The sequence below is a fragment of the Microbacterium terrisoli genome (assembly GCF_030866805.1).
Taxonomy (GTDB): Bacteria; Actinomycetota; Actinomycetes; order Actinomycetales; family Microbacteriaceae; genus Microbacterium; species Microbacterium terrisoli.
Genome location: NZ_CP133019.1, coordinates 575,135 through 631,601, shown reverse-complemented (window position 1 = coordinate 631,601; position 56,467 = coordinate 575,135). Strand labels below are relative to the sequence as shown.

At 65.4% G+C, this 56,467-nt stretch carries 59 protein-coding genes and 3 rRNA genes (2 of these 62 cut by a window edge); 15 read left to right on the top strand and 47 right to left on the bottom strand.

The features are described from left to right. From rpsM to QU603_RS02725, 4 genes are all read right to left on the bottom strand, one after another. Positions 1-316, bottom strand: the 5' portion of a protein-coding gene (rpsM, locus tag QU603_RS02740; RefSeq protein ID WP_308492965.1) for a 30S ribosomal protein S13. The gene continues 59 nt to the left of window position 1, outside the view; only the first 316 of its 375 coding nucleotides appear in the window; its start codon is at positions 314-316; its stop codon lies beyond the left edge, outside the window. A 151-nt stretch (positions 317-467) separates the two neighbouring features. Continuing rightward, complete coding sequence (gene rpmJ, locus QU603_RS02735; RefSeq protein WP_153745558.1) at positions 468-584, bottom strand: 50S ribosomal protein L36; 117 nt, start codon at positions 582-584, stop codon at positions 468-470. A gap of 69 nt (positions 585-653) precedes the next feature. After that, a complete protein-coding gene (gene infA / locus QU603_RS02730) occupies positions 654-875 on the bottom strand; it encodes a translation initiation factor IF-1 (protein WP_047544504.1) in 222 nt (73 codons plus the stop codon). Between the two features lie 230 nt (positions 876-1,105). Continuing rightward, positions 1,106-1,804 (bottom strand): helix-turn-helix transcriptional regulator, encoded by a 699-nt coding sequence (locus tag QU603_RS02725; RefSeq protein ID WP_308493922.1) that lies wholly within the window; start codon positions 1,802-1,804, stop codon positions 1,106-1,108. Between the two features lie 137 nt (positions 1,805-1,941). Here QU603_RS02725 and QU603_RS02720 point away from each other — a divergent pair, with 137 nt between their 5' ends. After that, positions 1,942-3,330, top strand: coding sequence for a hypothetical protein (locus QU603_RS02720; RefSeq protein WP_308492964.1), 1,389 nt, complete (start codon positions 1,942-1,944; stop codon positions 3,328-3,330). 150 nt (positions 3,331-3,480) lie between these two features. Here QU603_RS02720 and QU603_RS02715 read toward each other — a convergent pair whose 3' ends face one another. From QU603_RS02715 to QU603_RS02580, 28 genes are all read right to left on the bottom strand, one after another. Next, on the bottom strand, positions 3,481-4,152 hold the full coding sequence (locus tag QU603_RS02715; RefSeq protein ID WP_308492963.1) for a DsbA family protein: 672 nt from the start codon (positions 4,150-4,152) through the stop codon (positions 3,481-3,483). A gap of 27 nt (positions 4,153-4,179) precedes the next feature. Beyond that, a complete protein-coding gene (gene map / locus QU603_RS02710; RefSeq protein WP_308492962.1) occupies positions 4,180-5,013 on the bottom strand; it encodes a type I methionyl aminopeptidase in 834 nt (277 codons plus the stop codon). Between the two features lie 2 nt (positions 5,014-5,015). Beyond that, positions 5,016-5,612 carry an adenylate kinase gene (locus tag QU603_RS02705; protein ID WP_308492961.1) on the bottom strand — a complete coding sequence of 199 codons (597 nt, stop codon included), beginning with the start codon at positions 5,610-5,612 and terminating at the stop codon, positions 5,016-5,018. After that, positions 5,609-6,928: a preprotein translocase subunit SecY gene (gene secY / locus QU603_RS02700; protein WP_308492960.1), complete on the bottom strand. Its 1,320-nt coding sequence runs from the start codon at positions 6,926-6,928 to the stop codon at positions 5,609-5,611. The genes QU603_RS02705 and secY overlap by 4 nt, the downstream gene beginning before the upstream one ends. Before the next feature lie 164 nt (positions 6,929-7,092). Next, a complete protein-coding gene (rplO, locus tag QU603_RS02695) occupies positions 7,093-7,623 on the bottom strand; it encodes a 50S ribosomal protein L15 (RefSeq protein ID WP_308492959.1) in 531 nt (176 codons plus the stop codon). Beyond that, positions 7,623-7,808, bottom strand: a complete 186-nt coding sequence (gene rpmD, locus QU603_RS02690; protein WP_308492958.1) for a 50S ribosomal protein L30 — start codon at positions 7,806-7,808, stop codon at positions 7,623-7,625. The genes rplO and rpmD overlap by 1 nt, the downstream gene beginning before the upstream one ends. Beyond that, positions 7,808-8,530: a 30S ribosomal protein S5 gene (rpsE, locus tag QU603_RS02685; RefSeq protein ID WP_308492957.1), complete on the bottom strand. Its 723-nt coding sequence runs from the start codon at positions 8,528-8,530 to the stop codon at positions 7,808-7,810. The genes rpmD and rpsE overlap by 1 nt, the downstream gene beginning before the upstream one ends. Continuing rightward, positions 8,527-8,886: a 50S ribosomal protein L18 gene (rplR, locus tag QU603_RS02680; RefSeq protein WP_308492956.1), complete on the bottom strand. Its 360-nt coding sequence runs from the start codon at positions 8,884-8,886 to the stop codon at positions 8,527-8,529. The genes rpsE and rplR overlap by 4 nt, the downstream gene beginning before the upstream one ends. Continuing rightward, positions 8,886-9,422 carry a 50S ribosomal protein L6 gene (rplF, locus tag QU603_RS02675; RefSeq protein WP_308492955.1) on the bottom strand — a complete coding sequence of 179 codons (537 nt, stop codon included), beginning with the start codon at positions 9,420-9,422 and terminating at the stop codon, positions 8,886-8,888. Before rplF ends, rplR begins: the two co-directional genes overlap by 1 nt. 6 nt (positions 9,423-9,428) lie before the next feature. After that, the gene (rpsH, locus tag QU603_RS02670; protein ID WP_308492954.1) at positions 9,429-9,827 is read right to left on the bottom strand and encodes a 30S ribosomal protein S8; all 399 of its coding nucleotides are present in this window, start codon (positions 9,825-9,827) and stop codon (positions 9,429-9,431) included. 161 nt (positions 9,828-9,988) lie between these two features. Next, positions 9,989-10,579 carry a 50S ribosomal protein L5 gene (rplE, locus tag QU603_RS02665; protein ID WP_308492953.1) on the bottom strand — a complete coding sequence of 197 codons (591 nt, stop codon included), beginning with the start codon at positions 10,577-10,579 and terminating at the stop codon, positions 9,989-9,991. Next, positions 10,579-10,920: a 50S ribosomal protein L24 gene (gene rplX, locus QU603_RS02660; protein ID WP_308492952.1), complete on the bottom strand. Its 342-nt coding sequence runs from the start codon at positions 10,918-10,920 to the stop codon at positions 10,579-10,581. Before rplX ends, rplE begins: the two co-directional genes overlap by 1 nt. A gap of 2 nt (positions 10,921-10,922) precedes the next feature. Beyond that, positions 10,923-11,291: a 50S ribosomal protein L14 gene (gene rplN, locus QU603_RS02655; protein ID WP_308492951.1), complete on the bottom strand. Its 369-nt coding sequence runs from the start codon at positions 11,289-11,291 to the stop codon at positions 10,923-10,925. Continuing rightward, complete coding sequence (gene rpsQ / locus QU603_RS02650) at positions 11,292-11,627, bottom strand: 30S ribosomal protein S17 (RefSeq protein WP_308492950.1); 336 nt, start codon at positions 11,625-11,627, stop codon at positions 11,292-11,294. It lies immediately after the preceding gene. After that, positions 11,627-11,953 (bottom strand): 50S ribosomal protein L29, encoded by a 327-nt coding sequence (gene rpmC / locus QU603_RS02645; protein ID WP_308492949.1) that lies wholly within the window; start codon positions 11,951-11,953, stop codon positions 11,627-11,629. The genes rpsQ and rpmC overlap by 1 nt, the downstream gene beginning before the upstream one ends. After that, entirely contained in the window at positions 11,953-12,372 is a 420-nt protein-coding gene (gene rplP / locus QU603_RS02640) for a 50S ribosomal protein L16 (protein WP_308492948.1), read from the bottom strand. The genes rpmC and rplP overlap by 1 nt, the downstream gene beginning before the upstream one ends. Beyond that, complete coding sequence (gene rpsC / locus QU603_RS02635; RefSeq protein ID WP_308492947.1) at positions 12,372-13,115, bottom strand: 30S ribosomal protein S3; 744 nt, start codon at positions 13,113-13,115, stop codon at positions 12,372-12,374. Before rpsC ends, rplP begins: the two co-directional genes overlap by 1 nt. Beyond that, entirely contained in the window at positions 13,115-13,531 is a 417-nt protein-coding gene (rplV, locus tag QU603_RS02630) for a 50S ribosomal protein L22 (protein WP_308492946.1), read from the bottom strand. The genes rpsC and rplV overlap by 1 nt, the downstream gene beginning before the upstream one ends. A 22-nt stretch (positions 13,532-13,553) precedes the next feature. Then, the gene (rpsS, locus tag QU603_RS02625) at positions 13,554-13,835 is read right to left on the bottom strand and encodes a 30S ribosomal protein S19 (RefSeq protein ID WP_308492945.1); all 282 of its coding nucleotides are present in this window, start codon (positions 13,833-13,835) and stop codon (positions 13,554-13,556) included. A 13-nt stretch (positions 13,836-13,848) separates the two neighbouring features. Continuing rightward, a complete protein-coding gene (gene rplB, locus QU603_RS02620) occupies positions 13,849-14,688 on the bottom strand; it encodes a 50S ribosomal protein L2 (protein WP_308492944.1) in 840 nt (279 codons plus the stop codon). A gap of 25 nt (positions 14,689-14,713) precedes the next feature. After that, a complete protein-coding gene (gene rplW / locus QU603_RS02615) occupies positions 14,714-15,013 on the bottom strand; it encodes a 50S ribosomal protein L23 (protein ID WP_308492943.1) in 300 nt (99 codons plus the stop codon). Beyond that, positions 15,010-15,666 carry a 50S ribosomal protein L4 gene (gene rplD / locus QU603_RS02610; RefSeq protein WP_308492942.1) on the bottom strand — a complete coding sequence of 219 codons (657 nt, stop codon included), beginning with the start codon at positions 15,664-15,666 and terminating at the stop codon, positions 15,010-15,012. The genes rplW and rplD overlap by 4 nt, the downstream gene beginning before the upstream one ends. Before the next feature lie 4 nt (positions 15,667-15,670). Further along, on the bottom strand, positions 15,671-16,330 hold the full coding sequence (gene rplC, locus QU603_RS02605) for a 50S ribosomal protein L3 (protein WP_308492941.1): 660 nt from the start codon (positions 16,328-16,330) through the stop codon (positions 15,671-15,673). Positions 16,331-16,338: 8 nt separating this feature from the next. Then, the gene (gene rpsJ / locus QU603_RS02600; protein ID WP_308492940.1) at positions 16,339-16,647 is read right to left on the bottom strand and encodes a 30S ribosomal protein S10; all 309 of its coding nucleotides are present in this window, start codon (positions 16,645-16,647) and stop codon (positions 16,339-16,341) included. Between the two features lie 610 nt (positions 16,648-17,257). Next, positions 17,258-17,839 (bottom strand): hypothetical protein, encoded by a 582-nt coding sequence (locus QU603_RS02595; protein ID WP_308492939.1) that lies wholly within the window; start codon positions 17,837-17,839, stop codon positions 17,258-17,260. 925 nt (positions 17,840-18,764) lie between these two features. Beyond that, a 5S ribosomal RNA gene (rrf, locus tag QU603_RS02590) occupies positions 18,765-18,881 on the bottom strand. A gap of 108 nt (positions 18,882-18,989) precedes the next feature. Next, positions 18,990-22,097, bottom strand: a 23S ribosomal RNA gene (locus tag QU603_RS02585). A gap of 384 nt (positions 22,098-22,481) precedes the next feature. Further along, positions 22,482-24,008, bottom strand: a 16S ribosomal RNA gene (locus QU603_RS02580). Together the 16S, 23S and 5S rRNA genes form the textbook arrangement of a ribosomal RNA operon. 547 nt (positions 24,009-24,555) lie before the next feature. On the opposite strand from QU603_RS02580, the gene QU603_RS02575 reads away from it, so the two are divergent. From QU603_RS02575 to QU603_RS02545, 7 genes are all read left to right on the top strand, one after another. After that, complete coding sequence (locus tag QU603_RS02575) at positions 24,556-25,410, top strand: nucleotidyltransferase family protein (RefSeq protein ID WP_308492938.1); 855 nt, start codon at positions 24,556-24,558, stop codon at positions 25,408-25,410. After that, positions 25,407-25,676, top strand: coding sequence for a PqqD family peptide modification chaperone (locus QU603_RS02570; RefSeq protein WP_308492937.1), 270 nt, complete (start codon positions 25,407-25,409; stop codon positions 25,674-25,676). The genes QU603_RS02575 and QU603_RS02570 overlap by 4 nt, the downstream gene beginning before the upstream one ends. Before the next feature lie 90 nt (positions 25,677-25,766). Further along, positions 25,767-27,164, top strand: a complete 1,398-nt coding sequence (locus QU603_RS02565; protein WP_308492936.1) for an O-antigen ligase family protein — start codon at positions 25,767-25,769, stop codon at positions 27,162-27,164. A 118-nt stretch (positions 27,165-27,282) separates the two neighbouring features. Continuing rightward, the gene (locus tag QU603_RS02560; protein ID WP_308492935.1) at positions 27,283-29,049 is read left to right on the top strand and encodes a tyrosine-protein kinase domain-containing protein; all 1,767 of its coding nucleotides are present in this window, start codon (positions 27,283-27,285) and stop codon (positions 29,047-29,049) included. 26 nt (positions 29,050-29,075) lie between these two features. After that, entirely contained in the window at positions 29,076-30,218 is a 1,143-nt protein-coding gene (locus QU603_RS02555; RefSeq protein WP_308492934.1) for a glycosyltransferase family 4 protein, read from the top strand. After that, positions 30,215-31,132, top strand: a complete 918-nt coding sequence (locus tag QU603_RS02550) for a polysaccharide pyruvyl transferase family protein (RefSeq protein ID WP_308492933.1) — start codon at positions 30,215-30,217, stop codon at positions 31,130-31,132. The genes QU603_RS02555 and QU603_RS02550 overlap by 4 nt, the downstream gene beginning before the upstream one ends. A 9-nt stretch (positions 31,133-31,141) precedes the next feature. Then, positions 31,142-31,963: a glycosyltransferase family A protein gene (locus tag QU603_RS02545; RefSeq protein WP_308492932.1), complete on the top strand. Its 822-nt coding sequence runs from the start codon at positions 31,142-31,144 to the stop codon at positions 31,961-31,963. A 40-nt stretch (positions 31,964-32,003) separates the two neighbouring features. Here QU603_RS02545 and QU603_RS02540 read toward each other — a convergent pair whose 3' ends face one another. Continuing rightward, positions 32,004-33,065 carry a glycosyltransferase family 4 protein gene (locus QU603_RS02540; protein WP_308492931.1) on the bottom strand — a complete coding sequence of 354 codons (1,062 nt, stop codon included), beginning with the start codon at positions 33,063-33,065 and terminating at the stop codon, positions 32,004-32,006. Between the two features lie 108 nt (positions 33,066-33,173). Here QU603_RS02540 and QU603_RS02535 point away from each other — a divergent pair, with 108 nt between their 5' ends. Beyond that, a complete protein-coding gene (locus QU603_RS02535; RefSeq protein ID WP_308492930.1) occupies positions 33,174-34,178 on the top strand; it encodes a glycosyltransferase family 2 protein in 1,005 nt (334 codons plus the stop codon). Continuing rightward, entirely contained in the window at positions 34,175-35,122 is a 948-nt protein-coding gene (locus QU603_RS02530; protein ID WP_308492929.1) for a glycosyltransferase family A protein, read from the top strand. The genes QU603_RS02535 and QU603_RS02530 overlap by 4 nt, the downstream gene beginning before the upstream one ends. Positions 35,123-35,149: 27 nt before the next feature. On the opposite strand, the gene QU603_RS02525 is transcribed toward QU603_RS02530, so the two are convergent. Next, entirely contained in the window at positions 35,150-35,995 is an 846-nt protein-coding gene (locus QU603_RS02525; protein ID WP_308492928.1) for an alpha-1,2-fucosyltransferase, read from the bottom strand. A gap of 36 nt (positions 35,996-36,031) precedes the next feature. Here QU603_RS02525 and QU603_RS02520 point away from each other — a divergent pair, with 36 nt between their 5' ends. After that, on the top strand, positions 36,032-36,925 hold the full coding sequence (locus tag QU603_RS02520; RefSeq protein WP_308493921.1) for a glycosyltransferase family 2 protein: 894 nt from the start codon (positions 36,032-36,034) through the stop codon (positions 36,923-36,925). 2 nt (positions 36,926-36,927) lie between these two features. On the opposite strand, the gene QU603_RS02515 is transcribed toward QU603_RS02520, so the two are convergent. After that, complete coding sequence (locus QU603_RS02515) at positions 36,928-38,679, bottom strand: ABC transporter ATP-binding protein (protein WP_308492927.1); 1,752 nt, start codon at positions 38,677-38,679, stop codon at positions 36,928-36,930. 316 nt (positions 38,680-38,995) lie between these two features. On the opposite strand from QU603_RS02515, the gene QU603_RS02510 reads away from it, so the two are divergent. Next, on the top strand, positions 38,996-39,577 hold the full coding sequence (locus tag QU603_RS02510; protein ID WP_308492926.1) for a hypothetical protein: 582 nt from the start codon (positions 38,996-38,998) through the stop codon (positions 39,575-39,577). Between the two features lie 71 nt (positions 39,578-39,648). Here the strand turns inward: QU603_RS02510 and QU603_RS02505 are convergent, their stop codons facing one another. Genes QU603_RS02505 through QU603_RS02490 form a run of 4 tightly spaced genes read right to left on the bottom strand, consistent with a single transcriptional unit; the run spans position 39,649 to position 44,969 of the window. Beyond that, positions 39,649-40,782, bottom strand: coding sequence for a glycosyltransferase (locus tag QU603_RS02505; RefSeq protein ID WP_308492925.1), 1,134 nt, complete (start codon positions 40,780-40,782; stop codon positions 39,649-39,651). After that, a complete protein-coding gene (locus QU603_RS02500; RefSeq protein WP_308492924.1) occupies positions 40,775-41,827 on the bottom strand; it encodes a glycosyltransferase family 4 protein in 1,053 nt (350 codons plus the stop codon). The genes QU603_RS02505 and QU603_RS02500 overlap by 8 nt, the downstream gene beginning before the upstream one ends. After that, entirely contained in the window at positions 41,824-43,002 is a 1,179-nt protein-coding gene (locus QU603_RS02495) for a glycosyltransferase family 4 protein (protein ID WP_308492923.1), read from the bottom strand. The genes QU603_RS02500 and QU603_RS02495 overlap by 4 nt, the downstream gene beginning before the upstream one ends. Next, positions 43,002-44,969 (bottom strand): glycosyltransferase, encoded by a 1,968-nt coding sequence (locus QU603_RS02490; RefSeq protein ID WP_308492922.1) that lies wholly within the window; start codon positions 44,967-44,969, stop codon positions 43,002-43,004. The genes QU603_RS02495 and QU603_RS02490 overlap by 1 nt, the downstream gene beginning before the upstream one ends. A gap of 108 nt (positions 44,970-45,077) precedes the next feature. On the opposite strand from QU603_RS02490, the gene QU603_RS02485 reads away from it, so the two are divergent. Genes QU603_RS02485 through QU603_RS02475 form a run of 3 tightly spaced genes read left to right on the top strand, consistent with a single transcriptional unit; the run spans position 45,078 to position 47,938 of the window. After that, positions 45,078-45,746, top strand: coding sequence for an arsenate reductase/protein-tyrosine-phosphatase family protein (locus QU603_RS02485; protein WP_308492921.1), 669 nt, complete (start codon positions 45,078-45,080; stop codon positions 45,744-45,746). Further along, positions 45,743-46,912 carry a glycosyltransferase family 4 protein gene (locus tag QU603_RS02480; RefSeq protein ID WP_308492920.1) on the top strand — a complete coding sequence of 390 codons (1,170 nt, stop codon included), beginning with the start codon at positions 45,743-45,745 and terminating at the stop codon, positions 46,910-46,912. The genes QU603_RS02485 and QU603_RS02480 overlap by 4 nt, the downstream gene beginning before the upstream one ends. Before the next feature lie 9 nt (positions 46,913-46,921). Then, entirely contained in the window at positions 46,922-47,938 is a 1,017-nt protein-coding gene (locus tag QU603_RS02475; protein WP_308492919.1) for a MauE/DoxX family redox-associated membrane protein, read from the top strand. A gap of 13 nt (positions 47,939-47,951) precedes the next feature. Here the strand turns inward: QU603_RS02475 and QU603_RS02470 are convergent, their stop codons facing one another. From QU603_RS02470 to QU603_RS02435, 8 genes are all read right to left on the bottom strand, one after another. Further along, positions 47,952-49,145, bottom strand: coding sequence for a glycosyltransferase (locus tag QU603_RS02470; protein WP_308492918.1), 1,194 nt, complete (start codon positions 49,143-49,145; stop codon positions 47,952-47,954). 30 nt (positions 49,146-49,175) lie between these two features. Then, the gene (locus QU603_RS02465) at positions 49,176-50,573 is read right to left on the bottom strand and encodes a sugar transferase (protein WP_308492917.1); all 1,398 of its coding nucleotides are present in this window, start codon (positions 50,571-50,573) and stop codon (positions 49,176-49,178) included. Positions 50,574-50,998: 425 nt separating this feature from the next. Beyond that, on the bottom strand, positions 50,999-51,214 hold the full coding sequence (locus tag QU603_RS02460) for a hypothetical protein (protein ID WP_308492916.1): 216 nt from the start codon (positions 51,212-51,214) through the stop codon (positions 50,999-51,001). Positions 51,215-51,381: 167 nt separating this feature from the next. Continuing rightward, entirely contained in the window at positions 51,382-52,575 is a 1,194-nt protein-coding gene (gene tuf, locus QU603_RS02455) for an elongation factor Tu (RefSeq protein ID WP_308492915.1), read from the bottom strand. 205 nt (positions 52,576-52,780) lie between these two features. Then, complete coding sequence (gene fusA / locus QU603_RS02450; protein WP_308492914.1) at positions 52,781-54,895, bottom strand: elongation factor G; 2,115 nt, start codon at positions 54,893-54,895, stop codon at positions 52,781-52,783. Positions 54,896-55,000: 105 nt separating this feature from the next. Then, positions 55,001-55,471 (bottom strand): 30S ribosomal protein S7, encoded by a 471-nt coding sequence (gene rpsG, locus QU603_RS02445; RefSeq protein WP_275278761.1) that lies wholly within the window; start codon positions 55,469-55,471, stop codon positions 55,001-55,003. 5 nt (positions 55,472-55,476) lie between these two features. Further along, complete coding sequence (gene rpsL / locus QU603_RS02440; protein WP_116241735.1) at positions 55,477-55,845, bottom strand: 30S ribosomal protein S12; 369 nt, start codon at positions 55,843-55,845, stop codon at positions 55,477-55,479. A gap of 389 nt (positions 55,846-56,234) precedes the next feature. Then, positions 56,235-56,467: the 3' portion of a hypothetical protein gene (locus QU603_RS02435; RefSeq protein ID WP_308492913.1), read on the bottom strand. 403 nt of this gene lie beyond the right edge of the window; 233 of the gene's 636 nt are visible here — the last part of the coding sequence; its start codon lies beyond the right edge, outside the window — the gene reads right to left on this strand; the stop codon is at positions 56,235-56,237.

Here is a 56,467-nt window from a genome sequence, read left to right as displayed (position 1 = left end):
TCGTCTTGGTGCGCTGGCCGCGCACGGGCAGGCCACGGCGGTGGCGCACACCCTCGTACGAGCCGATTTCGACCTTGCGGCGGATGTCGGCGGCCACCTCGCGGCGCAGGTCGCCTTCCACCTTGTAGGTGCCTTCGATGTGGTCGCGGAGCGCGACGAGCTGGTCGTCGGTCAAGTCCTTGACGCGGATGTTCTCGTCGATCTCAGTCGCCTTGAGGATCTCGTTCGAGCGAGTGCGGCCGATCCCGTAGATGTAGGTCAGGGCGATCACCACGCGCTTATCGCGCGGGATGTCAACGCCGGCAAGACGTGCCATGCGGCTCTCCTAGGAGTTGGTGGAGGTGTGGAGCAGGATCGGTGCCCGGGCCTCCGCCCCGGGGTGTCCCCCCTCGCGGGGTTCTGATCCTGCCTGTGTCGTGTTATTGAGTTGTATCCGCGGGATGCCGCAGCCGCGGCATCCCGTCACGTCAACCTTGGCGCTGCTTGTGACGCGGGTTGGCCTTGCAGATGACCATCACGCGGCCGTGGCGGCGGATCACCTTGCAGTGATCGCAGATGCGCTTGACGGAGGGCTGAACCTTCATGGTGTTTCCTGTTCGCTGTCTTCGCCGGGCGGGCACGCGATGTGCCCGGGGCGTTACTTCTCGACCGGTCTAGCGGTAGCGGTAGACGATGCGGCCGCGGGTCAGGTCGTAGGGGCTGAGCTCCACGACCACGCGGTCCTCGGGGATGATGCGGATGTAGTTCTGCCGCATCTTGCCCGAGATGGTCGCGAGCACCTTGTGTCCGTTGCTCAGCTCGACGCGGAACATCGCGTTGGGCAGAGCCTCGGAGATCGTGCCCTCGATCTCGATGACACCGTCTTTTTTGGCCATAGCCTCGCTATCGATTCTGCAGACCGGTCGGTCTGCGGTGGGTGGTTGAGTGGTGCCGGCTCTGCGGGGGAACTCCAGAGGAGACACCGCAAGGAGACACGCCGAAAAAGGCGCAAGGCACCAAAGAGTTAGTATACGTTACCCGTGAGCACCCGGCAACCAGACACGTGCCCTCCTGGGCAGCCGTCGCACCCGACCGTGGCGCATCAACCCACCCGCGCCGGGCGCCCTCACGGTTCGGTGACGGCTCGGTCTTCGTCGGGTCGGGAGCTGTGAATGACGACGCAGCAGCGATGAGGACGGAACGAGGTTTCGGCATGCGCATGCTGATGGTCCCCGCCGTCGAGGACGCCTTGGATCAGATGCAGGTTGAGGCCGCATACGACGTCTCTGTGCTCTTCGGAGAGCGCATGGAAAGGGCAGTTGCACAGGTCGATGCTGTCGTCTTCGGCGGTGCGGGGCTGATAGCCGCAGCTGCTCAAGACGGAGAGCAGGTCGCCCGGAGACCTGGCACCGGCGTCACAGCCGGCTTCGTATGCGGCCCGGTTCACGGCATCGCGCACAGCTCCGGTGGCATCTCGCCCGACTGAGGAGACCAGCAGTCTCGCCAGCAGCTCATAGTCGCGCGGTGGCACGGTCAGCGCGAGATCTCGATCCGCGCGAAAGTAGATCTTCGCGGGGCGTCCGGCACCCGGACCGGTGCGTCCCGGCGGTCGAGCGTAGCCGACGGTCAACAGACCGGCATCCACGAGTTTGTCCAAGTGGTAGGCGGCCAGACTCCGACTGATCCCCGCGGCTTCGGCGGCCTGGTCTCTGCCCGGCGGCTGATCGCAGTCGCGCACGTAGGCGTACAAACGCTGACGCACCGGATCGTCCAGAGCGCTCAGACGGGCCAGCACATCCGCATCCAGCGAAGAGTCGTCGCCCATCACGGCAAGATTCTATAACCAAACACTATTGACAGGACCTTCAAAGGGAATACACTCTAAAAATCAAGTTGGTTGGTATTAGAAGCGATCCCGCACACAGCGGCACTCCGCTCCTGACCAGGACTGAAGGGAACGTCATGTTCAATGCACCACGCACTCTCCGCACCGCCGGCGAAGACGAACCCCCCGACGCCGGACGGCGCGGGTTCGGTCGCAGACGACTGGCCGCAGGACTCGCTCTGGCCTCCGCCCTGGCTGTCGGCGTGGCCATGATGGTCGCCCAGCAGCCTGCCCAGGCGATCACCAGCATCGACGGGCAATGGACCGTCGCGCACGGCGGCACCGGGCTGATCACGATGAACACCGACGGCACCTACACCTCCACGTGCGAGGTCTACCCCGACTATCCCGACGCGTGGTGTCCGGCACCGTCGGGCACCTTCCAGTTCAGCACGACGAGCACCGCCTCGGTGACCTTCACCGGCACCGACGGCAGCACCCACTCGTACCGGGTCTCCGGCCCCGTCTCCAGCCCCGACACCATCACGTCGGTGTTCGGCAGCCGTACACAGTCCGCGCTGGTGATGAAGCCCGGCAACTACTTCACGTGCACATATTGGACCGCGGGGCAGGGCAGCCCCCTGGTCGAGTACGACCCTGTCAGCAACTTCCTCTACGCCACCGGCTCGCTCGAACCGCTCGGCCCGACGGGGTTCGCGTACAGCCTCACGGAGACTGCTCCGAACTTCTTCCAGACCGGCGTCACGTGCCCGGCCCCGCCCGCGGAGTCGACTCTTCACATCGCCGGTGCCAGCGACGCCAGCATCACCTCGACCGGAGCCGGCGCCTGGGTGCCGCGAGCGACCGTGACGGTCACGGACATGACCGGAGCCCCCGTCTCCGGCGCCAGCGTGCGCGGTGACTTCGAGGGCCCCGACAGCTACTCGTATCTCACGGACTGCGTCACCTCCGCCGACGGCACCTGTCTGATGGGGGGCGAGCGAAGCGCCTTCGACTCCATGGCGAGTCTGTCTTTCGTCGCGTTCGACGCAACAAAGCTGGGGATGCTCGAGAGTTCTGAACGTGTGAGCGTCACTGTCTACGACCCGAACCTGCCGGCGCCCACGCCGACACCGACACCGACGCCCACTCCGACGCCCACGCCCGCCCCAACACCGACACCCGCACCGGTGACGCATCACGTCTTCAACCTGGAGAACGTGACCACGGTCGGCTCAGCCGTATGGCAGCCGCAGGTGGCCGTCACACTCCGGAACTCGCTCGGTTTCGGCGTCGCTGGTGCGACCGTCAGCGGGACGTTCAGCGGACAGAGCGCGACGGTGACCTGCACCAGTGACGTATTCGGCGCGTGCATTCTGGCCGGCGATTCCTTCAAGAACAAGGTCAAGTCGACGGTATTCGCGGTCACTGACGTCACCGCGGACTCGTCGACGTACCTGTCGAGCGCCAACAGCGACTTCGACGGGGACAGCAACGGGACGGTGATCAGCATCCCCCGCCCGTAGCCGGAGGCAGCGGCCGGCCGGCGGTTCGCGGTGACTCACCCCTTGATGCGCCTGTGGCATCAACACGTGAGTTCCGCAGAACCACCGCAACCGCACAGACGATGAGGGGTGGGATGCCGCGGCATCCCACCCCTCATCGTCTGGCGCGAACTACTTGAGGTTCGGCGTGATGTCGGTCTTCGCATCCATGGTCACGTTGACCTGCTTGCCATTGACGTACAGCGCCGGAGTTCCGGTCGCGTCGCTGGGCAGCCCCTTGGACAGCGCGTACTTCTGGTACTCGTTGGACGTGATCGCCTTCTCGAGGTCACTGGTCATCTTCACCCCGGCGGACTTGGCGATCTGCACGATCTGGTCGTCGGACAGGCCGGCCGAGCCCTCTTCGGGCTGGTTGGCGTACATCGCCTGCATGAATGCATAGGCGTTGTCAGGGTCGGCGACGGCGACGGCGTAGAACGCGCCGGCCGCGCGGCTCGAGTAGCCGGAAGGCGACGAGCGGCCGTCGAGGATCGTCACCGGGTGCACGTTCAGCTTCACGGTGCCGGCATCGACGAGCTGCTTGATCGCCGGGCCCTCGCTCTGCTCGAACTGGTTGCAATAGGGGCACAGGAAGTCGACGTACGTGTCGATGGTGTTCGTGCCGTCACCGAAGGTCACCGACCCGGCCTCCGTGTTCACGATGCTGCCTTTCGGCTCTGAGCCGGGCGCCGACGCGGAGTTGTTGATCGCGATCACGATGCCGGTCACCACGACCAGCACCACAACAGCCGCCACGCTGACCCAGATGGCGAACCAGTTCGTCTTCCGCACAGCGGTAGCCATTGTTTCCTCGTTCTCTCGAAGGGGGTTCTACGGGAGGGGAACCGGGACGACGCCGAACGGCGCAAGTCCTGCGACTCCCCCATCGGGCGCGGTGAGCACCCAGACACCATCATCATGCACGGCGACGCTATGTTCCCAATGTGAGCCGGCTGAACCGTCGACGGTCGAGACGGTCCACCCGTCGTCGCCGACGTACGTCGCGTCGCTGCCGATGACGACCATCGGCTCGATCGCGATGGCCAGGCCGGGGCGCACCTCGGGTCCGGGGTCCGACACGCGATAATTGAACACCGCCGGCGATTCGTGCATCTTGCGTCCGATGCCGTGGCCGACGTAGTCGCGCAGGATGCCGTAGTCATGGCCGGAGGCCTCGACGAAGCCCTGCACGGCCGCTCCGACCTCGGCAAGGTGCGTCGCAGAGGCAAGGGCGGCGACCCCGGCCCACAGCGACCCCTCGGTCACCCGCGACAGCTCCTGCCGCTCGGCGACCACGTCGGGACGCGCGTCGTCGGGCACGACGACCGTGATCGCCGAGTCGCCGTTCCACCCGCGGTACTCGGCACCGGCATCCACCGAGACGATGTCACCGGGCTCGAGCACACGATCGCCGGGGATCCCGTGCACGACCTCGTCGTTGACCGAGACGCACACCGTGTGCCGGTACCCGCGCACCATCTGGAAATTCGAGAGGGCCCTGTTCGAGGTCACGACCGCGGCTGCTGCGGCATCCAGTTGCAGCGTCGTCGTGCCCGCGACGATCAGCGGACGCACCGCCTCGAGCATCGCCGCGGTGATGCGGCCAGGCTCGACCATGCCGCGCAGCTGCGCGGGGCTCTTGTAGATGCCGCGGCGAAGCGCCACGATCAGACGGCTGCCGGGCGGGTGATGCCGCGCGCAGCCAGTGCGTCGGTGATGCGTGCGGTGATCTCATCGAGGCTGCCGACCCCGTCGATCGTGTCGACGATGCCGCGCTCCCGATACACATCGAGGATCGGCGCAGTCTCACGCTCATAGATCGACAGTCGCTTGGCGATGGCCTCGTCGGTGTCGTCGGTGCGACCCTGCTCTTTCGCCCGCAGCGCCAAGCGCGCCATGGATTCGTCCCGCGGCACGGACAGCTCGATGACCGCGTCCAGACCGGCCGCATCCAGGAACCCGTCGAGGTCTTCGACCTGCCGCACGTTGCGCGGGTAGCCGTCGAGAAGAAAACCGCCCGCGGCGTCGTCCTGCGCCAGCCGGTCGCGCACGATCCGACCGGTCAACTCGTCCGAGACGAGGTTGCCCGCCGCCGTGATCGCCTTCACCTGCTCGCCGAGGGGCGTGCCGGCCTTGATGTTGGCGCGGAACACGTCCCCGGTCGAGATGGCCGGGATGCCGAGGGCCTCGGCGATACGGGCACCCTGGGTGCCTTTGCCCGAACCCTGAGGGCCGACGATCACCAGACGGGCGGTTGACGTCATCGCAGGAGTCCTTCGTAGTGGCGCTGCTGAAGCTGCGCATCGATCTGCTTCACCGTCTCAAGCCCCACACCGACCATGATGATGATCGAGGCACCGCCGAACGGGAAGTTCTGGTTCGCCGCCACCGTCGACAGAGCGACCAGCGGTATCAGGGCGACCAGACCAAGGTACAGCGCGCCGACCGTGGTGATGCGACTGATGACGTAATCCAGGTACTCGGCGGTGGGCCGACCCGCACGGATACCGGGGATGAATCCGCCGTACTTCTTCATGTTGTCGGAGATCTCGACCGGGTTGAACGTGATCGCGACGTAGAAGAAGGTGAAGCCGACCGTCAGCACGAAGTACAGCAGCCAGTAGATCGGGTGATCGCCCTTGACGAGGTAGTTGTTGATCCACACGACCCATTGCGCCGGCTGCTGGCCGGCGGCGGGCTGGTTGAACTGCGCGATCAGCGCGGGGATGTACAGCAGCGATGAGGCGAAGATGACCGGGATCACGTTGGCCATGTTCATCTTGATCGGGATGTATGTGCTGGTGCCGCCGTACGTGCGCCGCCCGACGATGCGCTTGGCGTACTGCACCGGGATGCGTCGCACCGACTGCTCGACGAACACGATCAGGGTGATGATGACGATGCCCACCACGATCACGAGGAAGAACGTGTCCCAGCCGCGGGCCTGCTTGATGGTCCACATGGCCGCAGGGAACGTGGCGACGATCGAGATGAAGATCAGGATCGACATGCCGTTGCCGACGCCCTTCTCTGTCATCAGCTCGGCCATCCACATGATCAGACCGGTGCCGGCCGTCAGCGCGAGCACCATGAGCATCTGCGCCCACCACGCGTCGTTGGTGAGCACCTGCTGGCACGCCTGCACCGACGAGCCGAACAGCTGACCTGTGCTGGCGACGGTGACCAGCGTGGTCGACTGCAGCAGCGCGAGGGCGATCGTGAGGTAACGGGTGTACTGCGTGAGCTTGGCCTGCCCGGACTGACCCTCTTGGTACAGCGTCTCGAAGTGCGGGATGACCACGCGCAGCAGTTGGATGATGATCGCCGCGGTGATGTACGGCATGACGCCGAGCGCGAAGATCGATAGCTGCAGCAGAGCGCCGCCCGAGAACAGGTTGACCATGGAGAGCAGGCCTTGGGTGCCGCCGCCTTCGCGCAGACACTCCTGAACCTTCGGGAAGCTGACGAACGGCGTGGGCACGTGCGCCCCGAGCCGATAGATCACGATGATCGCCAGGCTGAAGCCGATCTTCCGTCTCAGGTCGGGTGTACGGAAGACTCGCTGGATGGCGCTGAACAAAGGGAATCCTCCAGAAAGTGGGATGCCGGCGCACACGGAGTGCACACAGACAACCAGGTTAGCCCAGCCACCGGGATGCGTCGCACGCTTCGGTGCGGCGATGCCGCCGGATGGCCGGATGCGAAACGGGGCCGGAGGTTTCTCCGGCCCCGTTTCGCTGGGGGTTACTCCGCCGCAGCGACAGCCACGGTACCTCCGGCGGCGACGATCTTCTGCTGTGCCGAGCCGGAGACCTTGTCGACCGACACGGTGAGCTTGACCGCGATGTCGCCGGTGCCGAGCACCTTGACCTTCTCGTTCTTGCGAACCGCACCCTTGGCGACCAGGTCGCTGACGGTGACCTCGCCACCGGACGGGTACAGCTCCGCGAGCTTGTCCAGGTTCACGACCTGGTACTCGACGCGGAACGGGTTCTTGAAGCCGCGCAGCTTCGGTGCACGCATGTGCAGCGGCAGCTGGCCACCCTGGAAGCCGGGACGCACCTGGTAACGGGCCTTGGTGCCCTTGGTGCCGCGACCGGCGGTCTTGCCCTTGGAGCCCTCACCGCGACCCACACGGGTCTTCGCGGTGTTGGCGCCGGGGACCGGACGCAGGTGGTGGACCTTCAGGACACCGGGACGCGAGGCCACGACATCCTTCTTGACCGCCGCCTTCTTCGCGGGCGCCTTCTCGTTCTTCTCGGCCTTCTCAGCCATTAGTCGATCTCCTCAACCTTCACGAGGTGGGCGACGGCCTTGACGTAACCGCGCGTCTGCGCGTCGTCGGGACGGACGACCGTGTCGCCGATCCGCTTGAGGCCGAGGCTGCGCAACGTGTCGCGCTGGTTCTGCTTCTCGCTCACCTTGGACTTGACCTGGGTGACCTTCAGACGGGCAGCCATCAGGCACCTACCTTCTGCTCACGGGCGGCTGCGGCATCCGCAGCTTCGGCACGGATGAGACGGGCCGGGGCGACCTGATCGAAGTCCAGGCCACGACGGGCGGCGACGGCGCGCGGCTCTTCGAGACGCTTCAGCGCCGCGACGGTCGCGTGCACGATGTTGATCGTGTTCGACGAGCCGAGCGACTTCGACAGGACATCGTGGATGCCGGCGCACTCGAGCACGGCACGCACCGGGCCACCGGCGATGACACCGGTACCGGCTGCGGCCGGACGCAGCAGCACCACACCGGCGGCTGCCTCGCCCTGCACCGGGTGCGGGATCGTCTTGTTCACGCGCGGCACGCGGAAGAAGTTGCGCTTGGCCTCTTCGACGCCCTTGGAGATCGCCAGGGGCACCTCACGGGCCTTGCCGTAGCCGACACCGACAACGCCGTTGCCGTCGCCGACGACCACCAGAGCAGTGAAGCTGAACCGGCGTCCGCCCTTGACGACCTTCGACACGCGATTGATCGTCACGACGCGCTCGAGGAACTGGTTGTCCCCACGGTCGCGCGAGTTGCGGTCACGCGAGTTGCGGTCGCGCGAGTTGCGGTCGCGCCCTCCGCGGCGCGGCTCGCGCTCGGTCGTCGTCTCGGTGGTGGCCGCGGCCTCCTGGGCCGGCGCTGCCTGATCGGCGGTCACTTCGGTCTCCACACTCTTGTTCTGCGTTGCGTCACTCACAGGTTCAGCCCTCCTTCGCGGGCACCCTCGGCGATCGCGGCGACGCGACCGGCGTAGCGGTTGCCGCCGCGGTCGAACACGACCTCGTCGACACCGGCGGTCTTGGCGCGCTCGGCGACAAGCTCCCCGACCTTGCGGGCCTTGGCGGTCTTGTCACCGTCGAAAGCGCGCAGATCGGTCTCGAGCGTCGAGGCGCTGGCCACGGTGTGGCCATTGCTGTCGTCGACGACCTGCACGAAGACGTGGCGGGCCGAACGGGTCACGACCAGGCGGGGACGCTCGGTGGTGCCCACGACCTTCTTGCGAAGGCGTGCGTGGCGACGCGCGCGGGCGTCGGACTTCGACTTCACAGCCATTACTTACCAGCCTTTCCGGCCTTGCGCCGAACGACCTCGCCGGCGTAACGCACGCCCTTGCCCTTGTACGGCTCGGGCTTGCGGATCTTGCGGATGTTCGCGGCCGCCTCACCGACGGCCTGCTTGTCGATGCCGCTCACGGTGACCTTGTTGTTGCCTTCGACCGTAAACGTGATGCCTGCCGGCGGCTCGACCAGCACCGGGTGCGAGAAGCCGAGCGCGAACTCGATCGAGCCGCCCTTCTGCTGCACGCGGTAGCCGGTGCCGACGACCTCGAGGCCCTTGGTGTAGCCCTGGGTGACACCGATGATGTTGTTGTTGATGAGCGTGCGGGTCAGGCCGTGCAACGACCGCGACTCGCGTTCGTCATTGGGGCGGGAGACCAGGACCTGGCCCTCCTCCACCGTGACCTCGATCGGGCGTGCCACGGTGAGGTTCAACTCACCCTTGGGGCCCTTGACCTGCACTGCCTGCCCGGCGACCTCGACGGTCACTCCGGCGGGAATGTCGATGGGAAGACGTCCGATACGCGACATCGTCGATCACCACACGTAGGCGAGAACTTCCCCGCCCACGCCCTTCTGCTCGGCCTGGCGGTCCGTCAGGAGGCCAGAGGAGGTGGACAGGATGGCAACGCCCAGGCCACCGAGGACCGTGGGCAGCTCGGTCGAGCGTGCGTACACGCGCAGACCGGGCTTCGAGACGCGCTTGATGCCGGCGATCGACCGCTCGCGGTTCGGGCCGTACTTCAGCGTCAGGGTCAGCGTCTGACCGACGCGGGCGTCGGAGACGGCCCAGTCGGCGATGTAGCCCTCCTGCTTGAGGATCGCGGCGATGTTCGTCTTCAGCTTCGAGCTCGGCAGTGCCACGGAGTCGTGGTGCGCCGAGTTCGCGTTGCGCAGACGGGTCAGCATATCTGCGACCGGGTCTGTCATTGTCATGGATTGTTTCCTTTGTTCATAAGGTTTCGGACACGGGTACACCCGCGGCCGACCTTCTATGAGTGCCTCTGTCGAGGCATCCCGCCCCGATCCCCCGAAGTCGGGGGATCGGCGTCCGGTGGACGAAGGCGGAAGTGTTCAGTTTAGACGGATGCCTCGGCTCACGCCTGAGCGTCGTCCGAGCGGAACGGGAAGCCCAGGTGACGCAGCAGCGCCCGGCCCTCGGCATCCGTCGCCGCGGTCGTGACGACCGTGATGTCGAAACCGCGAACGCGGTCGATGCGGTCCTGGTCGATCTCGTGGAACACCGACTGCTCCTCGAGACCGAACGTGTAGTTGCCGTGACCGTCGAACTGTGCGCCCGACAGGCCGCGGAAGTCACGGATGCGGGGCAGCGCGAGGCTGATCAGCCGGTCCAGGAACTCCCAGGCGCGGTCGCCGCGCAGCGTCACGTGGGCGCCGATCGGCTGGCCTTCGCGCAGCTTGAACTGCGCGATCGACTTGCGTGCCTTGGTCACGATCGGCTTCTGGCCGGTGATCTTGGTGAGGTCGTCGACCGCACCTTCGATCACCTTGCTGTCGCGAGCTGCCTCGCCGACACCGGTGTTGACCACGACCTTGACCAGGCCGGGAATCTGCATGACGTTCGCGTAGCCGAACTCGTCCTGCAGCTTCTGCTGGATCTCGCTCCGGTACTTCTGCTTCAGGCGCGGCTGGATCTTGCCAGCCGGCGCAGCAGTGGTGGTGCTCATCAGAGGTCCTTACCGCTCTTCTTCGCAAAACGCACGCGAACCGTGCGCTTCGTGCCGTCCTTGACCTTCTCATCGACCCGGTGGCCGACGCGGGTCGGCTTCTTGGTCGACGGGTCCACGACGGCGACGTTGGAGATGTGGATCGGCGCCTCCATCGTCTCGATGCCGCCGGTCTTGGTGCCGCGCTGGGTCTGACCGACGCGGGAGTGCTTCGTGACGAAGTTCACGCCCTCGACGATCACGCGGTCCTGCTCGGCGATGACGGCCAGGACCTTGCCCTGCTTGCCGCGATCGGTGCCGGTCAGGACCTGAACCAGGTCGTCCTTCTTGATGTTCGCCATGATCAGATGACCTCCGGTGCCAGCGAGACGATCTTCATGAACTTCTTGTCGCGAAGCTCACGGCCGACCGGCCCGAAGATGCGGGTGCCGCGGGGCTCCCCGTCGCTCTTCAGGAGCACGGCGGCGTTCTCGTCGAACTTGATGTACGAGCCGTCGGCACGACGGGTCTCCTTGACGGTGCGCACGACCACGGCCTTGACGACATCGCCCTTCTTGACGTTTCCGCCGGGGATGGCATCCTTCACCGTGGCGACGATGACATCGCCGAGGCCCGCATAGCGGCGGTTGGAGCCGCCGAGCACCCGAATGGTGAGCAGCTCCTTGGCGCCGGTGTTGTCGGCGACCTTGAGTCGGGATTCGTTCTGAATCATTTACTTGGCCTTCTCGAGAATCTCGACCAGACGCCAGCGCTTGGTGGCGCTCAGCGGCCGGGTCTCGTGGATGAGAACAAGGTCGCCGGTGCCGGCTGCGTTGTTCTCGTCGTGCACCTTGACCTTCGAGGTCTGGCGGAGGACCTTGCCGTAGAGGGGGTGCTTCACGCGGTCCTCGACCTCGACGACGATCGTCTTGTCCATCTTGTCGCTGACGACGTATCCACGGCGGGACTTGCGGTAGCCGCGGGCGGCCGCGTCGCGGACGTCGTGCTCAGCGTGCTCGTGACCGGAGGTCTTGACGGCCTCGGTCTCGGCCTTCTTCGCAGTGGCCATCACTCAGTCTCTTCCTTCGCCTCGGCGGGCGCGGAGGCGTCAGCCTCGGCATCCGCCTTCTTCGACTTGCTCTTCTTCGCCTTGCCCGTCTCCACCGGCGCGGGCGTGGCACGGATGCCGAGCTCGCGCTCACGGATCACGGTGTAGAGCCGCGCGATGTCGCGCTTGACGGCGCGGATGCGGCCGTGGCTCTCCAACTGACCGGTGGCGGACTGGAAGCGCAGGTTGAACAGCTCTTCCTTGGCCTTGCGCAGCTCCTCGACGAGGCGCTGGTCTTCGAACGTGTCGAGCTCGCTGGTGGCGAGCTCCTTGGTGCCGATCGCCATTACGCGTCGCCCTCCTCGCGCTTGATGATGCGTGCCTTCAAGGGCAGCTTGTGGATGGCACGGGTCAGCGCCTCGCGAGCAAGCTGCTCGTCGACGCCCGCGACCTCGAACAGGACGCGGCCCGGCTTGACGTTCGCGACCCACCACTCGGGTGAGCCCTTGCCGGAACCCATGCGGGTTTCTGCCGGCTTCTTGGTCAGCGGACGGTCGGGGTAGATGTTGATCCACACCTTGCCGCCGCGCTTGATGTGACGGGTCATCGCGATACGAGCGGACTCGATCTGACGGTTGGTCACGTACGCCGGGGTCAGTGCCTGGATGCCGTAGTCGCCGAAGGAGACCTTCGTGCCACCGGTGGCCTGTCCGGTGCGCCCCGGGTGGTGCTGCTTGCGGAACTTGACCTTACGGGGGATAAGCATTATGCCGATGCTCCTTCTGCGACGGGGGCCTCGTTGCGCGGTGCACGACGCGGACGCTCCCCGCGGGAAGGCTTCTGGTTGGCCTGCTCGCGTGCGAGTTCCTTGTTCGTGAGGTCGCCCTTGTAGATCCAGACCTTCACGCCGATGCGGCCGAAGGTGGTGCGTGCCTCGTAGAAGCCGTAGTCGATGTTCGCGCGCAGCGTGTGCAGCGGCACACGACCCTCGCGGTAGAACTCCGACCGGCTCATCTCGGCGCCGCCGAGACGGCCCGACACCTGGATGCGGACGCCCTTGGCGCCCGCGCGCTGCGCGCCCTGCAGACCCTTGCGCATCGCACGGCGGAAAGCCACGCGGGCGCTGAGCTGCTCGGCGATGCCCTGCGCGACCAGCTGAGCGTCGGCCTCGGGGTTCTTCACCTCGAGGATGTTCAGCTGGATCTGCTTGCCGGTGAGCTTCTCGAGCTCGCTGCGGATGCGCTCGGCTTCCGCACCACGACGACCGATGACGATGCCCGGACGTGCGGTGTGGATGTCGACGCGCACACGGTCACGCGTCCGCTCGATCTCGATGTTGCTGACGCCCGCGCGGTCGAGCTGCTTCTGCAGCAGTCGGCGGATCTTGATGTCCTCGGCGAGGTAGTCGGCGTAGCGCTGACCTGCCTTCGTCGAGTCCGAGAACCACCGCGACACGTGGTCGGTGGTGATGCCCAGGCGGAAGCCGTACGGGTTTACCTTCTGTCCCATTACTTGCTCGCCTTCCTTGCACTGGGCTTTGTCGAACTGTTCGTTGCTGCGCCGGCCTCGGCGACCTCAGGGGTCGCGAGCACGACGGTGATGTGACTGGTGCGCTTCTTGATCTGGAACGCGCGGCCCTGTGCACGAGGCTGGAAGCGCTTGAGCGTCGTCCCCTCGTCCACGAAGGCGTTCTTCACGTACAGATCCTGCTCGTCCAGGAATTCGTTCTCCTGGTCGGCCTTCACGCGGGCGTTCGCGATCGCCGAGTGCACGAGCTTGTAAATGGGCTCGCTGGCGCTCTGCTGCGCGAACTTCAGGATGGCAAGGGCCTCTTCGGCCTGCTTGCCCTTGATGAGTGCGACGACGCGACGAGCCTTCTGAGGGGTCACGCGGATGTGTCGCACGCGTGCGATGGACTCCACCATTTCTTCTCCTCTGCGCCCCGCGTCAGCGGCGGCGGCCCTTCTTGTCGTCCTTCACATGGCCGCGGAAGGTGCGGGTGGGCGCGAACTCGCCCAGCTTGTGTCCGACCATGCTTTCGCTGACGAACACAGGGATGTGCTTGCGACCGTCGTGCACGGCGATCGTGTGGCCGAGCATGGCCGGCACGATCATCGAGCGACGCGACCACGTCTTGATGACGTTCTTGGTTCCCGCTTCGTTCTGTACGACGACCTTGCGAAGCAGGTGCTCGTCGACGAAGGGGCCCTTCTTGAGACTGCGTGGCATCTTCTGTTCCTACCTACTTGCGCTTCTTGCCGGCGGTGCGACGGCGAACGATGTACTTGTCGCTTTCCTTGTTCGCGTGGCGGGTGCGGCCCTCAGGCTTGCCCCACGGCGTGACAGGGTGACGACCACCGGAGGTACGACCCTCGCCACCACCGTGCGGGTGGTCGACGGGGTTCATCACGACACCGCGAACGGTCGGGCGGACGCCCTTCCAGCGCTTGCGGCCGGCCTTGCCCCAGTTGATGTTCGACTGCTCGGCGTTGCCGACCTCGCCGATCGTGGCGCGGCAGCGGGAATCGACGTTGCGGATCTCACCCGAGGGCAGTCGCAGCTGAGCGAAGGCACCGTCCTTGGCGACCAGGCGCACTCCGGCACCGGCCGAACGCGCGATCTTGGCGCCGCCGCCCGGGCGCAGCTCGATGGCGTGCACCACGGTACCGGTGGGGATGTTGCGCAGCGGCAGGTTGTTGCCCGGCTTGATGTCGGCCGATGCGCCGGATTCGACGATGTCGCCCTGGCGCAGCTTCTCCGGCGCGAGGATGTAGCGCTTCGTGCCGTCCACGAAATGCAGCAGCGCGATGCGCGCCGTGCGGTTCGGGTCGTACTCGATGTGCGCGACCTTGGCGTCGATGCCGTCCTTGTCATTGCGACGGAAGTCGATGACACGGTACTGACGCTTGTGTCCACCACCGATGTGACGTGTGGTGATGCGCCCCTGGTTGTTGCGGCCACCGGTCTTGGCGAGCGGCTTCAGCAGCGACTTCTCAGGCGTCGATCGGGTGATCTCGGCGAAGTCAGCCACCGACGAGCCGCGACGACCCGGGGTCGTGGGCTTGTACTTGCGAATAGCCATAATTCTCTCGTCCCTCGTCCGACCGTCAGCCGACTGCCGTGAAGATGTCGATGGTGCCCGACTTCAGCGTGACCACGGCGCGCTTGGTGTCCTTGCGCTTGCCGGTGCCGAAACGGGTGCGACGGGCCTTGCCGACGCGGTTGAGCGTGTTGACCGACGCAACCTTCACACCGAAGATCTTCTCGATCGCGAGCTTGATCTCGGTCTTGTTCGCGTGGGTGTCCACGTAGAACGTGTACTTGCCCTCGTCGATCAAGCCGTAGCTCTTCTCGGAGACGACCGGCTTCAGGATGATGTCGCGCGGGTCCTTGTTGATGGCGGTCATGCCGAGACCTCCTCGGTGGCACCGCTCTTGAACGCGACGAACGCGTCGAAAGCGGCCTTGGTGAAGACGATGTCGTCGGAGACGACCACGTCGTAGGCGTTCAGCTGGTCGAAGCTGAGCACGTGCACCTCGGTGAGGTTGCGCACGCTCTTGACAGTCAGCTCGTCAGCGCGCTCGACGACCACGAGGATGTTCTTCGTGGCGCCCAGCTCGGAAAGAACCGCGGCAGCGGCCTTCGTGGACGGCGCGCCCTCGATGCCGAAGCTCTCCACCACGTGGAGACGCTCGCCGCGAGCACGGTCGCTGAGCACGCCCAGGAGGGCGGCGGCGATCATCTTCTTGGGGGTGCGCTGCGCGTAGTCGCGGGGCTTGGGGCCGTGGACGACGCCACCACCGGTGTGCTCAGGTGCGCGGATCGAGCCCTGACGGGCGTTACCGGTGCCCTTCTGCTTGAAGGGCTTGCGGCCCGAGCCCGAGACCTCACCGCGACGCTTGGTCGAGTGGGTGCCCTGGCGCGCCGCCGCGAGCTGCGCGACGACGACCTGGTGGATGAGCGGGATGTTGGTGTTGACGTCGAAGATCGCGGCGGGCAGCGTGACCGAGCCTGCCTTCTTGCCATCTGTCTTGCGGACGTCGAGGGTCGTGTCAGCCATGGCCTCAGGCACCCTTCACTGCGTTGCGGACGTACACGATGCGACCGCGCGCGCCGGGGACGGCGCCCTTGACGAGCAGCAGACCCTTCTCGGCGTCGACGGCGTGCACCGTGAGGTTGAGGACGGTCACGCGCTCGCCACCCATACGGCCGGCCATGCGCATGCCCTTGAAGACGCGGCTCGGGGTCGCCGAGGCGCCGATCGAACCGGGCTTGCGGTGGTTGCGGTGTGCACCGTGCGAGGCCGAGACGCCCTTGAAGTTGTGGCGCTTCATGACACCGGCGAAGCCCTTGCCCTTGCTGGTGCCGACGACGTCGACCAGCTGACCTGCTTCGAACGTGCCGTCGACGGTGAGCTCCTGGCCGGGCGCGTAGTCCGCGGCATCCGCGGTGCGCACCTCGGTGACGTGGCGGCGCGGGGTGACCCCGGCGGCCTCGAAGTGGCCCTCGAGGGGCTTGGTGACCTTGCGCGGGTCGATCTGACCGGCCGCGATCTGCACGGCGCTGTAGCCGTCCTTCTCGGGCGTGCGCACCTGGGTGACCACGTTCGGGGCAATCTCGATGACGGTGACGGGAACGAGCTTGCCCTGCTCGTCCCACACCTGGGTCATGCCGAGCTTGGTGCCCAGCAGACCTTTGGAAGTCTTGTTGTTGATGTCAGTCATGCCGAGCCTCAGAGTTTGATCTCGATGTTGACATCGGCAGGCAGATCGAGGCGCATCAGCGAGTCGACGGCCTTGGGCGTCGGGTCGATGATGTCGATGACGCGCTTGTGGGTGCGCATCTCGAAGTGCTCGCGGCTGTCCTTGTACTTGTGGGGCGACCGGATGACGCACACGACGTTCTTCTCGGTCGGAAGCGGCACCGGTCCCACGACCGAAGCGCCGGCGCGGGTAACGGTGTCGACGATCTTGCGGGCCGACGAATCCAGGCCGGCGTGATCGTACGACTTCAGGCGAATGCGGATCTTCTGTCCCGCCATTGTCTGCTCTCTCTCTTCTCGCGTCTTACGCTCACGCGCATTGGACGCCCGGTGGCGCTTGCACGCCATGGCACGTTTGCCGGCTTCGCCGGCGATGCTGCACCGCTGTTCTGCTGTCACACCGGACGCGCAGCGTCCGGCTCCCGCGCACACGTCACCACGGATGGATTGTGTGGGGGATCTCGCGCACAGCTGCTCGAGCTTCTGCTCTCGCTTGCGCTGTTCTGCTACCCGCGGCCTAGGATCTCGCTGATGCGATGCCTATGCACTGCCCTGGCAGTGATCCAGGCATGCGCGAGCGCACGCCGGAATGTGGAACCTGTTTAGTGTACGTGCATCCCGGGCGTGTCGCAAATCGCGACCCCTCCCCCACCCCGCCCCTTCTCCCCGCCGACCTGCCCCTCCGCGCCGCTCACCTGCCCCTCCGCCCTCGCGACCTGCCCCTCCGCGCCGCTCACCTGCCCCTCCGCCCTCGCGACCTGCCTCTCCGCCGTCCACGACCTGCACCCCGGTCCGCGCGCTGCGCCGTCGGCGTCGATGAGCTGCACTCCTGGCATCCGCCCGCTGCACGCGCCGCCTCCGCCCCGCCGCAACGTATTGCGGACCCGCGCTAACGTCCGAGGAGGCCTATCGAACGCAGGTAGGCAGCGAACTCGTCGACAGTCGCCATCTGAGCGAATCCCCAACGATCGCAGCGCCAGCCCATCGTGTCTTCGACCGCCTGCTGTCGCTGTGCCTGATCCAGGAGGACCTGCTCCTTCGTCCTCCCGGACATCACGGTCGAATCGGTGTACTTGAAACGCCCGTCGAACTCGGCCCAGCGCCCAAGCCGCGGCCAGCAGAAGTCGAGCAGCGCGTACCGGCCGTCGGGGAGATCGACACGGTACTGCAGTTGAGCACTCTGCACGCCGAGTTGCCACATCCACAGACGCGAGATGCTCTCGCCCGGCAGTTGCGCACGACCGTCCGCAAACTCCACGACGAACCGCGCCTGCCGAATCCCCCGCGCACCGGAGTGCGCCGCGATCCGCTCCCGCACCGCTGCACGGAAGCGCTCGGCACGTTCCTCGTCATAGATGTTCCGTTCCGCGTCCCAGGCGATCTGCCGCAGCGCGGCATCGAATGCGACGACGGCCGCTTCGAGCGACACGAGTCGAACCATGTCGTAGACGGTGCGCTCGAGCGAGGTCACACGCATGCCATCGATGGTCACCACCTCGTCAGCGCTGAGCGGGAGGTGATGCCGCGCGACATCCCTACCGCTATGCCGGGGGTGTCTCCCCACGAAGATCATGTCAACGCGGTCGGAGCGAACACGATACAGCGGGAGGCGATGGAGCGCTCCCGCCGTCGCAAGAGCGAAGACTCCGTCCGCCGCGCGCATTCGCAGGTGCGCCGCTTGTGCGCGCGTGCACAGCCGACCCTCGCTGAACAACTCGTCCCACTCGCGGGTGACGACGTACGCACCCCTGGACACGCGGGTCACCCTGCGTCCCGAAATGCGGACGTCGTTCGGAACTGACGATCCACGCATGGAACGCAGGATCCGCGACGCCGATGCATTCTCCACCACACCTCCACGATCACGCAGACGGACATTCGCGCGAGGCGGTGGACCCGACATCGGTGGACAACTCGCCGCAGGCGACGGTTGTGCAGGAGATGTCGAATACATGGATGCCCCAGCACGATGCGTGGGCTCGATTCGCTGCACGGGTGGCTCTGACTCAGGACGCTCCACGACGCACAAGCGCAGGCGCATGGTCGGGTTGGACCCAGCCGGCGAAGGGCCACGTCGCGCGGACAGAGCCACACGTGGTGCAGGCCGACGGGCAGCTCGGGGAACAGAGGGGCAGCTCGGGGAACAGAGGGGCAGCTCGGGGAACAGAGGTGCAGCTCGGGGAACAGAGGTGCAGCTCGGGGAACAGAGGTGCAGCTCGGGGAACAGAGGTGCAGCTCGGGGAACAGAGGTGCAGCTCGGGGAGGGAAGAACAGAGGTGCACGTCGCCAGGGATGCGGGACAACGCGCGAAGGGCGCAGGACGGCGAGGCGGCGGGGCGCGGTGCGTGTTAACGCGAAGAGGCCACCCAGCAATGGGTGGCCTCTTCACAGAAGAAGTCCGGCGGTGTCCTACTCTCCCACAAGGTCCCCCTTGCAGTACCATCGGCGCTGAGAGGCTTAGCTTCCGGGTTCGGAATGTGACCGGGCGTTTCCCTCTCGCTATGGCCGCCGAAACACTATGGATGTTTCAAAAACCAACAACGAAGTTGTTCATATGTTGTTGTGTTCCCGACCGTACATCGAGAACCACTCAGTGGACGCGCGCACCCCGAAAGGGTGATGTTATCAAGTCATCGGCTTATTAGTACCGGTCAGCTCCACACGTTACCGTGCTTCCACATCCGGCCTATCAACCCAGTAATCTGGCTGGGAGCCTCTCCCCCCGAAGGGGATGGAAGTCTCATCTCGAGGCCGGCTTCCCGCTTAGATGCTTTCAGCGGTTATCCATCCCGAACGTAGCTAACCAGCGGTGCTCCTGGCGGAACAACTGGCACACCAGAGGTTCGTCCAACCCGGTCCTCTCGTACTAGGGTCAGATCCTCTCAAACTTCCTACGCGCGCAGCGGATAGGGACCGAACTGTCTCACGACGTTCTAAACCCAGCTCGCGTACCGCTTTAATGGGCGAACAGCCCAACCCTTGGGACCTACTCCAGCCCCAGGATGCGACGAGCCGACATCGAGGTGCCAAACCATGCCGTCGATATGGACTCTTGGGCAAGATCAGCCTGTTATCCCCGAGGTACCTTTTATCCGTTGAGCGACAGCGCTTCCACAAGCCACTGCCGGATCACTAGTCCCGACTTTCGTCCCTGCTCGACCTGTCAGTCTCACAGTCAAGCTCCCTTGTGCACTTACACTCGCCACCTGATTGCCAACCAGGTTGAGGGAACCTTTGGGCGCCTCCGTTACTCTTTAGGAGGCAACCGCCCCAGTTAAACTACCCACCAGGCACTGTCCCTGAACCGGATCACGGTCCGAAGTTAGGCATCCAGAGTGACCAGAGTGGTATTTCAACAATGACTCCACCCGAACTGGCGTCCGGGTTTCACAGTCTCCCACCTATCCTACACAAGCCACACCGAATACCAATACCAAGCTGTAGTAAAGGTCACGGGGTCTTTCCGTCCTGCTGCGCGTAACGAGCATCTTTACTCGTAATGCAATTTCGCCGAGTTCGTGGTTGAGACAGTTGGGAAGTCGTTACGCCATTCGTGCAGGTCGGAACTTACCCGACAAGGAATTTCGCTACCTTAGGATGGTTATAGTTACCACCGCCGTTTACTGGGGCTTAAATTCGCAGCTTCGCTTACGCTAACCGCTCCTCTTAACCTTCCAGCACCGGGCAGGCGTCAGTCCGTATACATCGTCTTGCGACTTGGCACGGACCTGTGTTTTTAGTAAACAGTCGCTACCCACTGGTCTCTGCGGCCACCACACCCTTTCGGTGTAAAACCTAATAAGTGGATGGCCCCCCTTCTCCCGAAGTTACGGGGGTATTTTGCCGAGTTCCTTAACCACGATTCTCTCGATCTCCTTGGTATTCTCTACCTGACCACCTGAGTCGGTTTGGGGTACGGGCGGCTGGAACCTCGCGTCGATGCTTTTCTCGGCAGCATAGGATCACCCACTTTTCATCCGCATCGTGTCTCAGCCTCATGACTCCCGGATTTGCCTAAGAGTCGGCCTACGCACTTGCACCAGGACAACCATCGCCTGGCTTGGGCTACCTTCCTGCGTCACACCTGTTAATACGCTAGCCGCACCAGCATGGGGTCGAGCGTTCACCAGAACAACCATCACCCCGAAGGGATCAGGCAACGCCTGGCTAGGACTCTTAGCACCACTGGATTGACTGGGGCGGTTCTTCGCCGGTACGGGAATATCAACCCGTTGTCCATCGACTACGCCTGTCGGCCTCGCCTTAGGTCCCGACTTACCCAGGGCAGATTAGCTTGACCCTGGAACCCTTGGTCTTTCGGAGGACGTGTTTCTCACACGTCATTCGCTACTCATGCCTGCATTCTCACTCGTGTGCCGTCCACGGCTGGGTCACCCCGCCGCTTCACCCGGCACACGACGCTCTCCTACCCATCCACACGACTGGACCACGAAGGCCTGTCATAAAATGCGAATGCCACAACTTCGGTGGCGTGCTTGAGCCCCGTTACATTGTCGGCGCGGAATCACTTGACCAGTGAGCTATTACGCACTCTTTCAAGGGTGGCTGCTTCTAAGCCAACCTCCTGGTTGTCAAAGCAACTCCACATCCTTTCCCACTTAGCACGCGCTTAGGGACCTTAGATGGTGGTCTGGGTTGTTTCCCTCTCGACTATGAAGCTTATCCCCCACAGTCTCACTGCTGCGCTCTCACTTACCGGCATTCGGAGTTTGGCTGACGTCAGTAACCTGGTGAGGCCCATCGGCCATCCAGTAGCTCTACCTCCGGCAAGAAACACGCAACGCTGCACCTAAATGCATTTCGGAGAGAACCAGCTATCACGAAGTTTGATTGGCCTTTCACCCCTATCCACAGCTCATCCCCTCAGTTTTCAACCTAAGTGGGTTCGGCCCTCCACGACGTCTTACCGTCGCTTCAGCCTGGCCATGGATAGATCACTTCGCTTCGGGTCTAGGACATGCGACTGAACGCCCTGTTCAGACTCGCTTTCGCTACGGCTACCCCACACGGGTTAACCTCGCCACATATCGCTAACTCGCAGGCTCATTCTTCAAAAGGCACGCTGTCACACCTACCAAGGGTGCTCCAACGGTTTGTAAGCAAACGGTTTCAGGTACTATTTCACTCCCCTCCCGGGGTACTTTTCACCTTTCCCTCACGGTACTTGTCCGCTATCGGTCATCTGGGAGTATTTAGGCTTATCAGGTGGTCCTGACAGATTCACACGGGATTTCTCGGGCCCCGTGCTACTTGGGATACACATCACGCCAAGAACACGCATTTCGGCTACAGGGCTCTCACCTGCTATGGCCCGCCTTCCCAGACGGTTCGCCTATACGCTCTTGTCACGCCGGTCTCTCGGCAGAAAAACCAGACATGTCCCACAACCCCCAACGTGCAACTCCTGCCGGATATCACACACGCCAGGTTTAGCCTCTTCCGATTTCGCTCGCCACTACTCACGGAATCACGGTTGTTTTCTCTTCCTGCGGGTACTGAGATGTTTCACTTCCCCGCGTTCCCTCTACCCGCCCTATACATTCAGACGGGAGTCACCAGGTCGGCACGCCGCCTGGCGGGGTTTCCCCATTCGGACACCCTCGGATCAAAACTTGCTTATCAGTTCCCCGAGGCTTATCGCAGATTGCTACGTCCTTCTTCGGCTCCAGATGCCAAGGCATCCACCGTTCGCTCTTAAAGACTTGAAATCACATGAGCTTTGATCTAAAAAGAATCAAAAAATATGACACACACCCCGAAGGGCATGCATCTTCAAGATGCTCGCGTCCACTGTGTAGTTCTCAAAGTACGGGCGGCACCGCCAGAGTCACCAGCCGAAACCAGCACACCCAACGGCCCTACCAGAAGTTCCGTCCAACCCCCCAACGGGGCCGGCCCGGTCCCTCAGGACCCAACAGCGTGCAGGCACCCCGCTCCCCGACCCCCACGTTCCCCCCGTCCGAAAACGGTGTACTAACGGTGACCAGCTGCGCTGATGCCATGTCAAATGTTCCACCCATGAGCTCCCAGCGGATCACATACGGACCCGGACTGGGTTCTGGAAGACCCGAAGGCCTTCAGAAGCTCCTTAGAAAGGAGGTGATCCAGCCGCACCTTCCGGTACGGCTACCTTGTTACGACTTAGTCCTAATTACCGATCCCACCTTCGACGGCTCCCTCCACAAGGGTTGGGCCACCGGCTTCAGGTGTTACCGACTTTCATGACTTGACGGGCGGTGTGTACAAGACCCGGGAACGTATTCACCGCAGCGTTGCTGATCTGCGATTACTAGCGACTCCGACTTCACGTAGTCGAGTTGCAGACTACGATCCGAACTGGGACCGGCTTTTTGGGATTCGCTCCACCTCACGGTATCGCAGCCCTTTGTACCGGCCATTGTAGCATGCGTGAAGCCCAAGACATAAGGGGCATGATGATTTGACGTCATCCCCACCTTCCTCCGAGTTGACCCCGGCAGTATCCCATGAGTTCCCACCATAACGTGCTGGCAACATAGAACGAGGGTTGCGCTCGTTGCGGGACTTAACCCAACATCTCACGACACGAGCTGACGACAACCATGCACCACCTGTACACCAGCCTTGCGGGGCGACCATCTCTGGCCGTTTCCGGTGTATGTCAAGCCTTGGTAAGGTTCTTCGCGTTGCATCGAATTAATCCGCATGCTCCGCCGCTTGTGCGGGTCCCCGTCAATTCCTTTGAGTTTTAGCCTTGCGGCCGTACTCCCCAGGCGGGGAACTTAATGCGTTAGCTGCGTCACGGAATCCGTGGAAAGGACCCCACAACTAGTTCCCAACGTTTACGGGGTGGACTACCAGGGTATCTAAGCCTGTTTGCTCCCCACCCTTTCGCTCCTCAGCGTCAGTTACGGCCCAGAGATCTGCCTTCGCCATCGGTGTTCCTCCTGATATCTGCGCATTCCACCGCTACACCAGGAATTCCAATCTCCCCTACCGCACTCTAGTCTGCCCGTACCCACTGCAGACCCGAGGTTGAGCCTCGGGATTTCACAGCAGACGCGACAAACCGCCTACGAGCTCTTTACGCCCAATAATTCCGGATAACGCTTGCACCCTACGTATTACCGCGGCTGCTGGCACGTAGTTAGCCGGTGCTTTTTCTGCAAGTACCGTCACCCCGAAAGGCTTCTTCCCTGCTAAAAGAGGTTTACAACCCGAAGGCCGTCATCCCCCACGCGGCGTTGCTGCATCAGGCTTCCGCCCATTGTGCAATATTCCCCACTGCTGCCTCCCGTAGGAGTCTGGGCCGTGTCTCAGTCCCAGTGTGGCCGGTCACCCTCTCAGGCCGGCTACCCGTCGACGCCTTGGTGAGCCATTACCTCACCAACAAGCTGATAGGCCGTGAGCCCATCCCCCACCGAAAAATCTTTCCAGACACAGACCATGCGGCCGTGCCTCATATCCAGTATTAGACACCGTTTCCAGCGCTTATCCCAGAGTGAAGGGCAGGTTGCTCACGTGTTACTCACCCGTTCGCCACTAATCCCCCAGTGCAAGCACCAGGATCATCGTTCGACTTGCATGTGTTAAGCACGCCGCCAGCGTTCATCCTGAGCCAGGATCAAACTCTCCGTAAAAAAACGAATGCCACAACCAGACCGGGAAAACAGTCCACGCTGCAGCGAGTTCAACCATGACCAAAAGAACAAACATCATTGCTGACATTCATATAATTGATCCAAAGGAATTCTCACCAGTCCCGAAAGACCGACGAGGATAATTTGGCATTTGACAAGTGCACGCTGTTGAGTTCTCAAGGATCGGACACACCCACAAACCCGGACCACAGTCCATCGCCGCAGGGCAACTTCACAATCATAGCCTCGCCTGAACCGCTCGTCAAACCGTGATCCCCAGCCAGAGGCTGCGGCATCCGACTCAGATGAAGCGGGACAGGCAAGATCCTCCGCACATCGGATCCCCGGGGGGATCGTGTTGTGGGAGGTGGTTCGCTGCTTGAGAGGGCGGGGCCTTTCGGCCTCCCGGCACTTCCCTTTGGGGCGAACGAGTAAGACTCTACGTGAGCCGACGGCATGGCGCGAATCGAGGGTGCACCTCGGGCGTGTCGCCGAGATTGCGGGCGCGGTGCCGGCGACTTCGGGCGCCGCAGATAGGCTGATCGGCATGGCTAACGAGCCGGTGCAGATACCTCAGGCGGCTCGCCTGAAGCTGTGCCGTGCGGCCGTCCAGGTGATCGCGGATCAGGCGAGCGTCGACATGCTGCACATCAAGGGCGACGCCGTCGACGGCTCTCTTCGCGACACTGTGGACCCTGGTAGTGACGTCGATGTACTGGTGCGCCCTTCGCATGTCGCGCGGCTGCACGCCCACTTGCTGCAGCACGGCTGGCGCGTATACAGCTCGTTCTTCTTCGGTTCGCCGTTCGGCCACGCGCAGACCTACCTGCACGAGCAGTGGGGCTACCTCGATCTGCACCGTCTGTTCCCCGGCATCGAGCGCGACCCCGTCGAAGCGTTCGATGTGCTGTGGTCCGAGCGCCGGCCGATCGATATCGCGACCGTCGCGGGCGCCGTGCCCTCAGTCGCCGCACAACGGGTGATCCTGCTTCTGAACAGTGCACGCAATTCACGCCAGGCCGTTGTCGAGCGGCTCTGGACGTCTTCACCCGCCGTCGACCGGGCCGCCACGATGGCCTTGGTGCACAGGCTTCAGGCCGATGTCGGTTTCGCGGCCGCGACAGGTGACCTCGACCGCCACCGCAGCGCCCGCAGCTACCCGCTGTGGCGCGTCATCACTCGCGGAGGCACGCGTGCCGAAGAGTGGCGGGCTCGCATCCGCGCCGCCCCGACGACGCGAGACAGGATGCTGTTGATCCTGCGGGCGCCCGCCGTCAACATCGAGCACCTCGAACATCAGCTCGGCCGCCCGCCCCGCCCCACAGACGTCGCGCGAGCGTTCGTGGCGCGCCCGGCGCTGGCCGTGCGCGAGTGGCTCGGGCGAAAGCGAGCACGGCGATGACCGCTCGGCTCGCTCTCGCCGCAGGGGTTGCGTCCATCCACATCGACGATGTCTCATACGCCGCCGTGGTGCCCGATGGCCCGATCGTCGTACTGGACGGCATCGCCGCCGTCATCTGGGAGCTGCTTCGCATGGATGGCGATGCCGACACCTTGAGGACGCGCGTCGCAGATCGGCTTATCGATCCGCCAGACGACCTGGACGCGGCGATTGCGAACTTCGTTATGTCGCTGCATGAACAGGGCCTGCTGGCGACAGAGCACTGACCATCGCTGACGAACGACTGCCGACGAAGCAGAACGCCTGCGATACTTGACGGCGAGAACGCCCCACGGGGATGGGCGCAAGGGGATCCGATGACGTCGACGAGCGCAGCGCTGCGATGGCTCGAGCGCCTGGGCCCGACCTGGGCCAACGTGTGGCGCTGGGTGCTGTTCGCCGCCGGTGTCGCTCTCGCCGTCTATTTCCTGCTGGTGCGTGGTCTCGTCCACGACGCGATCCCCGCCTTCGTGATCGCGGGCCTTGTGATCGGTGCAGCCCTCACGATGCGGGTGTCGATGGCGATCCCCCTCATGGCCACCCCCGTGCTGTTCGTGGTCACACGCCTTGGTTTCGGCGGGATCGACCTCACTGTCTCTGACGCCGCGCTGGCCGCGGCCTTCGGGACTGCGGTGCTGCTCGGCACGCGCCCGTTCAGCCGGGAACTGCGGGCCCTGCTCTGGTGCAACGCCGTCTACCAGTTCGCGACGGTCCTGACCGTCATCGTCAACCCTTACATTCAGAACACCGTCGAGTGGTTCCATGCCTGGCTGCTCGTGTCGGGGGCATTGGTGATGGGATGGGCCCTGGGCAGCGCCGGCTACGCGCGCCTCGCCCTGCGGCTCATGGTGACGGCTGCGGTCGTCATCGCCATCGGCACATTCGCCACGGGTGCTGTGCAATACGTTCACGGCGACTTCGTGGGCGTCTACCCAACGTGGCCGTTTGCCATGCACAAGAACTTCGCCGGCACCGTCATGGCGTTTGCCGCCCTCATCGTCTATATCAACCCGGACTGGGCGCGGTGCGCGAAAAACCCACGACGCGCGTTGATGATCACCTTGATCGTTGCGATCCTGATGACGCAGTCACGTCAAGCGCTCATCGGCCTCATGATCGCGATCGTGCTCGTGGTCAGTCGTCGCCGATTGTCCGGTCATTCACGTGCGGTGCTGCTGCTGCTGATCCCGGCGACCTGGATGATCATCTCGATGGTCAACGATCAGATCCAGTCGCAGAACAAGTTCAACTCGGTGTTCCAGCGGCTGGACTGGCTGCGTGAGCTGTACGCCTATTGGAAGCACTCACCGATCTTCGGCCACGGACTGCGGTTCTGGTATGTCGATCCGACGATCCACTATCAGCCTCCGCAGGGCGAGGTCGAAGTGCTCGTCTCGGCGGGGATCGTGGGTTTGCTCGGCTTCGCGATCATGTGGGTCGGCATGATCATCGTGCTGTGGCGGATGGATCCGGTCTACGGCACGCTCGCCGCCACAGTGGTGATCAGCCGCCTCGTGCAGGGTCAGTTCGACTTGTTCTGGGTCAGCTCGCAGGTGTCGATCCCGTTCGTCATCGCAGGCATCTGCCTGGGTGCGAAGGCCTGGGTGGAGCGACATCCACCATCGATGGTGCAGGGTGCCGCGTTCCCCGGCACCTTCGTGACCACCGCACTGCCACTGTCCGGGCTGCATCGGGCGTCGCGCGATCGTCTGTAGCGCCCCTTCTTGCGCCGGCTGGTGTGACGCGTACCGGATCGCGCACATTACTCCCAGACGCAACAGCCTCCTGTGGCCTACCATTGTCAGGAGCGATCTGGGCGGCGCGAGGGGGAACATGGAGCTGCGCGACTATCTGCACGGCCTGCGCAGGTATTGGGTGGCCATCGTGCTCATGACCCTCGTCGGCGTGCTCGCCGCGTGGGGCTGGGCCGCGACGCAGAAGCCCGTCTATGCGGCATCTGCATCCGCCTATATCGCGACCTCCGAGGACGGTGCCAACTCGGTCGGCCCCGGGGTGCAGAGCGCAACCTTCGCGCAGACCTTCGTCGACTCATTCACCAGCTATGCCGGCTGGCAGTCGACAGCCGACCACGTCATCGACGCGCTCAAGCTCAACTCATCGCCCCGCGAGCTTGCCAGCCACATCACTGTGACGAACACGCAGAACACCGCCATCCTCGCGATCACGGCCACTGCTGCGACTCCCGATCAAGCCGAGCAGCTCGCCAACGCGTGGGTCAAGGGCCTGCAGGCGACCATCGACACCGTCAACGGCACGGGTAAGGCCGGCTCCGCACCCGTCAACGTCTTCCTCGGCGATCCGGCCACCGCGTCACAGAAGCCGATCTTCCCGGATACGCGCACGGCACTGCTGGTCGGCGGAGTCATAGGACTCGGTTTCGGCGTCGCGTTCGCACTCATCCGCGCTGCCTCGGATCGGCGCATCCGCAATGGCGACGAGGTTGCCGACAAACTCGGGCACGCGGTCGTGGGGACTTTGCCGGAGATGCCGGTCAATGGCAAGAAGTCCAAGCGGGGCCCCAACAACGCCTTCGCATTCCCCGAAGCGATGCGGGTGCTCCGTACGAATCTGCAATTCATGGATGTCGACCATCCCCCGCGCACGATCGTCGTGACCAGCCCCGTGCCCGGCGATGGCAAGTCAACGGTCGCGACCGAACTGGCGCGCACACTCGCCGCGAGCGGCGCGCCGGTGATCCTCGTCGATGGTGACCTGAGGCGCTCCACGGTTGCGCAGAAGATGGGGCTGCCCGGCGGTGCAGGACTCAGCGACGTCCTGGCCGGCCGCGCCGAGGTGACCGCACTGCTGCAGCGCGTGCCCGACATGCCGAATCTGCTTGTGCTGACCGCCGGAATGGTTCCCCCCAATCCCAGCGAGGTGCTGGGGTCGGAGCGGATGCACACGTTGCTCCGCGATCTCTCGGCCGAGGCAACCGTGATCATCGACGCACCGCCACTGCTGCCGGTCACCGACGGTGCCGTCCTCACGCACCAGGCCGATGGCGCTCTGCTCGTCGTCAGCGTCGGCAAGACGACCTACGACCTGGCGGAGAAGTCGCTCGAGGCCCTCAAGAACGCTCGAGGTCGCGCGCTGGGAATCGTGCTCAACCGTGCACCGCTGCGCGGGGTGGACGCCTCGCCTTACGCGTACGCGTACTACCGCGGGTACGGTAAGAAGCCCGCTGAGACCGAGGCCGAACCTGTGCACCGTCGCTCGACCGCGCAGGATCTGCCGACTGCCGCCTCGACGCCGCTGATTGTCCCGGCCTCGTCGCCGGCGCCCACCGAATCGCCGGCCTCTTCAACCTCGCCCGCGCCGTCAGACGATGACCTGGCCGCCTGGCTTGCACCCACTGTTGCTGAACCTGATGCTGCAGCTGTTCCGCGCCGCGCGCCGCGGAACCCACGGCGGCAGCGGACCACGGCAGCGCCACCGAAGTCATCGAACGACATCACGTTCGCCGACGGCGCGCCACTCGCCGGTGAGCCTGACACCGCGACCGGAGTCTTCACCGCGCTGCTCGGTGAGAACGAGACGCCGACACCGCGCAAGACGCGCGAGCGCACGCGCCGGTCGTGAACCGTCCCCTGGAGAGTCCGATGCGCGTGGCTCTCATCGCATCGTCGTACCATCCGTACTTCGGCGGGGTCGAAGAGCATGTCCGCCAGGTCGCACGCGAGTTGCAGAATGCGGGGACTCCGGTAGAAGTGTGGACCGTCGATCGTGGCGAACATCTCGGCGAGCGCGTCCTCGACGGTGTGCGAGTGCGCTATTTGCCGACGCCGCTGCCGGCGCGCCGCATCGGTGCGCTCGCACGGTTCATCGTGCGCTCTCCGCGTGCGCGGCGTGCATGGCGCAGCGCATACGAGCAGTTCAGCCCGACAATGCTGCATGTGCATTGCTTCGGGCCCAATGGCATCTACGCGTTGCGCCTGCGCAGATCGACGGGTACGCCGCTGGCAATCACGTCGCACGGCGAGACGCTGGCCGACGACAACGGTGCCTTCCAGCGATCACGGCTACTGAGGCGCGGGCTCACAGATGCTCTGAGCCGCGCGGCATTCGTCACCGCGCCATCACAGTACGTACTCGACGACCTGCGCACGCGCTACGCCTTGACCGACGGCACGGTCGTGCCCAACGGAGTCGATCTCAGCATCGGGCCGGACCGCAAGTCCGCCGCACCGGTCGATCGACCGTACCTGTTGGGCGTAGGACGGCTTGGCCGCATGAAGGGATTCGATCTGCTGATCGAGGCGTTCGCACAGTCTGGGCTGACAGCATCGCATCGGCTGCTGATCGCCGGCGACGGGCCCGAGCGCGATGCCCTGACCGGCCTCGCCGACTCCCAGGGGATCGCCGATGAGGTGCGCCTGCTCGGCCGTCTGAGCGCACAGCAGATCGCCGATGCCATGTCGCACGCGCAGTGCGTGGTGGTGCCCAGCCGCAGTGAGGCCTTCGGTATCGTCGCACTCGAAGCATGGCGCAGCAGCGCGGCGCTGATCATGACATCCCGCGGTGGTGCGCCCGGGTTCGTGCACGACGGCGTCGATGGCCTGCTCGTGGACCCGCTTGACACCACGGCTCTCGCAGGGCTGATGATCAAAGTCGCCACCGACGACGTGCTGCGTACGGGGCTCGGGCGCGCAGGACACGCGCGCGTCGGCGAGTTCACGTGGCGCCGCGTGGCCGACGACTACCACGCGCTGTACCGATCCGTCGAAGATGCTCGAGCGGTGACCGCATGAAGTACCACGCACCGTTACGGCGGCGCGCACGCGCAGTCCGTCGCGCTGCAGCCGCCGGCTTGCGAGGGGCGATGTGGCACGGTGGCCGTGTCATCCCGACGTTCTGGTGGGACGGCCATCCGAACTTCGGCGATGATATGACGCCGTGGCTGCTGCCACGGTATGGGATTCTGCCCGTTCATCGACGCGCGAGCGAAGCGCGACTGGCCGGTGTAGGCAGCATTCTCGAGTTCCTGCCGCAGACGTATGACGGTGCGATCTGGGGGTCGGGACTCATGGCCGACGGGCGTCATCCGCTTCCCGACGCCCACGTTCTCGCCGTGCGCGGACCTCTGACGGCAGAACGCATCGGTGCGACAGGTTCGGTCGCTTACGGCGATCCGGGGCTGCTCGTGAGCCGTCACGTTGCCAAGCCGCCGTCGCAATTTCACATTGGGATCGTTCCGCACGGTCACCATCGTGAAAACTCGCGACTCGCTGCGCTGGCACGAACCGGCGGGCGAGTGGTCACCGTCATCAACGTGCATCGAAGTGCGGCCGTCACCGTTCGCCAGATCGCCTCGTGCGACGTCGTCTTCACCACCTCGTTGCACGGACTCGTCACCGCCGACTCATACGGCATCCCGGCATGCTGGACGACGATGGAGCCGCCACTCACAGGCGGCGACTTCAAGTTCCGCGACTACGAGGCCGCCGTCACACCGGGACGGTCGCGATACGTGCCGTTCTCCGAGGTGGCATCGCTGAACGACCTCATGTCGTCGGCCAGTTCCGCGGACGACGCGCTGGTCCGACAGTTGACGGACGGCCTCGAACGCGCCCTTGCCCTCTGGCTCTCCTCGACCGGCGGGCGTTCGTTCCCCTGGGGCGTCGTTTCGGGTGCGTCACTCGGGATCAGGCACCCGAGGCCCTAACGTCGAATCATGCTCGCGTTCGTCACCTCGCTGCGCAATCCGCTCAACAGCAATGACTATGGGCGGGTGGAGGAGCTGTTCCGCGAATCGCTCGCCTCATGGCTGCGCCAGACTGACGACCGGTTCACCGTCATCGTCGTCGGCAACCGTGAACCTGCATTTTCAGCCGATTCGCGCGTGCGCTTCATCGGCGTGGACTTTCCACCACCTTCGACGATCACAGGACCACAGACCGGTATCCCAAGCGTCCTGCGCGACAAGGGCACGAAGCTCGCAATCGGTCTGGCTGCTGCGCGTGAACAACACGCCCAACACATCCTGTTCATCGATGCCGACGACTTCGTGAGCCGTCGGCTGGCGGGATTCGTCGCCGAACATCCGGACGCCGATGGCTGGCGTCTCGTGTTTCCGTGGCGAATCAACATGGAACGACGCTCGATCCGGCCGCATGCCGGTGGGACATTCAGCATCGTGCGCGCGGACCTCTACCCCGATCCGCAGTTGCCGGTCACCGCGTCGCAATCCGAACTCTATGCCGGCTACGGCGACAAGCTCGAACGCTGGCTCGGATCGCATATCCACATCGGAACCGACCTCGATCTGCCATATCTGCCGTTCGGTGGTGCGCTCTATCGCGTCGGCACGGGAGAGTCGCATTCGGGCATCTCGCTCGGCGGGTTCGGCCGTCCGGTCTCCACACGCATCGCCGAGGAGTTCGGCGTTCAGGCGACGCTGAAGACACCCGGCGGGCTGCTTCGCGCATATCTGCCGTCACGTCGCGCCTTCATTGAGCGGGCGAGCGTCTTGCGCGGCCGTGGCGGAGTCCACTGACCAGCGAGATCCTGACGAGCTGACCAGCGATCGACCATTGTCAGCCGAGACCGGCCCAGACCCGTGCATGTGCTGTGGCCGACCGTTCCCACGTGAACTCCCCTGCACGCGCCCGTCCGGCAGTCACCAGCGGTCGCAGTGCCGCGTCGCCGGAAACGGCCGTGAGAATCCCATCGGCGATTCCGTGAGCAGTCGGCTCGACCATGACCGCCGCGTCGCCCGCCACCTCCGGCAGACTGCTCGTATTCGCCGCCACAACGAGAGTGTTCGCGGCCATGGCCTCGAGTACCGGCAAGCCGAACCCCTCGTACAGTGAGGGCACCACGACGGCGTCGGCTGCCGCGACGAGACCGGGAACCGTCTCATCGGGCACTCGTCCGAGCAGCAGCGTGCCGCTCAGCCTGCCGAACAACGCGGTGCGGCGTGGGTGCGCTGGACCCGCCAGCACAAGCTGCAGATCCGGCCGCTCGCGGTGGATGCGCGGCCACGCGTCTGCGAGGGCATCAAGGTTCTTACGCCGCGCCGCGCCGCCCGCGTGCAGAACATAACGCTCCCCGATGCCTAGACGGCCGCGGTCCGCGACACTGATCGGGGCCGCATCGTAGAAGCGCTCGTCCACACCGTTGGGTATGACGTGCGGGCCACGAACGCCCAAGAAGTCGACCGCTTCCTGGGCAGTGAACTCCGAGACGCAGATGACGGCGTCGGCCGATCTCGCCTCTTGCATCGCGGCTGCGACTGGAGACGACTCGTCAGGATAGCGCCACGCGACCACATCGTGCAGCGTGATGACATCGCCGTGCGGCGGCGGAGGCAATTCGAGGTTCATACGGTGAACCACAGAGGCTCGACCGTACAACCATCGTCCGACTTCTCGGCGGATGCGGTGCGGTGCCGACTCGATCGCACCCAACGGTATGCGACGGTCGCCCGGCAGCGGCGAGCGCATGGATCGCACGACGGTGCGCCGCACGCGCCAAGGCCGTCCATCGACACCGGCCAGCGACATGCCTGCCCGCTCCGCGATGTGCTCCTGATAGTTCTGCGCACCCATCGGCACGTCCACGGCGATGGATGCGATCGCCAATTTGGGAGATGTCACCCGATCACCCGTTTGTCCCCTCTGCCCCGACAGGACACCCCGCGACTCTCACGTCCCGTGAGTCTAGACGGTCGTCTGGCCGCCGTCCGGCCCCGTATCATCGATTCCGTGACAGCTGCCGAGGGGAGGGCGCATCACTACGACGCTGTCGTTGTGATCGCCACGTATCGACGTCCGGAATATGTGAGCACGTGCCTCGAGCATCTGCAGCAACAGACTGTCTCCCCCCGCCGAATTGTCGTCGTGGATGCCTCGCCTGACGACCTCACCCGCCATGTCGTCGAGGACTTCACCGGTGTCGAATACCGCCGCAATGATCTGGGATTGGGGACGCTCGCCGCCTCACGCGCGATCGGGGCAAACGGAGCCACCGAGGGAGTGATCGCGTTCATCGATGATGATGCTTATGCCGAACCCGCATGGCTTGAGCGGCTGCTCGCCGCCTACGATGCACCTGACGTCGGAGCTGTGGGCGGGAGAGCACGCAACGGCGTCGTCGGCGAGGAATACGAAGGGGTGGATCGCATCGGGCGCTTCCTGCCGAACGGACGGCTCACAGGAAACTTCGGCGCCGACCCGGGGCGCACAATCGATGCCGATCACATGCTCGGCGCGAACATGTCCGTGCGCACGGACGTGTTGCGTGCGTTCGGCGGCATCCATGACTACTATCCGGGCACGTGCCTGCGCGAAGATAGCGACCTCGCATTGCGCGTCCGGCGATCTGGATACCGCGTGAGGTTTGCGCCCGATGCCGTCGTACTGCACGTCGCAGGCGACTACCCCCGCGGGACTCGGTTCGACCTGCGGTATCGCTTCTACGGCGCGCGGAACCACATTCTGCTGTTGACGACCACACTCGGGTGGACCGACCGTCATGTCGGGCGCTATCTCGGCTCCGTGATCGCCTCGACGACGCGACTCGCGTTTTCAGGGCTGTCGGCGTGGCCCACTAATTCCGGAGCGAACGCGAAACTGCGGGGGGTCGCCGGTGGCCTCGCTCGCGCAGGAGCAGACTCCTTGGGCACGCTCGTCGGCATTGTCGCTGCGTTGCGTCCGCACGACCGTGCAGCACGGGTCCGCAATTGCGAGCCGCCAGGTGGGGAAGCATGATGGAGCCGGCGGCATCCAAGCCCATCGTCAGCATCATCGTCGCGCTCGGCCGCGACAGCGCCTATCTTGACGAAGCATTGAGAAGTGTGCGCGAGCAGACCTTCCAGAATTGGGATCTACTCATCGTCGATAACGGCTCACGCCATCCAGAGCGAGTCGCAAGCGCGATCGCCGACGATGCGCGCATGAAGATGATCACCATCGACCGCTCGGCGACGGCCGGCCTGGCCCGCAATATTGGAGTCGCACAGACATCGGCCGACCTCATAACGTTCCTCGACGACGATGACGTCTGGGAACGACGGCGACTCGAGCACCATGTGGCGGTCCATCGCAAACACCCCGAAGCTCCCGCGTCGTTCTCTGGCTACTGGCATATGACGGCTACCGGGGAGCAATTCGGAGCGGACTGGCGCTCGCGGCAGACAACGGCATCCGAGATACTGCGTGGGGCGGCGCCCACACCGCTCGGACCGACACTGATGATCCGTCGAGCCGACTTCACCGCTATCGGTGGACATAGCCCCGAGATTCCGATCTTGGTCGACTTCGAACTCGGACTTCGGCTGGCTATGCGTGGGGACCTGATCTATCTGGACGAGCTTCTCGTGGGCTACCGACGCCATGACACAAACATGACGTCGACCGCACCAAGCAACGTCCGATTGCGGCGCCGCGCAATGGAAGACATGATCAAGCGCCAGCAGTGGGCCGCGCTCGGCCGCAACTCGCCGGACACCGCCTCATTGTTTGAGGAGCGCCTTCGCCGGTTCTGGCGCTCCGAGACACACGAGGCGGGTGCTGAGGTTCCCCGCGCTCTGCGACGCGGCCGGATCGCCGATGCCGGCAAGAGTGCTGCATGGGCCATCAGGCGCGACCCCGTGTCATTTATGACAGGGGTCTTCGACACGGTCGCTAGTGCGCTGGTGCGCCGCGCCAGATGACCCTTTCCTGCGCTGACGCAACGACGCTCAGTGAAAGCCAGGGAGCGCAGTCCACCGAGGATCCAGCTGATGCGCATCCGTGTCGGCATAGAGCCGGCTATGAAACTTCGGCATGACGATCTCGGCATCTGCGTTCATGGCGTCGGACACATACGCGGCCCAATACGTGAAAGTCGAATTCATCCCGATGATGCGGCGTGCTCCGGCGACCGCCACGAAATTGGCGACCGGATCGGGCGACGCATACGAGACATCATCGGCTGAACTCCGCAGCAAACCATCGAGATGCTCCCTGCACCACTCTGCATCGTCAGACACCACCAGGATCTGCCCGACATCATTGAAGCGCGCAAGGGCGGCCTCGACATAAGCGAATTGGTCGAATGCATACAATCGACGGAATTCGGGCCGCGCGTAGTAATCACCGCGGCGAACATTCAGCACGAGGCGGTCCTGCGGGCCCCGCGTAATCCGATGCGCCACGCAGTCCACGATGAACGCACGGAGAGTCTCGCGCGTGAAGTCCGAGCCGAAATTCTGACGCCAGTCGCGGTCGTTCCAGTCACGTCGATCATGGAACCGCAGGCCGTCTTGAGGCAGCGTCCACGTACGCAGCGCCGGAAGGAGATCGAACCATGGCGCCATACCTGGCGCCTCCAGGACCATCGTCGGACGCCCCGCGGTGGACTTCTGATGTGCGTCCAGCCAGAGGTACAGCCAGTTGCCGAACCTCAGCCCGGCAGGCGGCGTCATGATGATCGTGCGATCACCGCGCCGCATCCGGTCTGCCGTCACGGTGATGCTTCGCCGCGCGCGCCAGCGCAGATGTCGCCACGCCTGGGCTGCGAACGCACGGGGTGCGGAATCGGTCACGACGGCTAGCTTAGGTCTAGATGAAAAGGAGTGCGGATGGGCCATTCTGTGAGCGTCGTTATCGCCACGAATCGCGGCGGTCCCTTCTTGCCCGCCGCTGTCGCATCGGTGCAGGGGCAGACGGCGCCCGTCGCTGAGATCACGCTCGTCGACGATGGCGTGCCGGACGACAGCGTCCGGCGATTTGCCGATGAGCAGGGCCTCGCGTACCTGCGCAATCCGAGTTCAGGAGTTTCGAGTGCCCGGAATGCGGGGGCGCGATCGACCACGAGCGACTGGCTTGCCTTTCTGGACGATGACGACGTGTGGCATCCCACGCGAATCGAGGCTCAGCTTGATGCACTGGCGACGCGTCCCGAGGCCATCGCGAGTTACACGGGTGGCTGGTACATGGACATCGCGGGCGCGGAGTTCGGTTCGGGTTGGCGCGCCCCAACGACCCCGAACATGCGCATGCTTGACGGCACCGTTCCGCTGCCACGCATCACGACATTGCTCGTTCGCCGCGACGCGTTCTCGAGAGTCGGGGGGTTCAATCCGACGATGAAGGTGGGCGAAGACAACGACCTCATACGCAAGCTGCTGATCCGTGGCGATTTCGTAGCGGTCGACGTGCCGCTCGTCGGTTATCGACGGCATGCCGGCAACGTTTCGAACCATCTTCTGGAGGGCCGCGCCTCGGCTCTGCACTCCATCAGGAGACTCAGGTCCGTCGCCGCTGCCGAAGGAGACACCGCAACGACAGCCGCGTTGACCGAATGGTGGCGGCGATTCCGGCAGGCAGGGTCGGATGAGAATCTCGGTGATCTGGTTGCCGCTGTACGGCGACGCGAGTGGGATTACGCGGCGCGTGTCGCGTGGTGGGGTGCGTGTGTCTTTCCCTGGCAGTCCGTGCTCGCCGTCGCCCGCCGACTGCGAAGGCAAGACTGACGTCACAGCCGGCCGAGCTCCACCAGCCGCGCGAACTCGGAGTTCGTGGCCTCGACGTGCTCGAAAGTCCCCTCGGCCTGAATCTGACCGCGCTCCAAGAACACGACGTTGTCCGCATGGCGCACGGTGGACAGTCGATGCGCGACGATGATGATCGTCATACTCCCGCCGAGGGCCGCGAGAGTCTCGGCGATCTCGTGCTCGGTGACGTTGTCCAAGGCTGACGTCGCCTCATCGAGGACGAGCACCCGCGGCTTCCGATAGAGCGCGCGGGCCAGACCAAGGCGCTGGCGTTGACCACCCGAGAACCGCACGCCGCGCTCACCGACGACCGTCTCGATCCCCGCTGGAAGCCCCTCGACGACATCATCGAGTTGAGCCATCGCCAGTACCCGCCGGACCTGGGCGTCATCGATCTGGTCGGGCGCAACCCCAAACGCGACGTTCGCTCGCACCGTCGAGTTGAGCAGGAAGACGTCCTGCGGAACCACGCCCAGACCCGCGTACCACGTGACCAAGTCGTCGACGATGGGTCGTCCACCGCATTCCACGATGCCCTCCGTCGGCCGCAGCAGTCCGAGCATAATGTCCAGCAATGTGCTCTTGCCCGCACCACTGGATCCCACGAAGGCAACGGTCGTGTTCTGAGGGATCACAAGTGACACGCCAGCGAGCACACGCTCGTCGCTGTCGAGATAACTGAATGCGACGTCCCGCATGACAATATCGCCAGAGTAGGCGAACTCACTATGGCGGGTCTCATCATGCGACTCATGCGCGTCAAGCTCGCTCATGGCCCTGCTGATGATCCGCAGCCCTGCCTGTCCGATGCGCGTAGTGGCCAGGTTCGCAGACACCCGGTTCAGCGTAGGGAGCACACGAACAGAGGCAGCAGCAAACACGCCGAGGACGGTGAGCGCCTCTGCCCGCGTTCCGGTCGAGAACAAGATGACCGACATCCCCATGATCGCGATGACGAAGCCGATCTCGAGCAGATAGCGCGGCGCGTCCGACACGACACCCATTTGACGACTTGCCCGGGCACCTCGCAGGCGCGCCTTCTCGAACCCCTCGATGAATCGTCCGGCACTGGATGTCAGACGTGCCTCGCGAAAGCCCTCAAGGCTCGGCATGAGGTATTGCCACGCACTCAGGCTCGCATCTGCCATCTCTTCTCCGATTCGTCGTTGCCGACGCCGCAGAAGACGCTGCACCCCGCCCAGCAGAATGGCGAAGAGGACGACCGTGAACACAGTGACCCCGAACGAGGTGACGGCGAGCACCACGCCGATCGAAATCAGCACAACGAAGTCTGAAAACATGGTCACGACCGCGAGCAGCACGCTCGCCGCCTGGGTAGTGGCTTCATTGATGTTGCGATACAACACACTCAGCGCCCGTGAACGGTGCTGCGGATACGGTGCAAGCGCGTAGCGGCGCATGAGCTCCGTTGATGACCGCGCGGAAATCTGTGTCGTGCGCCCCAGCAACCACCACCGAAACCAGAGCGCACCCAGCGTCTTGAACACGAATGCCGCAGCGACGATACTGGCCACGATCGGGATCAGCACCTGGACGTCGGTGGTACCGGCGAATCGCGACACGACGCCGAGCGCGCCCGTGTCGGTGTCAGTTCCGGTTGTCAGCTGCATCAGCGGCACCATGGCCGCGACGCCCAACGTGTCCAGCAGCGCAAGTGCGAGGGACGCGACGACCGTACCTAGGATCCACGGGCCCGGGCGCGCACCCGCCATGCGGAGCACCAGCTGCAGTTGTGCAGGCAGGCTCTCTCGCGTCGAAGAACTGTGTGTCATAACTCCCCAGACAGCGCCAGATCCACGACGCGGTCGTCCGCCGGAAGTCTAACTTCTGGATCGTCGACGCACACGTCGACCGGCGCAGACGCCCGATTGGACAGCTCGTCATCGTCTCTTAGTTCTCATAGACACGCGTGGCGGTCTGGGATAGGCTTACCAGCACCTGCGCTTGTACTGGGGTCGCAGGAGAGGGGTTCACCCCGATCGGTCGAACACCACCGTCCACAGCACTACGTTCATCTGGGGAGTACGCATGAGCGATCTCGAAGATTTCGGCACCACTGAGCCAAAGGGCATCAGCCGCCGCACCGTCACGAAGGCGATGGCCTGGGCGGTGCCCGTCATCGCCGTGGCGTCGGCTGCACCAGCATTCGCTGCGAGCAATGGCATCGTCCAGTTGACCGGGGCAGGCTGCAAGACGCCCGGTAACGGTTCGGGCGTCTACAAGGGCTACGCGTTCCAGCTCAGGATCTCGAACACGACCGACAATTCCGTCTCAATCAGCAACTTGAGCGGAACACTCGATGGAAGCTCGCTCGGAAGCCTCGCGGTACTCGATCTCAACACCTGCACGTTGGTCGCACTGCCGATCAATGTCGGACCGAACACCACTTTGAGCAACCTCGCGTTGGTCTCGTCGCTCAACCCCAACAGTCAGAACGGCTCGCTCGTGGTCTCCTTCACGGTGAGCGGCCAGACCGGCAACGCCACCGCGACTGCCAGCGGGTTGAACCCGATCACGGGCGACGGAACCAAGGTCGGCGGTTCGTGCTCGGAGAACACCTTCACTGAGGCGCAGCAGATGTGCATTGCCGGCGCAACATGGAATGTCTAGATCCAGACTGAGCTGAGTGCTGCCACATCGTAGAAGGGGCTGCGTCGGGCTGAGCTGCTCCGCGGCCCCTCCTAGGTCGCTTCGGCCCAGAGACGCACGAGCCGAGTATGAAAGGCCCGAGCGCGCAACGACCAGTCCGGGGCTTCCGGAAGAAGTCGATCGGGGACGCCGGCATGTCCCGATGACGCTCTCAACGTCGTCCATGCGAACTCGTCGCCCGCTGCGATGGCGACCTGATCCGCGCCGCGAAAGCCGGCCACCGCAGTAGCAACCACGGGCCGCCCCGCAGCCTGGTACTCGTATAGCTTTATGGGGTCAAGGCTGTCAGTGAACTCGTTCACCAGGTGGGGCACGATCAGAGCGTCGGCGTGCTGCAGATAGGGCGGCACTTGCTCGTGCGGCTTCGCCCCCAGCAGGACCACACCGGCATCGCGCAGTCGGCCGGTCGCGGCATCCCCGAGCAGATTCGGCCCCACGAGTACGATCGAGACCTCAGCGCCCAGCGCCTGGGCCGTCTTCACGCAGAGGTCGACGTCAAGTCGATCGGAGTGCAGCGTGCCGACGTACACCGCTGTCTTCCCCGGCGGCAGGTCTTCGGGGCGTGAACTCGGCCGTCGGTAGGCGGCGACATCGACTCCGTTCGGGATGAGTTCGATCGGAGGCGATCCCTGCGGTCGACTCGGAGATTTTCTGGCCACGAGTTCGGCCGAACAAGCGACCACGTCCGTTGCGTGATGCAAGAGATACCGCTCGCCCGCGACCACCCGCTGCTGCTGACGCGCACCGCGATCGGCGACTGCCCAGTCATCGGTGATGTCATACAGCGTCGGCCAGCCTGTGACACGTGACGTCTCAGCGGCTCCCGGATCATTGACCCACAACACGGGCCGGGCCATGCCGATACGCCGCGCTGCTCGCGCGACAGTACGCGCGAACCGCTTGTCAGCCCACAGATCCACCCGACGCGGCAGGAGCTTCAGCGGCTGCAGTGTCCACAGGCGCGGTTGTACATCCGCACGCTCTCGCACTCCCCGCCCGAATCGCGGATGGCGCCCCGAACGCACATCGTGCAGCGGATCGGCCACCGGCTCCACGAACAGCACGCGCAAGTGCGGGTCGGCGTCCAGCAGCCGTGAGACAAGGTGCTGATTGCGCCGCCACACGCCGTCCCATGCCTCGAGTGAGATCACGACGAGATCAGTCATGAATGTCCCCCGCCCGATGGCGCGTGATCGCCGCGCGGTATGCGGCATCCGTTCCCGCAACCTGCTGATCCAGCGAGAAGTCACGCTGCTGTCGCTCGCGTTCAGCCGTCCCGAGCCGCCGGCGGCCCTCGGGATCGTCGGCCAACGCGCGCAGCGCCCGCGCCGCCCCTGCAGCGTCACCGGGCGCGAACAGCGCACGCGGGTCGAGGCCGGCCATCACGTCGAGGTGTCCCGCTGCTCCAGCCGCAACGACAGGCAGTCCGCACGCCATGGCCTCGATCACACTCAGACCCAATGCCTCATTCGGCGTGGGCGCGAGCAGGATGCCGGCGCACGCCATGAGCTCGGGCACATCGTCACGAAAACCGAGCATACGGCCGGCATCACCGAGGCGCTCGACGCCGGAGGCCACGGCGGCATAGTCGGCTCCGTCACCTGCAACCTCGAGACACCAGCCGTCGCTGACGAGGCCCGATCGCGCGAAAGCATCCACCGCCAGCAATGTCTGCTTCTCGGGCTGCAAGCGTTGCGCTATCAACACGACGCGCCGACGCGAGCCAGGGTCGGCGAACGGTACCGGTGCGATACCGGAATGCACCACGGTGCTGGGCACGCCGACCGCCGCGGCCACTGCATGGCTGACTGCAATCTCGACGTCGACCACGCGGCGCACGACTGGGTCCAGCGGCAACGCGCGGAGACGGCCGCGACGCTGAGCGAAGTGACGGGTCGAGGCGACCGCGGGACGCGCGCGACCGAAGAACGCGAACACGGCGGCGACGTCAGCGGCCGTCATGTGCGTGTTGACGACATCGGCGGTGCCGGCCCAACGCCGCAAGGCAGCCACCACATGCCGGGTATGCGACGCGGGCACGTAGACGACGCCTGCCGCGCGCAGCGGATCAGCCATGCGCTCAGAGGCCCCGCCAACGACCCGAACGCGATGACCGGCCGCAGCTTGCGCGACGGCCAGGCGCAGAACGAGCTGCTCGACGCCGGCGAACCGGTCCGAGCGTATGGCGTGCAGGATGCTGAGCGGGGTCACCGTGCGGATCGCCCCTTCGTCCGCCTCGCACTGCGCGTCGGATCACCCGCTGGCAGCCGCAGCGCGGGCTGCAGAGTCTCGAACAGCGTGATGTAGCGCTCAGCGCTCGTGCGCCAGCTGTGCGCTTCGGCGCTCGCGCGCGCACGCTCGCGCATGCGGCTCAGGTCAGCTGCGGCAAGTTGCTCAAGACGACTCCCCAGCTGGGTCGCATCTCGGTCCACGAGGTAACCGTTCCCACCGTCGACGACGACATCGGGAGCGCAGCCGACTCGAGTGGCGACGACGGGCACACCCGAGGCGAGCGCCTCGAGAATGACCAGCCCATGGGCTTCATAGACGCTCGGGAGAACGAAGATATCGGCTGCCGCGAAAAAGAGCGGAAGATCGCTTCGCGGCCCCATGAACAACACTCTGGGGGCAACGCCCGCCGCTTCAGCACGCCGTCGCCCGGCCTCAATCGACTGCTGGTTCCCACCCGCTACCAGCAACAAAACGGTGGTCGCCGAGCGCAGCGCATCGATCGCGACATCCAGCCCTTTGCCTGCGAAGTCATGTCCGACGAACAGCACGACGCGGTCGTCGTCATCGAGATGGAACTGCCTCCGTGCGTCTTCACGCTCGGCAAGCCCGGGCGGGTGGAACCGGTCAAGGTCCACGCCATTGGCAATCACCTCGACAGGCGGACGCACCCGCCGAAAGGTGCGCCGCAGAATCTGCGCTTCCGTCGTCGAGACAGCCACCACGACGTGGTGCGCGCAGCTACGGTACCGGATGGACTCGCGGAGGTAAACGAACGGAAAAGTCGGGTTGATCAGCATCCGCCACAGACTGCGGCCCGCGAGTCGTTTCGGCATACCGACAATGCCGTGATCCACATAGACGTCGCCGGCGAGCACGTTGTTGTGGCAGATCGAGACGGCACCCGGCCTCTGCGCCAGAAAGCGTCGCGCTCGCACCGTGCCGACGGTGCTGAACCAGACGGTCTGCCGGAACAGCGCGAACGCGCGCAGCATCGGATGCTTCGGCCACGGTCGACGCGGACGTCTGCGGGCCGAATCCATCGTGAAGGAGTCGACGGTATGACCCATCTGCCGGAACTCGCGCTCCAGATTCCAGGCGACGCCGGCGATTCCCGTGCCCTGGCCGATGACCGGACAGATCTGCACGATGTGCATCAGCCGACCTCCCCCTGCGACGCGCGGCCTGCCGGCCCTGCCTTCAGCCGCGCCTCGACCCGGACAGGGCCGCGGGCATACAGCGCCGCGCGCCGCCATGCCTCACGTCCACGATCGCCCGGCAGCAGCATCCCGCGCACCACCGCCCCCGACCACGCCGCCATGCGCGCCACCGTCCAGCCCACCCCCCCGAAATGCTTGCGGTAATACCGCTCCTGCGATGCATGGAAGTGCACCTCGCGTCGACGCGGGTCGGTGCTCGTGCCGGCGCCGGCGTGCACAGCGCGCGCATCGGGCACCACGGCGTGCCGCCAGCCCAGCCGATGCGCGCGAAAGGCCCAGTCGGTCTCTTCGGCATAGAGGAAGAAGCGCTCATCGAAGTCGCCGACCTGCGCCAGGGCGGTCCCCCGCACCAGCAGCACCGACCCGATGACGAACCGCGCACCGCGCTGCAGGCGCCCGAGACCCACCGCCTGGAGCCATGCGTTGCCCGGCGACGGGAACGGCCAGCCTACCCGCGCACGCCTACCCGACTCGTCGACTTGCACCGCACCCACCGTGGCGAGGTCACCCGCCGCGTGCAGTCCCCGCTGCAGCGACATGATGTCGCCGACCGACACCACGGCATCGGGGTTGAGCAGCAGCACGTCGCCGTCCGGCACGAGACGGTCGGCGAGTGCGACATTCACGCCTGAGGCGAACCCGCCGTTGCGCCCGGGATCGATGTAGCGCACACTCAGCTCGGCGCACAGCGCCGCGATCGCGGGCAGCGACGAGTTGTCGACCACGGTGACCGGGAGCGCCCTCACCGGTTCGAGGGCCCGGCGCAGCATGTCGGGGGCGCCATAGGCGACGACGACCACCTCGAGGCGGGGTGGCGACGAAGAAGCGGTGTGCGTGACCGAACGGTAGAGCTCCAGGTAGTCGTCGGCCACGGCATCCCACGTGCATTCGGCGGCCCGCGCGAAACCTGCCTGCACCAGGTCCTCGCGGCGAGCGCCCGCGGCCTCAATCAGGGCCGCCTGCAGCGCGGACACATCACCCTCGGGGACGACGATGCCCGCGCCGCCCACGACGTCGGGCAGTGCGCCGGCGTCGCTCGAAACGACCGGGACGCCCGTCGCCATCGCCTCGATCGCGACCCGGCCGAACTGCTCGGTCCAGGACGGCGTGCTCTGGGATGGGACGGCCAGCACGTCCATCGTGCGGTAGAACTCTGGAACGCGGTCGGGCGCGACGGCTCCGACGAGTTGCACCCGGTCGGCGATGCCGAGTCCGGCTGCACGAGTCGGCAGGTTCTCGGCCAAGGGACCGGCCCCAGCGATCCGCAGCCGCAACCGGGCGTCGCCGGCCGCGGCGCGCAGCAGCACCTCGATGCCCTTCTCAGGAACGAGCCGGCCGACGAAGCCCACGACGATCTGCGCGGGGTCCACAGCGTGCGTGCTCGGGGCGAACTCGTGGGCGTCGATCCCGAGCGGGATCACGCGCGGCCGACCCGCGAACCCCTTGTCGACGACGATCTGCGCCGCCTGCTCATTGCATGCCGAGACACCGCGTGCGCGACGCAGCGCGAACCGCTCCATCCAGCGGAACGGGATCGGATAGCGCTTGGCGATGTTCTGCGCGGTGTAGAGCACGACGGGCGCGCGGTTGCGGCGCAGTGCGCGCAGCAGAAGCACTTCGGCCGTTGCCAGCGCAAACGGCTCTTCGTGGATGTCGATGACATCCCACTCGCGCTTCAGCGCCTGCCACAGCGGCCGAGGGGCGTACACGAAAAGGGCAGGATGCCGCCCCCAGGTCGTCACGGGCACCGCGTCGTCACCGGGTCTCGTCTGCAGCGTCACCGGGACGCCGCCCGCGTGCCATCGCCGGGCAGTGAGCAGCGTCAGGTCCACTCCGCGTGCGCGCAATGCGCGCTCGCGTCCCCGCCACGCGCCCACGGTGGCGCTGTGGGAGATCCTCAGCACCCGCACGCACACCCCCGATAGACTCGCCCCTGCACCTATTCTGTCGGGTTCGCAGCCTCGCTGTCTTCTTCGGGGCGAACGCAACCGCGACGCGCGTGGAGGGATGCCATGACCGACCGCTTTCGGATCGTCACGGTCTGCGAAGGCAACGTGCACCGCAGTCCGCTCGCCGAGACGATGCTGCGGCGTTGGGCGCAATGGTACCTGCCGGGCTCGGTCTCGACCCACGTCGAGGTCTCGAGTGCCGGATTGCAGGCTGTGGTGGGTGCTCCGATGGGTTCGCGCGTGCAGTCGATGGCGCGCGCGCTGGGCGCGGACGGATCGGCGCACGTCTCCCAACAGCTCACCGACGCGATGATCTCGACGGCCGATCTGGTGCTCACCGCGAGCACACGGCAACGATCATCGGTGCTGCAGCGCGTGCCGGCCGCGCTCAAGCGCACATACACGATGCGTGAGGCCGGCGCAGCGGCAGAGCTCATTCCCGCTCACGAGCCCGTCTACTCGGTCGCCGGACTCAGAGACCTGGTCGCCCACCTTTCTCACGTGCGTCGGCCCGCCGGTGACATCATCGACCCACACGGACGCGACGAAGATGCGTATCTGCAGATGGCCCGAGAAGAGATCCCCGCCCTGACGGCACTGGCGGCAGCGCTGCTCGGAATGCCGCCGGCCGATCGCGACGCGTACGACCGGGCGGCGAACGATCCCGGGGCGCTGGGCGAGCCGAAGCGCGAGTCGGTGGCACCGCCGAGCGGCGCGGGCCGGCCGCGGTGACCGGCCGCGCGGTGCGCCCGCTGCGTGTCGCGCACCTCGACCACACAGCCAGCGCCGGCGGTGCCGAGTACGCCCTGGCCCGCATGTTCCGCTCCGGCCCGGAGTGGTCGGCCGTGCTGCTGCTGCCGCCGACAGCCGACGAGGACGTGTTCACCGGCGCCGTGGGCACAGTGCCCGTGCGCCGTTACGGGGTCGCGCAGCGCGCGGGGGTGAGCAGCGGCGGCACACGCACCCTTGCCGCTCTCGGGGCGTCACTGCTCGCACAGGCCGCGGCGACCCGCCTGCGCGGCGAGTTCCGCTCGGCCGACGTCATCGACGCCAACACGTCGCGAGCAGCCGCTTACGGTGCGCTGGCGGCGCGGACCAGCCGGGTGCCGTTCGTCGTGCACCTGCGCGACATCATCGACACGACGGCGCTGGGAGGGGCCGGCCACGCCCTGATGACCCGCCTCGTGCTGCCGAGGGCGGACGGCGTGATCGCCAACTCGGCATACACGCTTGCCGCTGCCATGCCTTACCTGCGCTCGGACGCGGTCACCAGGGTGATCCCCAGCGCGTCGGGCCTGCACCGCTCCCCCGCCCACCGACATCCGGCGTCCGCACTGCGGATCGGCATGCTCGCTCGCATCGACCCGTGGAAGGGGCAGGATCTGCTCATCGAGGCGTTCGCGGCCGCGTTCGCCGACGGTGACGCGACGCTCGAGCTCGCCGGCGGTGCGCCGTTCGGCCACGACGACTACGTCGATGAACTGCGCACGCACGCTGTGCGCCTCGGGGTCGGCGAGCGCGTGTCACTTCCGGGGCATGTCTCAGATGTCGATGCGCTGCTTGCGACGTGGGATGTCGGGGTACAGGCATCCCGTCGTCCCGAGCCTCTGGGACAGAACGTGCTGCAATACCTTGCGGCCGGGGTGCCCGCGGTCGTGGCCGACGAGGGCGGGCCGAGGGAGTGGGTGCACGACGGTGTGAACGGGCTGCGCGTGCAGCCCCGTGACGAGGCCGCGCTGGCGGCGGCGCTGCGCAGACTCTCCGACGACCTGCCGTTGCTTGCACGGCTCGGAGAAGGGGCTCGGAACACACCGGGACTCCTCACCGACATCGAGGTGACACGCGCGCACGCCGATGTGTATGCCGAGGTCGTCCGTCGTGTCGGCGCCCGCCGATAAACTCGCCTCATGCCCGTCGCCCTCAGCATCAGCCTGCCGCTCGTCATGGCCGTCGTGCTGATCGCCAGTGGCGTAGCGAAGCTGCGACACCCCGATGATCTGCGTGGATGGCGCGACCTCGGCGTGCCGACCGCGCTGCAGCGTCGCTGGCTGCTGCAGCTGCATCCGTGGGGCGAGATCGTGTTGGGCATCGCCCTGGCATTGCTCGGGGGCGCGTTGGGCCTCATCGCGGCGGTGATCGCCGTCGTGCTCATGGGCACCTACACCGTGCTGATCGTGCGCACCCTGCGCCGCACACCCGATGCGTCGTGCGCGTGCTTCGGGGAGCCTGCGCCCGTCACCGGCTGGACGGTCGTGCGCAACGGCTGGCTCACCGCCCTCGCGACCGGAACAGCCCTGACGATCTGGGCCAATCCGCTGTGGGGCGGCGCGGTGATCGCCGCGGGGGGATCCTGGCTCTGGCTGCTCGCCCTCGCGGTCGCCGCCGTGACGGTGTTCGTGGTCGTACTCCGTGGAACAGAGGATGCGGCAGCTGTCGCGCCGTCGGCGGGAGCCACCGCCAGCGAAGCACTCGGCACCTCGGACAATGAACTCGACTATGTACGCAGTCGCACTCCCGCCGTTCCCGTCACGCTCGGCGATGGCACGACGACGACTCTGCGGCACCTCACACAGGAACGCCCGCTGTTGTTGCTGGCGGTGCAGGCCTTCTGCGCATCATGTCAGCACGTGATCACGCACGTGGACGACTACCGCGCCCTGCTGCCCGAGGTCGATGTGCGGTTTCTGGTGATGGAAGAGCCGAACGACACGATCTTGGCCTCGTCGAACGAGCCCCAGACCGTCCATGACCCGAACCACTACGTCGGCGACTCGCTCACCGACGGACTGCGTACGCCGACTGCGATCCTCTTCGGCATCGACGGGCTACTCGCCGGCGGGCCCGAAACCGGCGCCGACGCGATCGACTCCTTCGTCGATGACATCTACGAGAGCCTGCACGGCACTCGCCCAGCCCGGGAATGAGCGACGCCGACGCTCACGCCGCGGCTTGCAGCACCGACCTCGAGAGCTTCTGCAGGCGAGTGCGCTCGGCCAGGTCCCTGAGCTTCTGAACAAAGGACGCCGGGGAGAACTGCGCGGCGTGACGACGGATCGCATCCGGGTCCCAGTCCCCACGAAAGCCCTGCACCGCCGCTCGGACCGCATCGACCGACCCGTCTTCGATGAACGACCCCGACACACCCTCAGCCGTGCTGTCGAGGAATCCACCGGCGCGCAGCACGAGCGCGGGCGTCCCGAATGCGTTCGCTTCGATCGGCGTCAATCCGAAGTCCTCGTGCGACGTCGACACCAGCGCGCGTGCATGGGCATACAGCCAGCGCAGCCGCGCTTCGCTCACCCGACCGAGCGCAGTGATGTTCGAGGGCAGTCCGTCGGGCATCGCCCCGCCGACCACGACGAGACGGTGCTCAGGCATACCGGCGAACGCGGCGATCAGCGCGTCCGCCATCTTGTAGCCTCGCGCACGCGCGATCATCAGGAAGAATCCCGGTTCCACGGCCTCGACCGCCTCTTGGCGCGCCTGCACGTCGAGGGCGACCGGCGGGTGAATGACCTCAGCCTGGATACCGTACGTCTGGGCGATGCGCCGGGCGACCGCGGTGGAGTTCGCCACATAAGCGTCGGCGGTCGCGGCAGCCCGGCGATCCCAACGCTTCAGCCCGGGGGAGAGCGTCTTCAGCGCCGTGCGGGTGACCAGGCCCGCCTGGAGCAGGTAGTCTTCGGGCTGATAGAGCCAGCGTGCCGGATTGTGGCAGTAGACGATCTTCGTCGTCTGCGGGGCGGCCGGCATCGCGTGCGCCCACCCCGAACTGCTGCACACGAGCACATCGGCACGGACCGGCCGCATGTGCGACCACACCGTGCTCAACAGCGGAAGCGCTCGGCGCACATCCTTGCGGAAATGGTCGAGAAGCGGCAGACCGCTGGTGACGACTTCGAAGTGCCGAAAGCCGTCGAACGTCGCGCCGGGGTCGTAAACGGACGTGATGATCCGCCGCGCGTCCAGCCCCTGCGCCAGAGCGAGCGCGACACGCTCGGCTCCGCCGCGCTGCGTCAGATAATCATGCGCGAGCACGAACCCGGTGGATGCACGCAACGGCAGCACCGGGCGGTGCACCAGCGTCGGCCGGACTCCTGCGAACGGTGATGGTGATGCCAGTGTCGACATGTTCGGACTCCCCCACAGACTCCGTATGCGTCAATGCGCGTCCTCCCCAGGGAGAAGTACGGCCCGCGCCGTCTTCCCCAAGATGACGAGGTCGCCCACGACCGAATAGTTCTCCACGTACGAGAGGTCGAGCCGAACGCTTGTGTCCCACGACAGCGACGACCGACCACTCACTTGCCACAAGCCGGTGATCCCCGGCTTCATGAGGAACCGGCGATGCACCGACTCCGGGTACTGCTCCACTTCCGACCGCAGCGGCGGCCTCGGCCCGACCAGAGACATGTCTCCGGCGAGCACGTTGAACAACTGCGGAAGCTCGTCGAGGCTGTAACGCCTCATCCACCTGCCCACGGTGGTCACCCGTGGATCGCAGCGCAGCTTGAAGAGCACTTCATTGCCACTGTCCTGCGCCCGGTCGCGCACCTCGGCCAGCCGCTCCTCGGCGTCGGGCACCATGGAACGGAACTTGTACATGCGGAACCCGCGGCCGTCGCGGCCCACACGGGTCTGCGCGAAGATCGCCGGTCCACCGTCGTTGGTGCGCACGAGGACGGCAAGCGCGGCGAGAAGCGGGCTGAGCACGATGATCCCGACCGTGGCCAACGAAACGTCGAGTCCCCGCTTGGCGAGCAGCTGACCCCGGCGCAGCCGCGGCGTCTCGACGTGGACCAGCGGGAGCCCGGCCACCGGGCGCGTGTGGATGCGGGGACCTGCGACGTCTGCGATCCCCGGAGAGAGAACCAGGTGCTGACGCCCCGACTCCAGCTGCCAGGACAGCTCCTTGACGCGGGCCGCAGGCAGGTCGTCTGAGCCGGTGACGATGACCGTGTCGGCATTGACCCGCGCCATCGCGTCGATGATGTCGTCGAAGTCGCCGAGCACACGCACCTGCCCGTCGGCCAGCATCCACCCGCGCTCGGAAGCCTCCTGAGCCGAGGTGCAGGCGCCGACCACGAGATATCCGGCACCCGGGAAGCGCTGCAGATCGCGGGCGACCTGCTCGATCGACGTCGACGACCCCAGCAGCACGACGCGACGCGAGTACAGTCCCAGTCGGCGCTGATGGATCAGCCATCGGCGCCACATCCAGCGGCCGAGCACGAGCAGACACACACCGATCGGCAGTGAGATCAGAAGATAGCCGCGGGCGAGGTCGATCTTCACCAGGAGCGCGATGATCGCAATGAGGCCGAAGATGCGCAGACTTGCGTCGGCGACGCGCCGATACTCGGTAGCGTCCACGCCCAGTACGCGAGCGGTTCGCGAGTCCGTGAGCGACAGCGCCGCCATCCAGCCGATGACCAGAGCGGCCGACACGCCGAGATATGTGATCTCGGGTCGTCCGATGCCGGGCCATGTCGCCACGGTCGTGCGAAACGAACTGAACCAGACCAGCTGCGCCCCGAACACCGCCAGGACGAGGATCACCAGATCGGTGCACCAGATCGACCAGGACAGTCGCCGGTACCAATCCGTGCCGGTTGCTTGGTCGAAAGCCGCAGAAGCGACTCGCTTCGCGAGAGGAGCAGCAACTACCTGCATGCCCCGAAGGTGCGCGTCCCCAGACGCATGAAACGCCATATCGCCGACTCCCCAGTCGTCGGATTTTTCCCAGTTGTCAGGCGATCCGGCCCCACGCCGTCTCGCCCCCGAGTCCCTCACCGCCCACGGGTGGCTGTGCTCGACTCGTGGTAGCAGTCTACCTGCCGGGTGCTCCTACGCAAGCAGTCCGGGCAACTGCTCAGTCCCGGCGTGGCACGCAGCGTCACCTGCGGGGCGGATGTGACGCGTGTGAAAGAAGAAGCGGGGCGGATGCCGCAGCATCCGCCCCGCCTCTTCTGATTGTGTGTGCGCTATTCAGTGCCGACGGCCGCGTCGGCCTGGCCTCGCAACTCGTCGATCTTGCCGTCGACCGAGTCGGGCGCAACCTTCTTGGCAAAGTCAGCCGCGCCGTCGAGGACCTTGTCGCTGATGCTTTCCGCCTGCTCACTGTGCAGCGCATCGTCGATCTTGTCTTTGTTCTGCTCCAGGAACTCTTTGCCCTGGTTCACGATGTCTCCGATACCCATTGGCTCTCCTCCCCCGGCGTGCCGGTGCACGCCCGCATCAGTATTGCCCAGTATCACCGGTCGGCCCCGAACACGCCAGACCCGAACGCGCCGCCCTACGGGAAACACGCGAAAAGGGGCCGGATCCCAAAGGACCCGACCCCTTTTTCGCAGTCAGTCGAGAAGACTTACTTCACGATCTTCGTGACCGTGCCGGCGCCGACAGTGCGGCCACCCTCACGGATCGCGAAACCGAGTCCGTCTTCCATGGCGATCGGCTGGATCAGCTCGACGGCCATGTCGGTGGTGTCGCCGGGCATGACCATCTCGGTGCCCTCAGGCAGCGTGATGACGCCGGTGACGTCCGTGGTGCGGAAGTAGAACTGCGGACGGTAGTTCGTGTAGAAGGGGTTGTGACGGCCGCCCTCGTCCTTGGACAGGATGTACGCCGTGCCCTCGAAGTTGGTGTGCGGGGTCACCGAGCCGGGCTTGGCCACAACCTGGCCGCGCTCGACGTCGTCACGCTTGGTGCCGCGAAGGAGCAGACCACAGTTCTCGCCGGCCCAGGCCTCGTCGAGCTGCTTGTGGAACATCTCGATACCGGTGACGGTCGTCTTCTGCGTCGGGCGCAGACCCACGATCTCGACCTCGGAGTTCAGAGCCAGCGTGCCGCGCTCGGCGCGACCGGTGACGACGGTGCCACGACCGGTGATCGTGAAGACGTCCTCGATCGGCATCAGGAAGGGCTTGTCGCGGTCACGCACCGGGTCGGGAACGCTCTCGTCGACGGCCTCCATGAGGTCGAGAATGGACTGCGTCCACTTCTCGTCGCCCTCGAGCGCCTTCAGCGCCGAGACGCGGATGACCGGAGCGTCGTCGCCGGGGAAGCCCTGGCTCGACAGCAGCTCGCGGACCTCGAGCTCGACGAGCTCCAGGATCTCCTCGTCGTCGACCATGTCGGACTTGTTCAGCGCGACCAGCAGGTACGGCACGCCGACCTGCTTGGCGAGCAGAACGTGCTCACGGGTCTGCGCCATCGGGCCGTCGGTGGCGGCGACCACGAGGATCGCGCCGTCCATCTGAGCGGCACCGGTGATCATGTTCTTGACGTAGTCAGCGTGGCCCGGGGCGTCCACGTGAGCGTAGTGACGCTTCGGGGTCTCGTACTCGATGTGCGAGATGTTGATCGTGATGCCGCGCTGGCGCTCCTCGGGAGCCGAGTCGATCGAAGAGAAGTCACGGACGACGTTGACGTCCGACGGGTACTTGTCAGCGAGCACCTTCGAGATCGCGGCAGAGAGCGTGGTCTTGCCGTGGTCCACGTGACCGATCGTTCCGATGTTCACGTGCGGCTTGGTCCGCTCGAACTTGGCCTTAGCCACTGGGTCCTCCTCAGGACGGTCGTGTAGAGATTCCGGGCACTGGATTGCGACCGGCTCGCTACGGGGATGTCTCTCAGTGTAGTAGAGAGGGTTCGGTTGATATGTGTGAAGTTATGAAGCGGTCCCGGTCGTTGAGCGAGCGAAGCGAGACGAAACGCGTTCCGACTCGGGCCTGCGGCCCTCGCTCAACGACCGGGGCGGACGATCACTCGCCCTTGGTCTTCTGGACGATCTCCTCGGACACAGCCTTGGGGACCTCTGCGTAGCTGTCGAACTCCATCGAGTAGACGGCGCGGCCCGAGGTCTTCGAGCGCAGATCACCGATGTAGCCGAACATCTCCGACAGCGGGACGAGCGCGCGCACGACCTTCACGCCCTGCGCGTCCTCCATCGCCTGAATCTGTCCGCGGCGGCTGTTCAGGTCGCCGATGACGTCACCCATGTACTCCTCGGGCGTGCGCACCTCGACGGCCATGAGCGGCTCGAGGATGACCGGGTTCGCCTTGCGGACGGCCTCCTTGAAGCCCATCGAACCGGCGATCTTGAACGCCATCTCGGACGAGTCGACGTCGTGCGACGCACCGTCCAGCAGTGTCGCCTTCACGCCCACCATGGGATAGCCGGCCAGCACGCCGACCTGCATGGCGTCCTGGAAGCCCTGGTTGGTCGGCTCGATGTACTCGCGCGGGATGCGGCCACCGGTGACCTTGTTCACGAACTCGTACGTCTTCTCGGCCGTGACCTCCAGCGGCTCGAGCGCGAACTGGATCTTCGCGAACTGACCGGAACCACCGGTCTGCTTCTTGTGGGTGTAGTCGTGACGGTCGACGGCCTTGCGGATCGTCTCGCGGTACGCGACCTGGGGCTTGCCGACGTTGGCCTCGACCTTGAACTCGCGCTTCATGCGGTCCACGATGATGTCGAGGTGCAGCTCGCCCATGCCCTTGATGACGGTCTGACCGGTCTCGGAGTTCTGCTCGACGCGGAACGTCGGGTCCTCTTCGGCCAGCTTCTGGATCGCAACGCCCAGCTTCTCCTGGTCGGCCTTGGTCTTGGGCTCGATGGCCACTTCAAGCACGGGCTCGGGGAAGGTCATGGACTCCAACACCACCGGGGCTGCCAGATCTGCCAGGGTGTCACCGGTGGTGGTGTCCTTCAGGCCGATGACGGCGTAGATGTGGCCGGCGGTGACGTGGTCGACCGGATTCTCCTTGTTGGCGTGCATCTGGAAGATCTTTCCGATGCGCTCCTTCTTGCCCTTGGTCGCGTTGAGCACCTGCGCGCCCGAGTCGAGATGACCCGAGTACACGCGCACGTACGTGAGACGCCCGAAGAACGGGTGCACCGCGATCTTGAACGCCAGCGCCGCGAACGGCTCATCACTGCTGGGGTGGCGCTCGATGACCTTCTCTTCGTCCTTGGGGTCGTGCGCCTCGATGGCGGGCACGTCCTCGGGCGAGGGCAGGTAGTCCACGACCGCGTCGAGCATGGGCTGCACGCCGCGGTTCTTGAATGCCGAACCGCACAGCACCGGGTACAGGTCGCCTGCGACGGTGAGCTTGCGGATCGCGCCCTTGATCTCGGCGACCGTGAGCTCCTCGCCGCCGAAGTACTTCTCGAGCAGGTGCTCGTCGGACTCGGCGACCGTCTCCAGCAGCTGCTGGCGGTACTCCTCGGCCTTGGCCTGAAGGTCGGCGGGAATCTCTTCCACCTCGTAGTGGGCGCCCATGGTCACGTCACCCTTGGAATCACCCGGCCACACCAGCGCACGCATCTCGACCAGATCGACGACGCCGACGAAGTCGCTCTCGGCTCCGATGGGCAGCTGCAGCACGAGGGGCTTGGCCTTCAGACGGTTCACGATCGTGGAGACCGTGAAGTAGAAGTCGGCGCCCAGCTTGTCCATCTTGTTGACGAAGCAGATGCGGGGCACGTCGTACTTGTCGGCCTGACGCCACACGGTCTCGGACTGGGGCTCCACGCCCTCCTTGCCGTCGAACACGGCGACCGCGCCGTCGAGCACGCGCAGCGACCGCTCGACCTCGACCGTGAAGTCGACGTGGCCGGGCGTGTCGATGATGTTGATCTGGGTGCCGTTCCAGAAGCAGGTCACCGCGGCGGAGGTGATGGTGATGCCGCGCTCCTGCTCCTGCTCCATCCAGTCGGTCGTGGCCGCACCGTCGTGCGTCTCACCGATCTTGTGGTTGACGCCCGTGTAGAACAGGATGCGCTCGGTCGTCGTCGTCTTGCCGGCATCGATGTGCGCCATGATGCCGATGTTGCGGACCTTCTTGAGGTCGGTGAGCACGTCTTGTGCCACGGGGTGTCTTCCTTATCTGTCTCGGTCGTTGAGCGAGCGGCGCAGCCGCGAGTCGAAACACGTTTCGACTCGGGCTGTCGGCCCTCGCTCAACGACCGGGGGTATTTACCAGCGGTAGTGAGCGAACGCGCGGTTCGACTCGGCCATCTTGTGAGTGTCTTCGCGGCGCTTGACCGCGGCACCCAGGCCGTTCGAGGCATCCAGAATCTCGTTCTGCAGGCGCTCGGTCATGGTCTTCTCGCGACGACCCTTGGCGTAGCTCACGAGCCAGCGCAACGCCAGCGTGTTCGCACGGTGCGGCTTGACCTCGACCGGCACCTGGTAGGTCGAACCGCCGACGCGGCGGCTCTTGACCTCGAGGGTGGGGCGGACGTTGTCGAGCGCCTTCTTCAGCGTGGCGACGGCATCCTGGCCGTTCTTGGCCTCGACGCCCTGCAGGGCGCCGTAGACGATCGACTCGGCCAGCGACTTCTTGCCGTCGACGAGGATCTTGTTGACCAGCTGCGACACGACGGGCGCACCGTAGACCGGGTCATTGACGACAGGGCGCTTGGGGGCGGGACCCTTACGAGGCATCTAACTCAACCCTTCTTCGCGCCGTAGCGGGAACGAGCCTGCTTACGGTTCTTGACGGCCTGGGTGTCCAGGGCACCGCGGACGATCTTGTAGCGCACACCGGGGAGGTCCTTCACACGACCGCCGCGGACGAGCACGAGCGAGTGCTCCTGCAGGTTGTGGCCCTCGCCGGGGATGTAGGCGGTGACCTCGGTGCCGTTGCGGAGCTTGACACGAGCGACCTTGCGCATCGCCGAGTTCGGCTTCTTCGGGGTCGTCGTGTAGACGCGGGTGCAGACGCCGGCCTGCTGCGGGTTCGACTTCAGTGCGGGAGCCTTGGTCTTGTTGACCTTCGGCGAGCGCCCCTTGCGAACCAACTGCTGAATGGTTGGCACGTTCTTCCTTCTGTGTTGTGCTGCACGGTGACAGCGATCGTGTTCCGTCCGCGGCATCCCGGATCTTGCGATGCGCTTGCTGCAGACAGACATGGACCCACCGGCACGCCACGAGTGCGACGTACTGTTGTGTGGTGGATATGCCGTGGGGGTGACCTGTTCGCAGGTCGGTCCCTGAGCTGTGCCGCTCCCGCTCGCTCGTCCTGCACCGAGGCGCAACACAGAGCGCGCATGAGCGCACACCCAACCAATGATACGCGCCGTAGCGGTGCTGGGTCAAACGCACGGCCTCAGATGGGGCAGGATGTCCGGGTCACGGCGCGAAGCGCGCTTCGCGGCTCGGCTCGGCTCAGCTCAGCTCAGCTCGGCTCAGGTCAGGTCAGGTCAGGTCAGCTCAGCAGCAGGATGAGCACCGTGGCAGCGCCGACGGCCACCGCCGACGACACGATCAGGATGATCAGCGGCGCGACCCGACGACGGCGCACCGGGGCCGGGTCGGGCGCGGGCGCAGGCGCGGCGGCATCGGCAGAAGGACGGCGCACGATGCGGGCCGGCTCGGGCGGGCGCGGCTTGTAGATCGCCCGCTCGGCGGTGCCGTCGGTGGCGCGGCGCCCCTCCCGCG

Bases quoted from the DNA above. Each gene is read 5' to 3' on its own strand.
- rplE (WP_308492953.1), bottom strand. From the start codon at position 10,579: ATGAGCACCACCACTGCTGCGCCGGCTGGCAAGATCCAGCCGCGCCTG.
- rplR (WP_308492956.1), bottom strand. From the start codon at position 8,886: ATGGCTGTGAAGTCGAAGTCCGACGCCCGCGCGCGTCGCCACGCACGC.
- QU603_RS02545 (WP_308492932.1), top strand. From the start codon at position 31,142: ATGCTCGCGTTCGTCACCTCGCTGCGCAATCCGCTCAACAGCAATGAC.
- rpmJ (WP_153745558.1), bottom strand. From the start codon at position 584: ATGAAGGTTCAGCCCTCCGTCAAGCGCATCTGCGATCACTGCAAGGTG.
- rpsC (WP_308492947.1), bottom strand. From the start codon at position 13,115: ATGGGACAGAAGGTAAACCCGTACGGCTTCCGCCTGGGCATCACCACC.
- infA (WP_047544504.1), bottom strand. From the start codon at position 875: ATGGCCAAAAAAGACGGTGTCATCGAGATCGAGGGCACGATCTCCGAG.
- QU603_RS02550 (WP_308492933.1), top strand. From the start codon at position 30,215: ATGAAGTACCACGCACCGTTACGGCGGCGCGCACGCGCAGTCCGTCGC.
- QU603_RS02460 (WP_308492916.1), bottom strand. From the start codon at position 51,214: ATGGGTATCGGAGACATCGTGAACCAGGGCAAAGAGTTCCTGGAGCAG.
- rplC (WP_308492941.1), bottom strand. From the start codon at position 16,330: ATGACTGACATCAACAACAAGACTTCCAAAGGTCTGCTGGGCACCAAG.
- QU603_RS02470 (WP_308492918.1), bottom strand. From the start codon at position 49,145: ATGTCGACACTGGCATCACCATCACCGTTCGCAGGAGTCCGGCCGACG.
- rplV (WP_308492946.1), bottom strand. From the start codon at position 13,531: ATGGTGGAGTCCATCGCACGCGTGCGACACATCCGCGTGACCCCTCAG.
- rplP (WP_308492948.1), bottom strand. From the start codon at position 12,372: ATGCTTATCCCCCGTAAGGTCAAGTTCCGCAAGCAGCACCACCCGGGG.
- QU603_RS02725 (WP_308493922.1), bottom strand. From the start codon at position 1,804: ATGGGCGACGACTCTTCGCTGGATGCGGATGTGCTGGCCCGTCTGAGC.
- QU603_RS02530 (WP_308492929.1), top strand. From the start codon at position 34,175: ATGATGGAGCCGGCGGCATCCAAGCCCATCGTCAGCATCATCGTCGCG.
- rpmC (WP_308492949.1), bottom strand. From the start codon at position 11,953: ATGGCGATCGGCACCAAGGAGCTCGCCACCAGCGAGCTCGACACGTTC.
- QU603_RS02485 (WP_308492921.1), top strand. From the start codon at position 45,078: ATGACCGACCGCTTTCGGATCGTCACGGTCTGCGAAGGCAACGTGCAC.
- rpsG (WP_275278761.1), bottom strand. From the start codon at position 55,471: ATGCCTCGTAAGGGTCCCGCCCCCAAGCGCCCTGTCGTCAATGACCCG.
- QU603_RS02515 (WP_308492927.1), bottom strand. From the start codon at position 38,679: ATGGCGGGTGCGCGCCCGGGCCCGTGGATCCTAGGTACGGTCGTCGCG.
- QU603_RS02575 (WP_308492938.1), top strand. From the start codon at position 24,556: ATGGCTAACGAGCCGGTGCAGATACCTCAGGCGGCTCGCCTGAAGCTG.
- rplD (WP_308492942.1), bottom strand. From the start codon at position 15,666: ATGGCTGACACGACCCTCGACGTCCGCAAGACAGATGGCAAGAAGGCA.
- QU603_RS02720 (WP_308492964.1), top strand. From the start codon at position 1,942: ATGTTCAATGCACCACGCACTCTCCGCACCGCCGGCGAAGACGAACCC.
- QU603_RS02520 (WP_308493921.1), top strand. From the start codon at position 36,032: ATGGGCCATTCTGTGAGCGTCGTTATCGCCACGAATCGCGGCGGTCCC.
- rpsJ (WP_308492940.1), bottom strand. From the start codon at position 16,647: ATGGCGGGACAGAAGATCCGCATTCGCCTGAAGTCGTACGATCACGCC.
- QU603_RS02560 (WP_308492935.1), top strand. From the start codon at position 27,283: ATGGAGCTGCGCGACTATCTGCACGGCCTGCGCAGGTATTGGGTGGCC.
- QU603_RS02495 (WP_308492923.1), bottom strand. From the start codon at position 43,002: ATGCACATCGTGCAGATCTGTCCGGTCATCGGCCAGGGCACGGGAATC.
- QU603_RS02570 (WP_308492937.1), top strand. From the start codon at position 25,407: ATGACCGCTCGGCTCGCTCTCGCCGCAGGGGTTGCGTCCATCCACATC.
- rpmD (WP_308492958.1), bottom strand. From the start codon at position 7,808: ATGGCTGCCCGTCTGAAGGTCACCCAGGTCAAGTCCAAGGTGAGCGAG.
- rplN (WP_308492951.1), bottom strand. From the start codon at position 11,291: ATGATTCAGAACGAATCCCGACTCAAGGTCGCCGACAACACCGGCGCC.
- rpsH (WP_308492954.1), bottom strand. From the start codon at position 9,827: ATGACAATGACAGACCCGGTCGCAGATATGCTGACCCGTCTGCGCAAC.
- rpsQ (WP_308492950.1), bottom strand. From the start codon at position 11,627: ATGGCCACTGCGAAGAAGGCCGAGACCGAGGCCGTCAAGACCTCCGGT.
- rplO (WP_308492959.1), bottom strand. From the start codon at position 7,623: ATGGCTGAGAAGGCCGAGAAGAACGAGAAGGCGCCCGCGAAGAAGGCG.
- QU603_RS02510 (WP_308492926.1), top strand. From the start codon at position 38,996: ATGAGCGATCTCGAAGATTTCGGCACCACTGAGCCAAAGGGCATCAGC.
- QU603_RS02565 (WP_308492936.1), top strand. From the start codon at position 25,767: ATGACGTCGACGAGCGCAGCGCTGCGATGGCTCGAGCGCCTGGGCCCG.
- rplW (WP_308492943.1), bottom strand. From the start codon at position 15,013: ATGACCGCCATCAACAAGGACCCGCGCGACATCATCCTGAAGCCGGTC.
- QU603_RS02475 (WP_308492919.1), top strand. From the start codon at position 46,922: ATGCCCGTCGCCCTCAGCATCAGCCTGCCGCTCGTCATGGCCGTCGTG.
- QU603_RS02505 (WP_308492925.1), bottom strand. From the start codon at position 40,782: ATGACTGATCTCGTCGTGATCTCACTCGAGGCATGGGACGGCGTGTGG.
- rplF (WP_308492955.1), bottom strand. From the start codon at position 9,422: ATGTCGCGTATCGGACGTCTTCCCATCGACATTCCCGCCGGAGTGACC.
- QU603_RS02705 (WP_308492961.1), bottom strand. From the start codon at position 5,612: ATGACGTCAACCGCCCGTCTGGTGATCGTCGGCCCTCAGGGTTCGGGC.
- rplB (WP_308492944.1), bottom strand. From the start codon at position 14,688: ATGGCTATTCGCAAGTACAAGCCCACGACCCCGGGTCGTCGCGGCTCG.
- rplX (WP_308492952.1), bottom strand. From the start codon at position 10,920: ATGGCGAACATCAAGAAGGACGACCTGGTTCAGGTCCTGACCGGCACC.
- QU603_RS02715 (WP_308492963.1), bottom strand. From the start codon at position 4,152: ATGGCTACCGCTGTGCGGAAGACGAACTGGTTCGCCATCTGGGTCAGC.
- rpsS (WP_308492945.1), bottom strand. From the start codon at position 13,835: ATGCCACGCAGTCTCAAGAAGGGCCCCTTCGTCGACGAGCACCTGCTT.